General features: G+C 37.0%; 41 protein-coding genes and 2 pseudogenes (1 of these 43 running past the window's edge). 5 read left to right on the top strand and 38 right to left on the bottom strand.

The annotated features are described in order from the left end of the window. Positions 1 to 158 precede the first annotated feature (158 nt). The 17 genes from apf to BCR24_RS16235 all read right to left on the bottom strand — a co-directional run bounded on the left by apf (position 159) and on the right by BCR24_RS16235 (position 22,287). Positions 159 to 731: an aggregation-promoting factor gene (gene apf / locus BCR24_RS16310; protein ID WP_069641559.1), complete on the bottom strand. Its 573-nt coding sequence runs from the start codon at positions 729 to 731 to the stop codon at positions 159 to 161. Between the two features lie 429 nt (positions 732 to 1,160). Continuing rightward, positions 1,161 to 2,402, bottom strand: coding sequence for a hypothetical protein (locus tag BCR24_RS16305; protein WP_069641558.1), 1,242 nt, complete (start codon positions 2,400 to 2,402; stop codon positions 1,161 to 1,163). A gap of 20 nt (positions 2,403 to 2,422) precedes the next feature. After that, the gene (locus tag BCR24_RS16300) at positions 2,423 to 4,189 is read right to left on the bottom strand and encodes a glucosaminidase domain-containing protein (protein ID WP_069641557.1); all 1,767 of its coding nucleotides are present in this window, start codon (positions 4,187 to 4,189) and stop codon (positions 2,423 to 2,425) included. 17 nt (positions 4,190 to 4,206) lie between these two features. Beyond that, on the bottom strand, positions 4,207 to 5,379 hold the full coding sequence (locus BCR24_RS16295) for a coiled-coil domain-containing protein (protein WP_069641556.1): 1,173 nt from the start codon (positions 5,377 to 5,379) through the stop codon (positions 4,207 to 4,209). Positions 5,380 to 6,176: 797 nt separating this feature from the next. Further along, positions 6,177 to 7,601 carry a glycoside hydrolase family 1 protein gene (locus tag BCR24_RS16290; protein ID WP_069641555.1) on the bottom strand — a complete coding sequence of 475 codons (1,425 nt, stop codon included), beginning with the start codon at positions 7,599 to 7,601 and terminating at the stop codon, positions 6,177 to 6,179. A gap of 22 nt (positions 7,602 to 7,623) precedes the next feature. Then, positions 7,624 to 9,486, bottom strand: a complete 1,863-nt coding sequence (locus BCR24_RS16285) for a beta-glucoside-specific PTS transporter subunit IIABC (protein WP_069641554.1) — start codon at positions 9,484 to 9,486, stop codon at positions 7,624 to 7,626. 95 nt (positions 9,487 to 9,581) lie between these two features. Beyond that, complete coding sequence (gene licT / locus BCR24_RS16280; protein ID WP_069641553.1) at positions 9,582 to 10,415, bottom strand: BglG family transcription antiterminator LicT; 834 nt, start codon at positions 10,413 to 10,415, stop codon at positions 9,582 to 9,584. After that, the gene (locus BCR24_RS17330; RefSeq protein ID WP_275579436.1) at positions 10,412 to 10,543 is read right to left on the bottom strand and encodes a hypothetical protein; all 132 of its coding nucleotides are present in this window, start codon (positions 10,541 to 10,543) and stop codon (positions 10,412 to 10,414) included. The genes licT (BCR24_RS16280) and BCR24_RS17330 overlap by 4 nt, the downstream gene beginning before the upstream one ends. A 98-nt stretch (positions 10,544 to 10,641) precedes the next feature. Then, positions 10,642 to 12,597, bottom strand: a complete 1,956-nt coding sequence (locus BCR24_RS16275; protein ID WP_069641552.1) for a heavy metal translocating P-type ATPase — start codon at positions 12,595 to 12,597, stop codon at positions 10,642 to 10,644. A gap of 382 nt (positions 12,598 to 12,979) precedes the next feature. Then, a complete protein-coding gene (locus tag BCR24_RS16270) occupies positions 12,980 to 14,620 on the bottom strand; it encodes a peptide ABC transporter substrate-binding protein (protein ID WP_069641551.1) in 1,641 nt (546 codons plus the stop codon). Positions 14,621 to 14,656: 36 nt separating this feature from the next. After that, positions 14,657 to 15,031 (bottom strand): OsmC family protein, encoded by a 375-nt coding sequence (locus BCR24_RS16265; RefSeq protein ID WP_069641550.1) that lies wholly within the window; start codon positions 15,029 to 15,031, stop codon positions 14,657 to 14,659. Between the two features lie 180 nt (positions 15,032 to 15,211). Then, positions 15,212 to 16,537: a metallophosphoesterase gene (locus tag BCR24_RS16260; protein WP_069641549.1), complete on the bottom strand. Its 1,326-nt coding sequence runs from the start codon at positions 16,535 to 16,537 to the stop codon at positions 15,212 to 15,214. Between the two features lie 113 nt (positions 16,538 to 16,650). Next, on the bottom strand, positions 16,651 to 18,075 hold the full coding sequence (locus BCR24_RS16255) for a 6-phospho-beta-glucosidase (protein WP_069641548.1): 1,425 nt from the start codon (positions 18,073 to 18,075) through the stop codon (positions 16,651 to 16,653). Further along, positions 18,072 to 19,949: a beta-glucoside-specific PTS transporter subunit IIABC gene (locus BCR24_RS16250; RefSeq protein ID WP_069641547.1), complete on the bottom strand. Its 1,878-nt coding sequence runs from the start codon at positions 19,947 to 19,949 to the stop codon at positions 18,072 to 18,074. The genes BCR24_RS16255 and BCR24_RS16250 overlap by 4 nt, the downstream gene beginning before the upstream one ends. Before the next feature lie 111 nt (positions 19,950 to 20,060). After that, positions 20,061 to 20,897, bottom strand: a complete 837-nt coding sequence (licT, locus tag BCR24_RS16245; protein ID WP_069641546.1) for a BglG family transcription antiterminator LicT — start codon at positions 20,895 to 20,897, stop codon at positions 20,061 to 20,063. 217 nt (positions 20,898 to 21,114) lie between these two features. Continuing rightward, positions 21,115 to 21,447 carry a thioredoxin family protein gene (locus BCR24_RS16240; protein WP_069641545.1) on the bottom strand — a complete coding sequence of 111 codons (333 nt, stop codon included), beginning with the start codon at positions 21,445 to 21,447 and terminating at the stop codon, positions 21,115 to 21,117. Positions 21,448 to 21,507: 60 nt separating this feature from the next. Then, on the bottom strand, positions 21,508 to 22,287 hold the full coding sequence (locus tag BCR24_RS16235) for a MerR family transcriptional regulator (protein ID WP_069641544.1): 780 nt from the start codon (positions 22,285 to 22,287) through the stop codon (positions 21,508 to 21,510). A 98-nt stretch (positions 22,288 to 22,385) separates the two neighbouring features. On the opposite strand from BCR24_RS16235, the gene BCR24_RS16230 reads away from it, so the two are divergent. Together BCR24_RS16230 and BCR24_RS16225 are read left to right on the top strand one after the other, a co-directional pair. Next, a complete protein-coding gene (locus BCR24_RS16230; protein WP_069641543.1) occupies positions 22,386 to 24,128 on the top strand; it encodes an ABC transporter ATP-binding protein in 1,743 nt (580 codons plus the stop codon). After that, on the top strand, positions 24,128 to 25,903 hold the full coding sequence (locus BCR24_RS16225; protein ID WP_069641564.1) for an ABC transporter ATP-binding protein: 1,776 nt from the start codon (positions 24,128 to 24,130) through the stop codon (positions 25,901 to 25,903). Before BCR24_RS16230 ends, BCR24_RS16225 begins: the two co-directional genes overlap by 1 nt. Before the next feature lie 195 nt (positions 25,904 to 26,098). On the opposite strand, the gene BCR24_RS16220 is transcribed toward BCR24_RS16225, so the two are convergent. The 9 genes from BCR24_RS16220 to queG form a co-directional block, all read right to left on the bottom strand. Then, complete coding sequence (locus BCR24_RS16220) at positions 26,099 to 26,389, bottom strand: hypothetical protein (RefSeq protein WP_069641542.1); 291 nt, start codon at positions 26,387 to 26,389, stop codon at positions 26,099 to 26,101. A 33-nt stretch (positions 26,390 to 26,422) separates the two neighbouring features. Next, positions 26,423 to 26,878, bottom strand: coding sequence for a DUF1292 domain-containing protein (locus BCR24_RS16600; RefSeq protein WP_083244437.1), 456 nt, complete (start codon positions 26,876 to 26,878; stop codon positions 26,423 to 26,425). 473 nt (positions 26,879 to 27,351) lie between these two features. Further along, positions 27,352 to 27,690 (bottom strand): hypothetical protein, encoded by a 339-nt coding sequence (locus BCR24_RS16210; RefSeq protein ID WP_069641541.1) that lies wholly within the window; start codon positions 27,688 to 27,690, stop codon positions 27,352 to 27,354. A gap of 2 nt (positions 27,691 to 27,692) precedes the next feature. Next, positions 27,693 to 28,271 carry a TreTu family toxin gene (locus BCR24_RS16940; RefSeq protein WP_069641540.1) on the bottom strand — a complete coding sequence of 193 codons (579 nt, stop codon included), beginning with the start codon at positions 28,269 to 28,271 and terminating at the stop codon, positions 27,693 to 27,695. A 259-nt stretch (positions 28,272 to 28,530) separates the two neighbouring features. After that, a complete protein-coding gene (locus BCR24_RS16200) occupies positions 28,531 to 28,884 on the bottom strand; it encodes a hypothetical protein (protein WP_069641539.1) in 354 nt (117 codons plus the stop codon). A 144-nt stretch (positions 28,885 to 29,028) separates the two neighbouring features. Next, a complete protein-coding gene (locus BCR24_RS16195) occupies positions 29,029 to 30,513 on the bottom strand; it encodes a hypothetical protein (protein WP_069641538.1) in 1,485 nt (494 codons plus the stop codon). Then, positions 30,503 to 30,871, bottom strand: coding sequence for a DUF3958 family protein (locus BCR24_RS16190; protein ID WP_069641537.1), 369 nt, complete (start codon positions 30,869 to 30,871; stop codon positions 30,503 to 30,505). The genes BCR24_RS16195 and BCR24_RS16190 overlap by 11 nt, the downstream gene beginning before the upstream one ends. A 5-nt stretch (positions 30,872 to 30,876) precedes the next feature. Next, positions 30,877 to 31,155, bottom strand: coding sequence for a TIGR04197 family type VII secretion effector (locus tag BCR24_RS16185; protein ID WP_069641536.1), 279 nt, complete (start codon positions 31,153 to 31,155; stop codon positions 30,877 to 30,879). Between the two features lie 310 nt (positions 31,156 to 31,465). After that, positions 31,466 to 32,611 carry a tRNA epoxyqueuosine(34) reductase QueG gene (queG, locus tag BCR24_RS16180; protein WP_069641535.1) on the bottom strand — a complete coding sequence of 382 codons (1,146 nt, stop codon included), beginning with the start codon at positions 32,609 to 32,611 and terminating at the stop codon, positions 31,466 to 31,468. A gap of 395 nt (positions 32,612 to 33,006) precedes the next feature. Between queG and BCR24_RS16175 the strand changes: the two genes are divergently transcribed. Further along, positions 33,007 to 34,923 (top strand): MucBP domain-containing protein, encoded by a 1,917-nt coding sequence (locus BCR24_RS16175; RefSeq protein ID WP_069641534.1) that lies wholly within the window; start codon positions 33,007 to 33,009, stop codon positions 34,921 to 34,923. Between the two features lie 98 nt (positions 34,924 to 35,021). Here the strand turns inward: BCR24_RS16175 and BCR24_RS17225 are convergent. The 3 genes and pseudogenes from BCR24_RS17225 to BCR24_RS16160 form a co-directional block, all read right to left on the bottom strand. Then, a pseudogene (locus tag BCR24_RS17225) lies at positions 35,022 to 35,440 on the bottom strand (MDR/zinc-dependent alcohol dehydrogenase-like family protein); the annotation flags it as partial. An 84-nt stretch (positions 35,441 to 35,524) separates the two neighbouring features. Continuing rightward, positions 35,525 to 36,586 carry a C45 family autoproteolytic acyltransferase/hydrolase gene (locus tag BCR24_RS16165; protein WP_069641532.1) on the bottom strand — a complete coding sequence of 354 codons (1,062 nt, stop codon included), beginning with the start codon at positions 36,584 to 36,586 and terminating at the stop codon, positions 35,525 to 35,527. Between the two features lie 125 nt (positions 36,587 to 36,711). Next, the gene (locus BCR24_RS16160) at positions 36,712 to 38,361 is read right to left on the bottom strand and encodes a peptide ABC transporter substrate-binding protein (protein ID WP_069641531.1); all 1,650 of its coding nucleotides are present in this window, start codon (positions 38,359 to 38,361) and stop codon (positions 36,712 to 36,714) included. Positions 38,362 to 38,577: 216 nt separating this feature from the next. On the opposite strand from BCR24_RS16160, the gene BCR24_RS16155 reads away from it, so the two are divergent. Then, positions 38,578 to 39,681: an NAD(P)/FAD-dependent oxidoreductase gene (locus BCR24_RS16155; protein WP_069641530.1), complete on the top strand. Its 1,104-nt coding sequence runs from the start codon at positions 38,578 to 38,580 to the stop codon at positions 39,679 to 39,681. A gap of 89 nt (positions 39,682 to 39,770) precedes the next feature. Here the strand turns inward: BCR24_RS16155 and BCR24_RS16150 are convergent. The 8 genes and pseudogenes from BCR24_RS16150 to BCR24_RS16115 all read right to left on the bottom strand — a co-directional run. After that, positions 39,771 to 39,998: pseudogene (locus tag BCR24_RS16150) on the bottom strand (transposase); the annotation flags it as partial. Between the two features lie 22 nt (positions 39,999 to 40,020). Beyond that, a complete protein-coding gene (locus tag BCR24_RS16145; protein WP_069641528.1) occupies positions 40,021 to 41,340 on the bottom strand; it encodes an amidohydrolase in 1,320 nt (439 codons plus the stop codon). Beyond that, complete coding sequence (locus BCR24_RS16140; RefSeq protein WP_069641527.1) at positions 41,324 to 43,063, bottom strand: adenine deaminase C-terminal domain-containing protein; 1,740 nt, start codon at positions 43,061 to 43,063, stop codon at positions 41,324 to 41,326. Before BCR24_RS16140 ends, BCR24_RS16145 begins: the two co-directional genes overlap by 17 nt. A 21-nt stretch (positions 43,064 to 43,084) precedes the next feature. Next, the gene (locus tag BCR24_RS16135; protein WP_069641526.1) at positions 43,085 to 44,149 is read right to left on the bottom strand and encodes an ABC transporter substrate-binding protein; all 1,065 of its coding nucleotides are present in this window, start codon (positions 44,147 to 44,149) and stop codon (positions 43,085 to 43,087) included. A 27-nt stretch (positions 44,150 to 44,176) separates the two neighbouring features. Then, positions 44,177 to 45,217 (bottom strand): ABC transporter ATP-binding protein, encoded by a 1,041-nt coding sequence (locus tag BCR24_RS16130; RefSeq protein ID WP_069641525.1) that lies wholly within the window; start codon positions 45,215 to 45,217, stop codon positions 44,177 to 44,179. A gap of 55 nt (positions 45,218 to 45,272) precedes the next feature. Further along, positions 45,273 to 46,052 carry an ABC transporter permease gene (locus BCR24_RS16125; protein WP_069641524.1) on the bottom strand — a complete coding sequence of 260 codons (780 nt, stop codon included), beginning with the start codon at positions 46,050 to 46,052 and terminating at the stop codon, positions 45,273 to 45,275. After that, entirely contained in the window at positions 46,045 to 46,881 is an 837-nt protein-coding gene (locus BCR24_RS16120; RefSeq protein ID WP_069641523.1) for an ABC transporter permease, read from the bottom strand. The genes BCR24_RS16125 and BCR24_RS16120 overlap by 8 nt, the downstream gene beginning before the upstream one ends. Positions 46,882 to 47,083: 202 nt before the next feature. Next, entirely contained in the window at positions 47,084 to 47,470 is a 387-nt protein-coding gene (locus BCR24_RS16115; RefSeq protein ID WP_069641522.1) for a YbgA family protein, read from the bottom strand. Between the two features lie 198 nt (positions 47,471 to 47,668). On the opposite strand from BCR24_RS16115, the gene BCR24_RS16110 reads away from it, so the two are divergent. Continuing rightward, the gene (locus tag BCR24_RS16110) at positions 47,669 to 49,138 is read left to right on the top strand and encodes a peptide MFS transporter (RefSeq protein ID WP_069641521.1); all 1,470 of its coding nucleotides are present in this window, start codon (positions 47,669 to 47,671) and stop codon (positions 49,136 to 49,138) included. 47 nt (positions 49,139 to 49,185) lie between these two features. On the opposite strand, the gene BCR24_RS16105 is transcribed toward BCR24_RS16110, so the two are convergent. After that, positions 49,186 to 49,572, bottom strand: partial view of a cation:proton antiporter gene (locus BCR24_RS16105; RefSeq protein ID WP_069641520.1) — the 3' end only. 777 nt of this gene lie beyond the right edge of the window; the window shows 387 of its 1,164 coding nt (coding positions 778–1,164); its start codon lies off the right edge, out of view; it ends in the stop codon at positions 49,186 to 49,188.

Below are 49,572 nucleotides of genomic sequence, written 5' to 3'. Positions count from 1 at the left end.
TGTTTTGGCACTATTCTTTTTCAAGAAAATAGAAAAACCTAGAGGAAATTTCCTCTAGGAATCATATTAATCGATTTAATTCTTTAGATTTTCTTCACCAACATTAGTTGACAAAGAGCCCCAATAAATGGCTACTTCTTAGAATAGTCTACTTTTTCTTAATACCAACCATTTGCTAACCAAAAGGCTTGTGCAGCTTCCCATGAACCATAACGTCCTGCTACATAACTATCTGCTACGCGCTCTTGATTGGCCTCAGAGTAATCACCATTTAGATAAGAAGCATCTAATTGATATCTCCCGATATATTTGCCATTTGTCGCATTATATGAACCGCTAGATTCTTTTTGCGCGATCCATTCTTTTGCAGAAGAAGTTGTAGCTGTTGCAGTTGGCGCTACTTCTTGAGCAACAGGAGCTGATTGTTCTTGTACTTCTTGTACAGGTTCCGCTACTGGGGTTTGCTGAGTCGGTGCTTGAGTTGTCTCATCAGCGGTACGAATCGTTAATTGTTCGCCCTCAAAGATCATATTTACATTCGAAATGTTATTATCCTTAGCAATCAAATCAATCAAGCTATTGTCTCCACTAAACTGATGAGAGATAGTAGATAATGTATCTCCAGTTTTTACTGTATATAAGCTATCGGCATGCGCGTCAGTCGTTCCCATAAAAATTCCAAATCCTGCAGTCAAAGTTGTTGCGAATAAAATCGTTTTAAGTGATTTCATGTTGTTTCTCCTTTGTAAAAAATATTTTTGTCGTTTGTTTATCGACTTTGCATACTTTAACATCTAAAAATATTTCATAGGTGAAGATCTAGTGACAATTCGTTACGAGTGTTTTCGTTGCGTAACAGCTTGTAAAATCAGAGCAGAAAAACACTTGTTCGCACTTGATTTGTAGTTGATTTTAGAAATGGAAAAATTCATGATTTTTTCTGAAATTTATTTTTTTTCGATTCGATAACGGTTGTCATATTACAAAATTCTAGAAATATTACAAGATATTTGTCTGAATTGCTATCAATTCGAGCACTTTTTTCAGTAAGTTTGGCCCATTTTTATAAACCGATTAAGTAAATACACGTCATTTTCAATCAAAATAGAGCAAAAAAACAGAATCCATAATTGACTAGGATTCTGCTTTTATGCTTTTGACTATACATTTAAATCTTTTTGTTCAATTACTGATTCTAATAATCTATTCTCCGTTTGAATAATGTCAAAGAAAGCACTGATTTTCTCTAATTGTTCATAATCGATTTGATATAATTTTACTCTGGGTTTAAAAAATAAGAACCCAGGACGAATTTTTACTCGCTCATTAATCAAATGGCATTGCTCCATCATCGATTGTAAATCCATTTCAGATACACTGTTCTTGATTTTTTCAATCCGTGCTCGTTCATAGACCCATTGATCTTTCGTCACGGTCATTCGCTCAGTAGTTGTGACTAATTGACGATTTAAACGCCAAGATTGCTCAATAAATTTTGCCTTTTTATACAGATCATCATACTGAATCAAATCAATTCGAACAGGTTTATACCAGTCTTCTTCATCTATTGTACTTTTTTGATGCTTCTTAAATCGTTTTAAGCCACTAACGAGTAAGCTGTTTTCTATGGCGAGCAGCTCGTACTCCAATTTTTCTTTTGCTACCCGCACACGTTCCTTTGACGCTTTTTCTCGTTTTAGACTTTCTTTGAGGAAAAGAACTTCATTTTCCTCTGAACGAGCAATAGCTGTTGTGTCAGCTGCTTTTTTAGGTTCGATCTCAATGTCGGTTTCAGTTTCGGTTTCGGTTTCTAACTCCTCAGCCTCCAAAAACGAATGATCAAAGTCCGGTATCTCTTCATCATTTTCCTCTACAGATACTTCTACTGGAAAGCTAAGTGTTTCACCTGCTAAAGAGACATCCTCTTCCTCTTGAAAGCTAGAAAGAAGTTTTGCTTCTAGGATACTGCTGACAGATTGATTTTTTGAATACCCCATCTGCTCTAAACTAGTTGAAACAACAAATTGTACTGGTTCGTCTTCTGAGTTTAGTGAGACTGGAACGAACTCACAGAAATATGTACTAAAAGCGCCATCGACTTCTTCGATGATTCTCGTCCAAATAAATTGCGAGAAGAGTTCTTCTAGTTCTTCCAATAAAACATCCCAATTTAATTGCGCTTGAAAAAACTGAATTTCTACATGCTTTTTAATGGGCGAAGAAATTACTTTTCGAGAAAGTTCATCATTTTCCCGAAAAGTGAGAAATTCTCCTGTTGAGCGTTCATAGAGTGTTTCGCACGCTTCAATGATTTCTTCTGTGCTGTTTTTTTGGTAGAGAACGGTCCCTAAAGTGAATGGGATTGCTTGTTGATGAAAAAAAACATCGAAATAATCATTCATTAAACCGTTCTCCTTTCTTTTTATGATTGAAGATCATGTACTGGGGTTAAAATAAGCTGTTGTCCCTCTGTTAAGAAGTACTGTTCTAGATCGTTCCACTCTTTTAACGACCAAACAGAAATACCAGTTTTTTTAGAAATACTCGCTAAAGTATCTCCTTTTTTCACTTCATATGTTTCTTTTGTCTTCTTGCGCGTTGCACTTACTTGATAATCTTTTGTATCTTTTTTAGTTGTTGTTTCACTGGTACTTGTTGTTTTTGTATCTTTCTTAGTTGAAGAAGTTGTTTTAGTTTCTTTTTTAGCTGAGGAAGCGGTCTTGGCTTCTTTTTTAGCTGTTGTTTGAGTCGTCCCTTGATTTGTGAAAGCGTTAGATAGATTTTGAACCATTTCTAATGAACGATCTACTGCGTCTTCTTTCATTACAACAGTGCTTGGATCTTCTTGTTTTGGCACGCTCAGTTTTTGACCGATAAAGAGCATCCGTCGATCTAATTGATTCTTTTCCAAAATAGCTAATGTGGAAATATTATAAAGTTCACTGATTGATTTAAGTGATTCACCTTTTTTCACAACGTGAGTAAGGTACTCAATTTTTTGATCTTTGTCATCGTCTTTTTTCTCTAATTTATCAAAAGAGGTGTTCAACGTGATTTTCTTCGCTTTTTTACTATTCTTTTTATCTTTCAGCGTATCATACTGTGTTAAATCATACGCATCGATCAAACCATTTAATTTAGAATTATAGCTAGTATCCGTTGCATAACGTCCAGTTAGAAACTTCGTCGCATCTTTATAAGAGGTCGTTTTATTTTTCCAGGTACCACTATAAAATGCACTGCTAGAATCTGTACCACCTTTAAGTAGCTTCACGTAATCGCCTAGCGATTCTTTGTAAGAAGGATACTTTCTAAAATTAGAACGAATCGTAAACATACCACCAGAACCATTGTCTTCACTTGTTAGAAAGTTTGCACTTGCCCCTTCATAGCTTCCTTTGATTCCAAATAGGTTATAATTTGGTGCAGAAGCCAGTGCGCTATTGCCAGAAGCACTTTCTAAAATTGCCTGAGCAATCATTACTGATGCATATAAATTGTTCTCACCTGCAATTGTGCGGGCATCTTCACCAATCACTTTGACAAAGCTTTTTGTTGTCAAGTTCGGACTGATATGAAACACTTGATCAGACCCAGCTGAACTACCAGCAGTATTGCCACCTGTCGTTGTTCCAGTATTTGGTCTGTTTGACGATGGAGCAGGTGTATTTGGCTGATAGCTTGGACCTTGGACTGAAGGTCTATTTGGTTTTGGTGCTGGCTTACTTGGTTTTGGTGCTGGTTTATTTGGTTTCGGCTTTGGTTTTGCCGGTGTTGTTGAACTTGTGCTACTACTTGTCGTACTACTGCTTGTTGTAGAACTAGTTGATGATGATGTCTCAGATGTACTGGTTGAATCTGTTGTCTCGTGTGTAGAACTAGTATCTTCTGTTGAGCTCGTTGATTCACTACTTGTTTCAGCTGTTGAATCTGTTGTTGACGAGGTTGTACTAGTATCTGTAGAGGAACTCGTTTCAATTCCTTCTATTGTGCTTTCTGTTGTTTCATGTTCTTTAGTTGAAGATAAAATGGCTACACTCTCTTGTTCTTCGGAGCCTGAAGTTACTGTATCGTCGACTTCTTTGGCAACAATCGGTTGAACATCGGTAACAGAAAGGACAGCACTTGAAGTAAGTAACCCTACACTCAATAATCGTAATTTCTTACTGTTTAGATTTCTTTTTTTCATTCTGTGTCCTCTCTTTCTTATTGATCAGGATCTTCTTTCACCAAATTGATGATTTGGTTGAAGGCTTGTTCTGATTCTTCCTTCACGTCTTTGATACGTTTGTAATAGTTTTGGTATTCTTGTTCCGCACGCTCTAAGCGTTTTAAGACGCCTGCTTTTTTCTTTGTTTCTTCATTAATAATTTGTGCACGTTGATTAGCTTGGCTGATAATTTCTTTAGCTTGTCTCTTGGCCTCAAGCAACACTTCACCGATATCTTCTTTAGATAATTGCTGATCGACATCGATTGTTTTTTGGGCTAATTGACGTTTTGTTGTTTCTAATTCTTGACGAACCTTCGCTAATTCTTCATAAGCTCCTGTATCCGTAGGAGTATCTGATGCCATGATCACGATACGATCTTCTGTCAATTTATCGATTTCTTCTTGCTTAGCCAATAGCTCTTGTTCGTACTGTCTGATTTTATTGGCAAAACGTTCTGCTTTTTTACGGTTTAAATCAGTTTCGTCCATCTGACGGTTGCTGTCTCGTAATAGGCTGTTGTACTTGCTTTTTACTTGTTCCAGTTCGGCCATTCGTGCATCGTAATCTTTTGGCACAGCTTGAACCATGGCCAACTCATTTTCTAATGATTCGTTTGACTCACGTAGGGCTTCTACCTCGTTTTGTAATTGAGAGCTTTCTCTTTTACTCTTACGCAATTCAGCTTTCAACTCACGAATTTCACTTTGAAGTTGTGCGTTTTCTTCTTGAAGCTCTTCTAATTCATCATCATCGATAACTTCATGGATTGGTGGTCGTTTTTTCTTTGGTTTAGGTTTTTTAGTAGGTGCTGGAGTTGGTTTTTTCTTCCTACGAGAAAATAACGAACGTTCCTCTTCATCATCATCGTAGTCTTCGTCGTCATCTTCGTCATAATCTTCGTCATAATCTTCGTCGTCATCATATTCATCATCATCGTCGTAGTCTTCGTCGTCATCATATTCATCATCATCGTCGTCATCATATTCATCGTCATCGTCGTAGTCTTCGTCGTCATCATATTCATCGTCGTCGTAGTCTTCGTCGTCATCATACTCATCATCATCGTAATCTTCATAATCATCGTCATCATATTCATCATATTCATCATCGTAATCTTCATATTTTTTTCTTTTTTTACCTTTGCCTTTGCCAAAAATTTTTAGCATATGCTCACTTCCTTCTACAAAAATGGGACTGTCTCTTTTTTTGATTATTTTTAACATACTGATTTTAATACTAAGTAAATTATGTGATTTGTCGATATATGTAACTATAGTGACAAGTGTAGTATTTTTGATTTGTAAAAATAACCAACTTCACTTTAGGTATATGTTTTTCAGTAGTAGTTTGACCTAGCTCACTCGGCTAATCAGGTTCCTTATTATTCAACTACTATTTGTTCAATAAAAAACTTACTGAAAAACATCCAAAAACACGCCTACCTTGTTCTATTCTATCAGATAAACCCTAAACAAACAAACTGAATTAGCGGTTTATTCCTAATTTTACGAAACTAAAAGGACGCTCATTTTTAGTTTCCAAAAAAATACTCTTACAATAAATTAAATACATGTTTTTTTATTATTAATATTAATGAAAAAATTCATTTTTTTGTAATTTTGATATCAAAGTGAATTTACTATCTACCACTTACAAAAAAGATAACTTCTGTTTTACACAACTCAAGATACCGAGCTTTATTCATATTATTTATGTCTTTATTTTATTTTAACGCTCATATTTAATACTAAAAAAAGAAGTAGGCTCTAATAAAATAAGAACCTACTTCATTTCAACATAAATAATTATCATTTTTCCCAAATTAAACAAATTAATTTATTTGTTATTAATTTAATTATAATTAATTAGTAGTATTAAAAGATTTTTCTCAGCCTTCATGATTATTTCACACAAATTACTCATTTTTTTCATGACTTATGAAGCTATTTTCTAGATTGATCCACTATAAGCAACTATTGTCATTTAAGAGACAGCGACCATTCGTTGTAATCACCTCTTGATACCATTTAAAGCTTTTCTTTTTATACCGTTCTAAAGTCCCTGTTCCGTCATCATTGCGGTCAACGTAAATAAATCCGTAGCGTTTTTTTAATTCAGCCGTGGTAAAGCTGACTAAATCAATACAGCCCCATGAAGTATAACCCATAATTTCTACACCGTCTTCAATAGCCTCAGCTACTTGAACTAGATGATTCTTCAAATAGTCAATACGGTAATCATCGATCACAGTCTTTGTACCGTCTTCGAGTTCAATCAATTCATCGACTGCACCAAAACCATTTTCAACAATAAAGACAGGTTTTTGATAACGATCATACAAAATGTTTAAATAATATCTCAACCCTTCTGGATCGATCTGCCAGCCCCAATCGCTTGCTTTTAAATAAGGATTTGGCACGCCGCCTAAAATATTACCTTCTCCAGTCTCTAAAGTAGGATCTGAAGATTCACAGGTACTCATGTAATAACTGAACGAAATGAAATCCACCGTTTCAAGCAAGTCTAATTTATCTTGTTCTGTTATCTTGAGCTGAATATCATTATCCTTGAAAAAACGTTTGGTATAGGCTGGATACGTTCCCCTTACCTGTATATCAGAAAAGAAAAAGTTTTCTCTTTCTGTCTGCAATGCAGCCAAAACATCCGCTGGTGCTGGTGTCAGTGGATAAACAGGCATCCCTAAAATCATACAACCGATTCTCGCTTCCGGAAGGATTTCATGACAAGCTTTAACAGCTTTAGCGCTGGCAACTAGTTCATGATGAATGGCTTGATATAAATCTTGTTGGGATAGTTTTTCTTTTGGTGTATAAATGCCTCCACTTAGAAATGGTGCGTGTGTAATTGAATTGATCTCATTAAATGTCAGCCAATACTTCACTTTCCCTTTATAACGAGTGAAAACAGTTTTAGCGTAGTGTTCAAAGAAGCCAATCATTTTACGATCACGCCAACCATCATATGTTTTTGATAAATGGAGTGGCGTTTCATAATGTGATAACGTAACAAGCGGCTCCATTCCATATTTATGGCATTCATCAAACACTTTATCATAAAATTCTAACCCTTTTTCATTGGGTTGCGTCTCATCTCCTTGAGGAAAAATTCGGGACCAAGCGATGGATAATCGAAATACTTTAAACCCCATTTCTGCAAATAACTTGATGTCTTCTTTATAACGATGATAAAAATCAATCCCGACCAGTTTCATATTATCTGAAGTTGGTTCTGCTGTAGGTTCACCTTTCCAGCCATGGGGTGCAACATCTTCCACACTTAAGCCCTTACCATCTTCATTATAAGCTCCTTCACACTGATTGGCAGCAATTGCGCCACCCCATAAAAAATCTTTTGGAAATGTTAACATGTTCGCTCCTCCTTTTGTTTTTTTAAACAATATATAAAATAGTCTCTTGACTTTCTGTTTCAGTTCCTTCTTTTGCAACAACATCAATAAATGCTTCTGAATTCGTTACTACAATCGGGGTTGTGGTATCATATCCTGCAGTTTTTATCTGCGCAAAATCGACCGATAGTAATTTTTGTCCTTTTTTGATTTTGTCTCCCGTTTCAACAAACGCTGTAAAATATTGTCCCGCTAATTCTACAGTATCGATCCCTACATGGATCAATAGTTCGATTCCTGAGTCACTTGTTAAACCAATAGCATGTTTTGTAGGAAAAAGGGCCGTTACTTCTCCGTCAAAAGGTGCTTTTATCGTGTCTTCTTCGGGAATAATCGCAAGACCTTCTCCCATCATTTTCCCTGAAAAAGCATCGTCTTTTACTTGTTCTAATGGTATTACTTGCCCTTTCATCGGGGCATAGATTTTTTTAGGATCATTACTGCCAGTTTCAACTGCCTCTGAAATTTCAATATGCTGTTCTGTTTCATTTTTGTCCACTTCATCAATACCGAAAACCCAAGTTAAAATAAATGTCAACACAATAGATATCACTGCTACAACAATCGCATTGATAATATTTCCATTTCCTTGCCCACCAATAAATTGAGGTAATGAAACAAGCGATGGTACAGCAAACGCATATGATTCTAACCCTGTGATTCCCATGTATACACCACAGACTGCTCCTGAAATCATCGCGGCATACAATGGTTTTTTATATTTCAATGTAATACCATATAGGGCGGGTTCTGTCACCCCTGCTAATAATGCTGAAATTCCGGAAGCGGCAGCTACTTGTTTTAAATTTTTATCTTTTGTTTTAGCTGAAACTGCTAATGCTGCTGCTCCTTGAGCTAAGTTTGCGGCCAACATTGCAGGTAGGATCAAAATATCAGGTGTGGCTGGTGAAGCAATTAGGAAAATCGGTGCAAATGCCCAGTGCATCCCTGTCATGACAATCAGCGGCATAAACGCTGCCATCAATCCTAACGCTAACCAACCAGCTTTCCCTTGAATCCAAATAATAGCAGAAGATAATAATTGTCCTGCAAAGGTTCCTAAAGGTCCCACCACGATTAAAGCTACTAGTCCTGAAATCAATAAAATAAGCAACGGTTTAGTGAAGCTTTTGATGACATTTGGAATAATTTTGTCAAAGAAACCTTCAATATATTTCATTAACCAAACCATGATCAAAATAGGGATCACTGAGGAACCATATGATGCTAAAGTAACAGGTAATCCTAGAAAATGGACTGGATCACCAGCATTGACCATTTCTACAAAATTTGGATGCAACATGATTCCACCAACGGTGACGGCCAGCATTGGTGTAACGTTAAATTTCTGTGCAGCAGTAAAGGCCAGCATCATCGGCATAAAGTAAAATGGCGCATCCCCAAAAAATGATAGGATCGCAAACGTCTGACTGCTGTCGTCTAAAATGCCCATCAACGGTAGTAAAATCAACAATACCTTGATCATACCACCACCTAACATTGCAGGAATCAAAGGTGACATACAGCCTGAAATCACATCCACGAAAGCTTCAAACAGATTCTTCTTTGTTCCTGTATCGTCAGTTGAAGATTGGTTGCTAAAATGACCTAATTTAGCTAATTCTTTATAATAAGAGGCCACATCATTCCCTATAATAACCTGATATTGCCCCCCTTTTCTCATAACGCCCATTACGCCTGGAACCTCTTTGACACGAGTATCTTCTACTAAACTTTCGTTGCGTAAAACAAAGCGTAAACGTGTCATACAATGAGTGACGGATTGAATATTAGCCTCTCCTCCAACTAAATCCAGTATTTGTTTTGCTGATTCTTTATAGTTCATTTTGCTCTTCCTTTCTACATGAAAAAAACCTAAAATAGCCGCTGTTATGCGTACTATTTTAGGTCATGCTCCTAATGGATAACAATCCTATTTGTCTATAAATTTTTCGTTATTCTTCTGATGTGCGCTGTTAAATAAACTAATTCAGTGGAACTTAAATCGTACTCAAAGGTCGTCTGGACATAGTCGCTGATTTTTATTGAACAACGATATTCCAATTCATACTTTTTCCTCAACGTATCAAGTAATTCAGAATCTTCATCTTCATAGTGTTCCCCAACTAACAGGCGTTGAGCAAAAAATTTTACGTGAGTGATAAAACGATAATAATCGAGCGAAGATTCATCAAATTCTGTGTTATATTCTTTTTTCACGATATCTTCGATATTTTTAGTGATTTCAGCGATTTCGTAAGCCAAGTCAAAACTTTTAGATTGCTCTGCATTCACGAAATGAATTGCAATGAAGGCCGCTTCATCAATCACAAATTCCACGCCCAATTCATTACGAACGATCTCGATTGCCTTTTCCCCAACTACATATTCATCGGGATAAAAGCGTTCAATATCCCAACGTAAAGGATTCTTTAAGATAATCCCTTCTTGATAGCGTTCGACGGCTGAATGAATATGATCGGTTAGATTGACATAAATCGTTTCACTGAGGTTTTTCCCTAGCTTAATTTTACCAAAGTTGATTATTTTCTCCGCTACCAAAATGTGGTCCATTGGCACGTCAATCAATAATTCTGTGAATTTATTTTGTGTGTCTTTATCTCGTAACAGGAAGGTCTTTTCAACTAATTCCAAATCGACGGTTTGGCCTTTTTTCTGACCAAAAGCGATTCCTTTTCCCATTAAAAGAACTTCCACACCCTTACTATTAGTAGAAATGATGGTATTGTTATTTAGTACTCTTTTTATGATCATAATAAGTCCCCAATTACAAAAAAATCCCATTTACCCGTCGCTAAAAAACGGTGCAAATAGGTCATGCTCACTTGTGTGATAACATCCAATAAAATAATGTTCAAAAACCGCATGGCATGCTTACCCAAAGTAATAACATCCATTGCTTAATACTTAGAATAGCAAATATTGTAAGGGCTGTCAACACATGAAAAAAAGAAGGCCCAGTAGGCACTTCTTTTTTTGTTTATTCTTTCGATGGCAGCAACAGACGTAATCCGTTTAAAATAACTAGTAATGTACTTCCTTCGTGTGCAATAACACCAATTGTAATATCCATTTTCCCAAGAATATTCAAGGTGATCAATAACACTACAATAAACATTGAAAAGAAGATATTTTGCCATACAACACGATCTAGACGTTTGGATACTTTATACGCATAGCTGAATTTAGTTAGATCATTTTGCATCAATACCGCATCCGCCACGTCAATAGCGATATCGGTGCCCTCTCCCATTGCCACACCAATATCTGCTGTTACTAGTGCTGGTGCATCATTGACTCCATCACCTAACATGGCAACACTACCGAAACGAGCTTGTTGATTCTTGATGATTGCAGCCTTATTTTCTGGCAGAACATTGCCGACTACTTCATCGATTCCAATTTGATATCCTACTGCTTGTCCTGTTAACTCTGCATCTCCTGTAATCATAGTCGTATGAATTCCTTGTGATTTTAAATAGCTGATTACTGATTTCGCGTTTTCATTTGGGACATCCATCATTGCAATCAAGCCTACAACTTCGTTATTTTCAGCAAAGTAAACAACTGTTTTCCCCTCTTTGGCGTATTGTTCATTATGAGCATTGATTTGCGTGCTGACTAAACTAAATATTTCTGGTTTACCGATTTGATACGTATTTCCTTGATATTCTGTTACCAAGCCTTTACCAATCTCATTTTCCACAGTTACATCCAGAACTGTTTTTGCATGAAATTTGGTTAAAATCGCATTGGCTAATGGGTGATTCGCTGTTTTTTCCATGGCGACAATGAGATCGATGTATGCTTGTTCTTTTTCAGGAGCTGAATCCGTCAAGAAATAAAAATCCGTGACAGATGGTTTGCCTTTAGTTAAGGTTCCTGTTTTATCGAAAGCGACTGACTTGATTGTCGCCAGATTAGCCAAATAGGAACCGCCTTTAAATAACACCCCGCGTTTAGCTAAATTAGAAATCCCTGATAGCGTTGCTGGTACTGCACTTGCTGCTAATGCACATGGTGATGCGGAAATTAAAAACACCATTCCACGGTAAAAACTTTCGTTCCATGACCAGTTAAAGAGCATTGGCCCTACTGCGATAAAGATTGGGACTAAGACCAAGACGATCGTGACGTAATATGGTTCTAATTTTTGAATCTTAGTGGCTGTTTTTGACAGGTTTGATTGGGACTGATTGACCAATTGAAGAATTTTGGCAAACACAGTATCACTGCTATCTTTTGTGACTTCCATCGTAAAAGTTCCACTGCCATTGATGGTACTACCGAAGACTTCATCTCCTACTGTTTTTTCTCTAGGAATACTTTCTCCATTGATAGACGATTCATCGATAGAAGTTCTTCCTGAAAGAATAATACCATCTGTTGCGATTTGGTCACCGTTTAAGACTTGTAGCTTATCCCCAACGTTTAATACTGAAACGTCTACTGTTTTCAAACTGCCATCAGCTTGGATCAAACGTGCTTCTGTTGGATTCATTTTAAGCAGATTAGTGATTTCTCTTTTGCTGCGTCCTTCAGCATATTCTTCAAGGAAATGTGCTGCTGCAAAGATGATGATCAACAAGGCTCCTTCTTCATAATTTCCAATGATCGTGGCACCAAACGCCGCTAAGGTCATCAAAATATGAACATTCGGTACAAATTTCCTTTGCTGTTTCGATTCGTTGATCGTATCTACGATTCCTTCTAAAATAATGTGATAGCCGGATAATAGCATAGCACTGACAAACAGAATTTGTTGGAAAAGCGAACCTTCATTGATGAAAAATGCAACGATAAAAAACGCTAATCCTGTAAAAAATAAAACAACTGGTGATTTTCCTCCATGACTATGGCTATGATTGTGGCTGTGACCATGATCATGTCCTTCTTCTTTAGAACAATCGTGCTCATGAGTTTTTGCGGTTTCCATTTTATTCATCCTCCTTTTTTAGGTTATTTTCTGAAAAGATACACGTACTTTTTTCAGATGAATAACTGTTCATATATCATACACCCATAATACATGAACGAACATTCATGTGTCAAGTGATAAAATGAATTTTCTACAAAAAAAAGAAGAGTCTGAGACATAACTTTACGAGTTATCTCTCAGACTCAAGGAATCCGTATAAACGGTGGGAGCAGAAGCAATCACTACGCTTCGCTTCGATCACATCAAATTCTAAGTGCTAAAGCACTAAGATTTGAAGGCTTCGGAAATAAGCTGAAATTCACAAAAATTTGAAGAGCAATTTTCGTGAATTCCTTCTTATTTCTCGGGATTAAACACTCCTGTCCCAACCTCTTCTTAATTATTTTGATTCTTTCACTTGAATAGATTTAAAACTATAAGGTGAACCAAAACTGTGTTTCACTACACCAGTGATTGTCGGCTTTTGCAGTAATGCAGTTTGTTGTTGGTAAATCGGGGCAATCGTATAATCTTCTGCTAACAAGACTTCTTCTGCCTGTAATAGATCTGACCATCTTTTTTCTTCATTAGCCGCATCAGTCTCAGAAGCAGCTTGGATCAATTGATCGTATTTCGGATTTTTATATTTTACATGATTCAATCCAGAATCTGAGGCAAACATATCTAAAAATGTGATGGCATCTTTAAAATCAGGCATCCATTGACCAAAAGCAATATCATAATCTCCTGACAAGTACCGTTCCTGCACGTTATTACTAGGTAATGTTGTAATCTCAAATTTAATTTCTGGCAGTACTTCAGCAATTTGACTGGCTAAGTATTCGGCTGTTTTTTTCTCCGTATCGGTATCTTTGGTCAAATAAACCAAGGTAATCTCTGCTTTGTTTAATTCTTTTTTCGCTTGTTCGTATGCTTTTTGAGCTGTTGTTTGATCAAATTTTTGCTGAACCCCATTTTCTTTACGGAAATCTTCACCAGTCGTAGGATTTTGCACAAAGTTTTGCGGCACAAATCCCTCAGCGGCAATAGACCCATCACCTAAGACATTTTTTACAAACGTTTCTCGATCGATAGCTAAAGAAAGTGCTTTTCGCAATTGTTTATTTTCAAGTAATTTCCCTTGTCCTTGATTAAAACGCAAGTACCCCATTTTAGTATCATTTTGATTTTGGAAATCGGGATCATTTTTATATTGTTTAGAAAATTCTCCGTCTAAAACTACGCGATCTAGTTCGTCTGTTTGATATAAATTAACGGCTGTACTGGTTGATTTAACAACAGTTGTTTGAATTTCATCCACTAACACATGTTGTTTATCCCAATATTCAGGGTTTTTCACGTATTGCCAAGTATCTGAATTTTGCTCCCAGCGAGCTAACGTAAAAGGTCCGTTGTAGATTGTTGTTGTGCTTGAGGTACCGTAATCTTTGCCTTGTTTTTCCGCAAATGCTTGATTGATTGGGAAAAATGTTTCAAAGGTTAATAAGGAAGTGAAATACGGGATTGGTTTGATCAAATGAATCACCAAAGTTTGATCATCCAGTGCTTCTACTCCAAGTTGTTCTGGTTTCATTTTTCCTTGATAAACCGCATCGGCATTTTTGATTGATGACACAAATAGACTAGCATAAGAAGGTGCTGTTTCTGGTGTCACGGCACGCCGCCAAGCATAGAGAAAGTCATTTGCTGTAACAAGATCCCCATTTGACCATTTTGCGTCTTCTCTCAAAGTAATCGTGTAGGTTAGCTGATCTGCACTAATTTCAGGTAATTCTTTTGCGACAGCTGGGATTGCTTCGTCTTTTTCATTTAATTGATAAAGTCCTTCAAGCACTTGATTTTGGGCATTAAAACTAGTGAAATCTTCTTCTTGTGTCGTATCTAATGTCAATAATTCAGCTGGTTCTGTAAAGTGAACGATGGCTTTTTTTGACTCAGTGGACTCTGTTTTGTTCGCTGCGTTACAACCTGTTAAAACGAGTAATAATCCTATAAAACTGACGGTCATGATCTTTTTCATCGTATTCCTCTTTTCTGTAAAGAGTGTGTCACCACACTAAATAAAAACAACCTCTTCAACAACTGTGATGGCAGGGTCTAGCGACTGCATGACTGGACAATTTTTGCCGATCAGTTTCAATGCTCGCTCGGCTTTTCCATGCTCTTCTTCAGAAATTTGAACAGAGAAGGTGATGACCACTTTGCTCAAGGGTTTTGCTTGTATTTCTGTTCTTTCATAAGAGATTGCTACATTGGCAATTGTAAAATCAATATGGGAATTTGTTAATATTTTTTCGTACACATAAGCACCACATGCGCCAATGGATGCCACTAACATTTCGACTGGGGAAAAACCAATATCCTTTTTTAAAATCCAATTACCGCTTTGATGAACCAACTCAAAACCTTTTTCACCTGAAATCAATTCCATCTTTTTTTCTCCTTTACTTGTTTGTCCACTCTTTTTAGAGCGTTTTCTTTATCTTCTTATAATAGTACACAATCTCGCAAACTTATAATAGTTATTTGGCAGGTATGATAGCGAAAAGCTATCGACAAAAAGCCTCCCCCTTTTCGTATTGAATGAGAGAAGCTTAAAAAATGAATTTGATCAATCTGTCAATTTCTTTTTAAATTGATTATCCGACTGATTCTTATCTTGAATGATCGAGTCGATATACTCTTTTAGAAATCGACTATTCTCGGCAATGATTTGATAGCCTGGTTCTACTTTGAGGTCTGCTTCTTGTTTGTCGCTACTAAAATCATTGCCTGAGAAGAAGCGATAATTTACTTGCCCGACAAATTCGGCTGCCACATCCAGTTTTTTACTATCAGATAATCCAGCATCAATGAGTTGTTCATAGCCTAGTCTTTCGCCATCTTCAATAAATAATGCTTTACTATATGCTGAATAATCTTCGATTTGGGAAACAGCTACAGTAGAGGCATTTTCTTTTTTTTGGTAGTCAAATGATTGCCCATTTAGCTTCACAACACCATATCCTTGTGGTGCTATCGAGAAGGAACTAGACACGATTTCCGTCAATTCATGCTGACCGATGGTTTCTGTCATGATATCTTGAGCGTGAATATGTCCTGAAAAAACGATTGGTACTTGATAATCAGCTAAAACTTGCTTAAATTCTTCAGCATTATTCAGCACAAATCCCGTTGATAACAATTGATTATGGGGATAAAGATTATGATGCATGAATACTAGTGTTTGCTTCTTTTCTTGTTTCGCTGTTTCCAATTGTTCTTTGACCCATTTCATTGTCCTGCCTCGAATCGTTCCACCTGTAGTTGGGCTAGCTTGTGACTGGCCATTATCTGGATAGATATTTGAATCAAGGAAAAGAAAATTGTATTGTTGGTTGACTGCTACTGCATAGCTTAATGAGCTTTTATCATAGTTCGTTGCTGTTTGATAGCCAAAATTGGCAAATATTTCTTTAAAATCAGTGGTCGAGATGGCTTCTGTTTTTTCTTGCTTCTCTCCAACAAATTTTCTTGCCCAACCATCATTAACATCATGATTGCCTGGAATCACAAATACTTTGATGCCATGATCCGTCAGCTGTGTAAGGAATTCCGCCAGCTTTTCTGCGCTGACTTTTTCGCCATTTAGGGTTAAGTCACCTGTGATGATCAACATATCTGGTTTTTGTTCAATTGCTTTATTGATAAATGCCTGCCAGCTTTCTTTTTGATGCTCCAGCTCTTTGCCGGCTGCGGTCTGTTTGATTTTTTTAAATGCTAAGCCTGAATCTGTCAAACTTTTATCGATATAATGAGGATCACTGATGACCCAAAATTCGATGCCTTCTTTTTTAAATACAGTTTCTTCACTGTGTTTTTGCTTATTACCAAAATGGATACTCAGTAATAAAACAATCGTTACAAAAACTAGTAGTGCTCCGATTCTTTTTTTCATTTTTTATTTCCCCATTCTTTATTGTTCCTTTCTATTTTATGCTTTTTCGTACAAAAAAGCTCTCACTGTTTTTATTTTACTAAAATACAGTGAGAGCTGGTTGCTATTTTGGCTTAGATTTCTGAGCCATTCGTTTGGATCAAATGCTTGTACCACGCAAATGAATCTTTCTTGATTCGTCTCAGCGACCCATTTCCTTGATTATCGCGATCGACATAGATAAACCCATAGCGCTTACGCATTTCTCCCGTTGTAAATGAGATTGGATCAATACATCCCCAAACGGTATAACCTAGTACATCTACGCCATCTAGCTCGATTGCTTTTTTCATTTCTTTGATGTGTTGACTGAGAAAATCGATTCTTTCGACATCATGAACATGCCCTTCGCTCAATGTATCGGCATAACCAAAACCATTTTCGACAATGAAAATGGGACGCTCATAGCGATTACTTAGTAGATTTAAATAGTGTCGTAGCCCAGTAGGATCCACTGACCAGCCCCATTCTGTCATGCCAACATACGGATTTTCAACTAGTGAACTATCACCAAGCAAATCATCCTCTAAACGAATGGCTTCTGGTCTAGTCGAAATTGTATTGCTTAGGTAATAACTGATTCCGATATAATCTACGGTTCCAGCTTTTAATATCTGAAGATCTTCATCCGTAATATCTAATTTGTACCCATTTATTTCCCGTTCTTTCACCGCCCACCGAGGATAATTCCCTCTCACTTGAACATCAGTGAAAAATAATTGTTTTTCGTCCTCTTGTTGGGCTGCGATGATATCCTTCGGGTCACTTGTTAATGGATAGTTTGGTGTTGCCGCTAGCATACAGCCGATATGAAAGGCTGGATTGATTTTTTTCCCTTGTGCAACTGTGATTGCTCCTGCTACAAACTGATAATGGGCCGCTTGATACATTGTTTCTAATTTATCTTCGTCTTCTTGATAAAGAATCCCAGAGTTTGTAAAAGAATAAATTGGATTTTCTAAAATACGTTGATTATTGATTTCATTGAACGTCATCCAGTACTTTACTTTATCCTTATAACGTTTCATAACGGTTATAGCAAAATTAGTGAAAAAACCGATCAATTCTCGACTGCGCCAACCGCCATATTGCTTCACAAGATGATACGGCATCTCAAAGTGAGACAAGGTGATCACAGGTTCAATTCCCTGTTTCAATAGTTCATCAAATACATCGTCATAAAACGCTAATCCTGCTTCATTTGGTTCTTTTTCATCGCCATTTGGAAAAATTCTTGTCCAGGCAATACTTGTTCTTAAACATTTAAAGCCCATATCTGCAAACAATTGAATGTCTTCTTTGTAGTTCCCATAAAAATCAATGGCTTCATGATTGGGATAAAATTTCCCTGCTACAATTCCATCTGTAATTTCTCTTGCGTGATCTTTCGAGCCTGCTGTCATCACGTCTGCAATACTAACTCCTTTACCCCCTTTGTTCCAACCGCCTTCTACTTGGTGTGCTGCGACTGCACCGCCCCATAAAAAATCCTCTCTCATTTCGATTCCTCCTTATTTTTCCCTACATTAAATAACTTAGTTTCTGGCGTCACGAGGGCTTGATCATTGATGATCGTCATCGTTTCCATACTTTGAGCATCTGTTAAAATAACTGGGGAGGTCATGGCATAGCCTTCTTGTTCGATTTTTTCACGATCAAATATAAGTAAAGTTTGTCCACGTGTGATTGTATCCCCCATTGCAACTTTTGTTTCAAAATGCTCCCCATTCAAATTTACTGTATTAATACCGATATGAATCAACAATTCGCTACCGCCAGTTGATTTTAAACCAATCGCATGTTTTGATGGGAAAATAGCAACAACTGTTCCGTCAAATGGTGCAATGACTTTATCACTTGTCGGAATGATCGCGACCCCTTTGCCTGCGATTTCACTAGAAAATACATCATCATCAACTTCTGTTAAAGGGATCACAGTTCCTTCCATTGGTGCATAAATTGTTGTTTCTGTGTCGATTTTTGTTGTGGCTGGCTCTTCTTGAAAGTCATCTTCTCCTTGATCTGTTTCAGGTAAGAAGTCGACCATTTCATCTTCTTTGACACCAAAGAAATAGGTCAATACTGCGCCTGCAATCAATGCTGCACCTACTCCGATGAAGTAACCTACTTTTGGGGTATAAACAGGGATAGAGAAAATATTATGGAACACATAAGCATTCATGGTAACACCTGTCACACCACAAATTGCGCCGCCGATAGCGCCAGAAATCGCTACAATCGGTAATAAGCGTTTGTATCTTAAAATCAACCCGTAAACGATTGGCTCAGTTACTCCTGCAAATAAACCAGTTAAGGCTAGCGGTCCAGCTAAAGCTTTCATTTTAGAATGTTTTTTAGATTTTAAATAAAAACCAATTGCGATTCCGATTTGGGCAAAAACAGCTGCAACAGCCATTCCTTCTATTGGATCGCCGCCCATCACCGTTAAGTTTTCAAGCGTGATTGGAGAAAAGCCCCAATGAAGCCCAAACATGACCATAAACGGCATACCACCACCTAAGACGATTCCTGAAAGCAGTGCACTTTTGCCAATCAACCACATCACGCCTTGAGAAAGCGCATCTCCGATAACCGTTCCAAATGGACCGAATAATAAAGCTGTCAATGGTACCATGATCATCAAACTGAACATTGGTACAGCGAACAATTGAAGGTCTTTAAAAATAATTTTGCGTAAGAATTTATCCACGAATGAATAAATAAAGATTGCGACAAAAATCGGGAAAATGGTTGTTGCATAATCAACAACATTTAAATTGATGCCTAGAAAATCAAGCTTTTCCTGACCGATCATGCCAGTAAACGACGGTTCCAGTAATGCTGCGCCGATTACACCACCCACATACATATTGCCACCAATTTTTTTAGTCAATGTAATTCCTAGAAAAACAGGTAGGAAGTAAAAGATTGCGTTACTTGCCGCACTCAGAACCATATAAGTCGAACTGGTATCAGCCAATAATTTCATTTCAACTAAAATCGTTAAAATCGCTTTGATCATTCCAGATCCTGCCATTGCTGGAATCAGTGGTGAAAAGGCACCGGAAATCACTTCGAATACATAATTGAAACTTAATTTTTTCTCAGTTTTAGGTGCATCTTCGTTTAAATCAGCGAGTGATTGAATCGCTGCATAATAATCTGGTACTTTACTGCCGATCACCACTTGGTATTGTCCACCACTATTGACAACTGACATCACATAGGGTAATTTCTCCAAAGCTTCTTTGTCCGCTTTTTTCGTATTTTTCAAGCTAAATCTTAAACGCGTCGCGCAGTGAACTAAGCTATTGATATTCGATTTACCACCGACAAGTTCGATGATTTTTTTACTTTCTTCTTCATAACGCATGATAGTATTTCCTCTCCTTGAATCATTTTTTTATAAAAAAAGTGACCCAAGAAGAAACACTTATGCATGAAGTGTTTTTCTTAGGTCACGCCTGCTTAACCAGTAACGATCCTATTGATTGCTTGATAAGCGATTTAAGTGAAGTGTTAAGTACATCAATTCATCATTTGAAATCGTCCAATCATATTGTTGTTCCAAAAATGTTTTGATTTTAACTGCACACTGATGATCTTGTTCGTACTTCACAGCAATTAGATTGATCAAAGACGAATCCTCATTTGATGAAATTTCTTTATCTAGCTGTCTTTTGACAAAGTATCGAATATGGGTAATGAAACGAGTAAAATCATAAGAGGTTTCATCGTATTCTTTACCATAGTGATATTTAATGATGTCGATAATGCTTTGAATGATTTTCGTTGTCAGCATCGTTTCGTTCATATTGCTAGTAGAATTATAAGCATTGACAAAATGAAGGGTAATAAAAGCTGCTTCTTGATCTGGAATCTCAATCCCTGTTTTCTCCCGCATCATTTGAACGGCTTTTAATGCAAACGCATATTCTTTTGTGTAAATTTGTTTGATGTCCCATTCTAGAGGTGAGCGCATTTGTAAGCCTTCTGTCACTCTATTTAAGACAAAACCGATATGATCGGACAATGTCAACAAAATGGAATCATCGATTTCTTGGTCTAATTCTGCTTTACCTAATTGAATAATATCACTGGCCAGTTCAATATCTTCAATATCGATTCGTGCAAGCAGATTGTCTAAATTGCTAACGGAATTATTACCTTCAAGAACAAATCTTTTTTCAATCAGAGCTGAATCGATCACATCGCCTTCGCGCTTGTTAAAACCGACCCCTTTGCCCATAATGATTTCTTCGATGGCATCATCATTTAGAATCAAAGAAACATTATTATTAAAAACTTTCAGTATTTTCATTGAAATTATCTCCTGTTCTTGACTTGAAAAACGAAAAAAGACCTGACCACATCAAACATCACCAAAAAAGTAATGTGTGAGGTCACGCCTGCTTAACCAGTAACGATCCGTTGACCAAAGTATACAACGTCTTATTTCCATTGTCAATAGTACGCTTACATTTTGACAACGAACATTCTAACACATTACTCAAACGCTTGAATTTACTAGATTTTAACTATACTTTGTTTTCTTCAAACGAATAAATTTTCTCAAGTGCATTGGCTAATTTTTTAAACTGAACAAACTTTCCTTCACGGATATATTCTTTTCCATCAACAAAGAAAAGGAAAGTCGGCGCTGAAAAAATCAAATATTCAGCTGAAATTGCTTTGACTTTGTCCGCTTCAACTTCTCTTAGCTCTATCTTAGGATAGCTCTTCAATAATTCGATTAGCTTAGGTCTTAACGCATGACATACCGAACAATCTTCTTGCGAAACATAAATAAAAGCAAGCGAATGTTCGTTCACGAAAGCTATTACTTCTTGAATTGTTTGTAATTTATCCATAGTCTAATCATCCTTTTGTGGTCAGCTAATCATAGCACCTTCTCAGGAAGATTACGATATTTATGCCCAATGTTCCTTACTCACTTCAATCCATGTTTTATAATAATCTCTATAAAATCCATCTTGGTCTTCTGCGGTCATGATATAACGTCCAATCATTGTGCCAGTTTGATAACCTTGCTCCTTCAATTTTTCTTTCATTGATTGGAAATTATTTTCTAGAGGATCATCTGACTTGATTGTTAGTAAAAATTGTTTGTATTCGTATTTTGTTTGCTCTGTCTGTTGCCAAATCGTTACTTCCTCTACAAATTCTTTGGTGGTCACCGCAAAACCATAGGTAAGTTCCTTTTCATGATCAGAGTTGCTATAAACCACTAAACTTGAGGGATTATCGATATATGTTTGTAATTCATTGGGATCTTTTAAATCAATCGGGATGATTCGTTCTACATCCAAAGGCTCATCAATAAACTCTTTTTCTTTCAACTCAATCAAACTCAATAACTGGTCTTTTCGATGTTTGATCCCTTGTTGTTTTTTCTCAAGTTCTGCTAATTCTGCAGCGACTCGGGTTTCTGTTTCATCTAGAATCGTCCATAATTCTTCTGGTGATTTACGATATAGATTGGTCATTTTGTTGATGGGAATATCTAATCTACGGTAAAAATCGATATCACTGATTGTTAAAATATCTTCCATATCAAACATTCGATAACCATTTTGCTGATTTCTAGAAGATGTTAGTAGATTCATATCATCCCAATAACGGATCTTTGATTTTGGTAACTTCATGATTTCAGCTACTTGTCCGACAGTCAATAATTTTTCTTTTTCCATAAAATCACCTCTGATTTTAATTATAAACAAAAAATATTGACCTTCAAGTCACTTGAAGGTGTAAAATTCCTTTTGTTCGATAAAAAGGAGGAATTTAGATGAAAATCATTCAGTTTTTCATTAAAAAAAATAGAAAACTTATTTTTGTGACCGTCATCAGTTTATGTCTACAAATTATTGGAACGCTTGGCGTGCCAATGTTGGTCGCTCAATTGATCGATGTAGGGATTGCAAGTGGCGATAAACAATCAATCAAAACGATTGGGTTACAAATGTTAGCAATGGCTTTATTCGGTGCGCTTGCCGCGATTTTGGGCAGTTATCTTTCTGCAAAAGTCGCTGCTAAATTTGGCTTTGAAACGCGAACACTATTTTTCGACAAGCTTCAAACCTTTTCTATTAAAGATGCAGATCGCTTCGGGACAGGATCATTACTGACCAGAATGACAAATGATGTTGATAATATTCAGCAGATGATCGTTTTGTTTTTGCAATTGATTTTACCTGCACCGATCATCGCTATTTTCTCTCTTTATATGACATTTACCTATTCAGCTACGTTAGCTTTGGTTCCATTGATCGCTATAGCTGCTTTTGCTTTGATCGTTTATATTCTAATGAAAAAAGGGACACCATTATCTTTGTTGATCCAGCCAAAAATGGATAAAATCATTGTGACCTTGCGAGAATTTTTTACTGGGATCAATATGATCCGAGCTTTTAATAATCAAGATTATGAAGAGGAACGGACAAATAAGACCTTTTCTGACTATGCAAATGGTATGATTCGTGTTAATCGTATTTTTGCTTTTATTACACCTGTCGCCTTCTTGTTAATGGGCATCGTTTTTTCTTCTATTCTATGGTTTGGTGGGAATTTAGTGGCTCTTGGGACCTTGCAAATCGGTACAGTTTCAGCAGTGGTGGAATATTCTTTATTAACATTATCTTACTTAATGATCGCTGCTATGGTTTTAGTCATGGTGCCTAGATCTTTCGCTTCTGTAAAAAGAATCGAAGAAATTTTGAACACACAAGACGAAATCTCTGATCCTAAACAGTCCGCTACACTCAATGCAAGTGGATGTGAAAATGCATTGATCGACTTAACCCATGTGACATTCAGTTATGATCAAGCGGATGAACCTGTTTTAGAGGATATTCATTTTAGTATTCCTAAAGGGAAAATTACAGCGATTGTAGGTGGAACTGGCTCTGGTAAAAGTACTGTTGCTAAATTATTATTACGACTTAGCGATGTATCTGAAGGTGCGATTTTATTTGATGGTGTGGATATCAGAAATGTTACGCAAGAAGAGCTACGCTCTAAAATCAGTTACGTTCCTCAAAAAGCCTTTCTATTTAGCGGAACCATCAAAAGTAATTTGTTGATGGGGTATACTGAAGCAACAAAAACAGATATGGACCGAGCAGCTACTATTGCACAATTGTCTTCTTATCTGACAACGTTAGAAAACGGCTATGAGTCCTTTGTCGCTCAAGGGGGTACGAACTTTTCTGGAGGTCAAAGACAACGTTTATGTATTGCACGTGCTTTGATTAAACCAGCCGATATTTATATTTTCGATGATAGCTTCTCAGCTCTAGATTACCAAACAGATGCAGCACTCAGATTAGCTTTAAAAGAAGAAATGTCAGATAAAACATTATTGATCGTGGCTCAAAGATTAAGCACGATTCAACAAGCAGATTCTATTATTGTCCTAGATGAAGGGAAAATCGTTGGCCAAGGAACCCATAGCCAATTGCTACAAAATAACCAAACCTACCAAGAGTTTGCCCGCTCTCAAGGAATGCTTACGAAAGGAGCACAAGCATGATGAAAAAAGTAAATAAGCAAACAATAAAACGTTTCTTTCTATTGATCCGACCTGAACGTCCGATTTTTCTAGGCTTGATTTTTTGTAGTTTAATCGGAAATGCCTTAGTTATTGCGATGCCGTTTATCATGGGGATCGCAATTGATGATTTACTAACATTGATCCAAACGCAAGGAATCGGACAAATCAGCTTTTCAATGATCCAAGAAGCTTTGTTGACACCTGTTTTGATTTTGATCGTCTTTTCAATTCTCAGTAGTGTAATGTCTTACACGCAAGAACGTGTGATGGCTGCTTTAAGTGAACGAATCACATTAAGAGTCAGAAAAGAAGTAACGAAGAAATTCAAATCTTTGCCGATGGCGTTCTTTGATCAACACCAAGTTGGCGATATTTTAAGCCGAACAACAACTAGTTTAAATCAATTATCACAAGTTTTCTTAACTGGAATCAATCAGTTTTTCACTTCGATTTCAACAATTATTTTTGCTGGTATCATGTTGTTTTATATTGATGTAAAATTAACCTTGATCGTTGTACTGTTGATTGCTGCGAGCTCATTTTTGACAGGTAAAATTGCGAACAAAAATAAACAATTAGCCGAAGCAAGTCAGTCAGAATTGGGGATTTTAAATAATAAAACGGAGGAATTTCTATCTGGAAGTTTGGTAACAAAAACGTTTAATCAACAAGCTCATGCTAAACAAGTTATTTTAGAAACCAACCAAAAACATTATAAGGCCTTTTTAAAGGCTCAATTTATGAACTTTGCGATTTATCCAGCGATTCGTTTGATCAATCAGTTGGCTTTTATTGTCAGTGCGATCATTGGTGCCTTCTTAGTTTTACAAGGCGGAATCACGATTGGACTACTTCAAGCTTATCTACAATATATCAATCAAGTTTCTGAACCGATTTCTACAGCTTCTTATGTCATCAATTCGATTCAAGCAGCTCTAGCAGCCGTCGATCGGATTTTTGAAATTTTAGATGCAGAAGATGATATTCCAGAAAAAGCGAACGTACAAATCATCGATAAACCAACCGGTGCGATCGATTTTGATCACGTTCAGTTTGGTTATACTGAAGAAAAAATGTTGATGAAACAAGTTGATTTTTCTGTTAAACCAAAACAAATGGTGGCGATTGTTGGACCCACTGGTGCTGGTAAAACAACGTTAGTGAATTTACTGATGCGTTTTTATGAATTAAATGGTGGACATATTACCTTTGATGGCGTAAATATCACTGACCTTTCTAGAACAAATCTTCGCAGTATGTTTGGGATGGTTTTACAAAATACGTGGTTATTTGAAGGAACGATTGCTGAAAATATTGCATATGGGCGTATGGATGCGACACGAGAAGAAATCATTGAAGCTGCTAAAATTGCCCAATGCGATCACTTTATTCGGACTTTACCAAATGGTTATGATTCGATTATTTCCAGTGAAAACGGCTCACTATCTCAAGGTCAACAACAATTATTGACGATTGCCAGAATCATTTTAGCAAATCCTCCTGTGGTTATTTTGGATGAAGCAACGTCTAGTGTAGATACGAGAACGGAAGCTCATATTCAAAAAGCGATGGATGAAGTGACAAATAATCGAACAAGCTTTGTGATTGCACACCGTTTATCTACGATTGAAAATGCTGATCTGATTTTAGTGATGAAAGACGGCGATATCGTGGAGAAAGGAAATCATCAAGAGTTGTTAGCTAAACCTTCGTTGTACGCTTCTTTGTATAATAGTCAGTTTCAGCAGACGTAAGAGTTAACAAGAGGTTGTGAAAAAAGTCGTTTAGGCTCGAGTAATTGGACTAAAAACCGCACAATGCGCTTTATGTGTTGTATGGTTTTTAGTCCAATTGCCGTTTTCACATCGTTTAATCGGCTTCACGATGACATGAATAAACCACAAGAGTTTTGTCTTAGTCACTTTTATCTTAAAGAACCGGTGTCCAAACTATCCTTCTGCTTTTCTAACTAAAACACAATACTCATTTTTGATATTCACTTCATATTCTCCCAAAATACGAATGATCTTTTGTTCTACTTTGCTGATTCCAAGCTTTTTATACATTTTACGTTGCGTTCGCCAATGGATAAGCCAAAAGAGGATACCACCTGAAAACCAAACGAATTGATCGACTTCCGTTGGGCAGTGACTGACTAGAGTGGGTAACTGTGTAATAACTGCTCCTGTGAAGACATAGTCTTCTTTTCTTTTTTTCAAATTATTGTATAGTGATGCCATATCATTTAATTCGATTGTTTTTTCCTCCGTTTTTTACTCTTGTGCAAGATACGTAGTAAATACTTCATCTAATAATGCCCATTCTTCTTCTGATTCTACATTTGCTAATCCATTTTCCATACCTGGACCATCTTTAATACTAGTAGTTGAGTATGCCATGAACTCCCCTTGATCTATTTCAGTTTCTTGATAGATATAAACGTAGGTTTTCCCGAATTGTTTTTGTGCATCGATTTTTAAAACAACCGTACAAAGTTCTTCATTGCCATCATCATCCACTAAAATAAATTTCTCTGAACTTTCATCTATAGATGATTCATAATACACCGTATAATCAAATTTATCACTTTTGTATTTTGATGTCAGATTGTTTTGGTTGGTGTATATATAGATAGTGAAGCATAGTAACAACAAAAAGATGATTAGTGGCTTCATTTTTATTTTCGTTTTCTTTGATTTGATCTCTTTTAGTAGCTGTATAAATTTCAACCTTTTGTCTCCAACTTTTATTTTATAGATGTTTTCTTTTTTTCTGATTATTTGACTATATGCTCTGATTCATCGCTTATTTTCTGTTTAAATCATTTTTATTGTTTTGACACTTAAAAAACGGTATTAGTCGACGCCCTTCACTCATACTATTTCATAGCAAAATGGCTGTATACTTAATAAACATTCAAAAAGGCTAGGATAGTCCTATGGATGTTTGTACAATAAATATAGCTGGTTTTTGCTAGCTATTGAGAACTTGGTTAGTGAGTTCGTGCTTACTATCAATGATTGTACACTTAATAAACATTCAAAAAGACTAGAAATGTCCTTTGAATTTTTGTACAATAAATACAGCTAGCTTTTGTTAGCTATTGGCAACTTGATTAGTGAGCTTGGACTTACTATTCAAGGCTCTATTTTCTCGATTCCCTTCGAGTAGTAGAGTGCCTTTTTTATTTCAAAAAATTATATTATAGATTAACAAAATAATTAATTCCTCTCGTTAGTTGTTCTTTCAACTCTTTTTTAGAGGTACTCTCATTATCATACCAACTATATGATATTTTTGCTCTATCAGCTTCAACAGTTGCTATTTCAAACGAAACAAATCTATAAGGTGCATAACTAGCTTGTTCTACGACTAATTCAGCCATAGCTATATCATTTTCAAAGCTAACAACAAAACCATCTTTTTCATTACGTAAAACATCAATATTTATATTGTTATTTTTAAAATAGGTTTCATTTTCTTCACACCATTCTATAACAATTGATTTGATTTCTTGAAATAACTTTTCTTTATCACTCATGATTACTTACCACCTAAATTTTTTATATTAAGAGCATCTGGCATTTCAGTAATTGCTGGCAATCCTTTTTTTTGATTCAAACGATCGATAAGTGAACCTGGTCCTGGGATTTGAGACCAGTTTTCATTTCCTGCTGGATATAAAGAATTTTTAGCTACATCAAATTCAGAATATATTGATCCATTAGGAGCAGAAGGAAAAGCGTCTTTACTTGCAGGAGACGCAACATAAGTCCTGTTCCCATTAGGAGACATTTGAACTTTTCCTGTATCAATCATTTTATTATATTCATCGTTAGACATCCAACGTCCGACTGTGGAATTTCCATCTTCTGGTAAGGTAGAAACAACATTTGTATTAGTTCCCCCAGCCCCACTAGCTTTCCCAGGAGCCTTCACCTTAGATGGCTTGCCTTTCACGCTCTGAATCTTCTTGCCTGGCACAGTTATTGTTTTATTCGATTTCCCAATGTCATTCACTCTTGGGCCTCGGTTTATTATTGGTGATTTCGTTGGGGATTGGCTTGATTTTCCTCTTCCAACATTTGTTATCTGTTTGGCTCCAACTCCTAATGCTGCCAAGCTATTCGCTAATGAGGTTCCTCTAGCGAGTCTTTTATTGAGGCGGGAAATTAAGCTATAAAAGTAGAAAAAGAAACGACCAATTTCAATCACTTCTTTTTCAATAACAAATTTTTTTATAATAAATACAGTTAGCTATTGGCAACTTGATTAGTGAGTTCATGCTTACTAGTCAAAGCTCTATTTTCTCGATTCCCGTCGAGTGGTAGAGTGCCTTTTTTATTTTATGAATATTTACTCCATTCAAATCAAAATTCTTTTAATATCCCAAAGATTCTAATAATTCTAATCCCATTTCTCTACATTTTTCCCATTCCAAAGATTTTTTCACAGCTTCATCCGTCCATAAACTCTTATCATTATTCATTTCTTCCAAAAAAGAGTTTATTTTTTCCCCTAAATTTAACTGTTCTTCCGTTATCCAGCCGTTTTCAAATAAGATTTTCATTCTTTCCATGTCAATATCGGAAAAATCAGAAGCTAATTCGTCCGATAAATCAGCATGTTTATACTTCTCCTTTTGAATTTTAAAACTACTAGAAAAAATCTGCAAATTTTTAATAAGTAAACCATGAATAGCTATTAAATCATCCACGTTATTATAATTGTTCATTAAATATTTCCTCCCTAGTCAATTTCATATCTGCCGTCCATATAAATTCTAACTGTTGGTTTGTTCGGTTGTGATATCTTATAATAAGGAACTTCTCCATGGTGACCATTTCCAGGGTGATACTGAATATATCTTGAATCTCCACTAGTTCCTTTGGGAGGATTCATAGGGAATACCTGCACTTCCACCTTTTTTCAGAGGTGTTACCGTCCATCCTTCTCTTTTTACAAAATCAGTAACATCTGCAGGGTTAACATTAATTAAAGAGCCAGGCGTATCCATTAGTTCACTTATTGAACTCACGGGATTCTTCCAATGAACATTTCCAGCGCCATATTTATTTTTAAAATAGTTATTCCAATCTTTTCCAGATACAGGATTCTCTGCGCCAAAATCTGTTTTAGGAGAATTAGCCCCACTAGCTTTTCCAGGAGCCTTCACCTTAGATGGCTTGCCTTTCACGCTCTGAATCTTCTTGCCTGGCACAGTTATTGTTTTATTCGATTTCCCAATGTCATTCACTCTTGGGCCTCGGTTTATTATTGGTGATTTCGTTGGGGATTGGCTTGATTTTCCTCTTCCAACATTTGTTATCTGTTTGGCTCCAACTCCTAATGCTGCCAAGCTATTCGCTAATGAGGTTCCTCTAGCGAGTCTTTCTAGTGGCGTTAATTTCTTTCCTGTCTTACTATCGATCCCTGTCCGTAGCTCTTCAAATAATCTTAAGTTTTGCTCCACTAGAAGATCCATTACACCTGGTTCTCTTTCTGGTGTAAAATAATCAGAACCATATTTTTTTAGCATACGAGCAACCCAGTCATTGTACAAGAATGTTTTTTCAATATCTTCTGGATCTGCTGTCGTATGTCCTTCTTTGACCCAACACCAGACTTTGCCGCCGTTAAAATCAATTTGTTTATACTCTAAGCCATCCATATTCGGCATTTGATCTTTAAGACGTTCTTTCTCTCGCTCTTGCCACTTTTTACCGATCGTATCCATCCATGAGCGATCTTTTAGATTTCCATTTGAGAAGGTTCCTTTTTGAGCATTAAAGCCTTTGCCTCCACTTACTTGAGCCAATCCTTGATCTATTGCATTTTTTAAGCTCGTCACCTCTACAAAAATCATAGTTGAAAATGCATGAAAAGCCAAGAGTTTTTGTAATTGTTTTTCCAATTTTGCTTTAGCATTAGTATAATCGCTGATCAACCCATTCGCTTCTCGAATATGTTGGACTCGTTCACTAGATACCGGCAATAGTTCTTTAACTTGCTCGATCTGCTCTTGCATGCCTTGGATTTGCACTTCATATTGTTGAATTTCTCTTTCTAGTTCTGATGATTTTAAGTCACAGCTATCTACTTGTGCTACATAATCAGTCGGTAGCTTTTCTACTGCTTTTGCCGTTGCTTCTACCACGAGAATCGCTCCTTGAATCAATGGCACATAAGCTTCTTGGAAGTAGCCTTTAGCAGAATCATAGGCTAAACTCCTTAATACTTGATCTGCTGTGAAATTGCTTATCGCCTCTTGTAAGCCAGTAAGCCCACTCTGGTAATTATTACAAACACTGGTCGTTGTGCTTCCTTGTGTTTTTGAAGGACCTAGATACATATCAATGCTCATCTTTTTCCTCCATTTCTATTAAAGTACGCTTTTTCTCATAATAAAGATGATCTTGTTCCTCTTCTAGGCTTCGATTTTCCTTATGCAAGCGTTCTTTTTCATCTTCTAATTGATAAAAAATAGCTTGTTGTCTTTGTTTTGTTTGCCAGTTCAGTTCTTCGGCTAAATAGTTTCCCTCTGCATCACCGACAAAGGTATCAAAGCGTTCGATCAGTTGATTCCCTCGGTAAAATAATTCTTGATACTCCTCTTCTATTCGCTGTACCGCCCTTTGTGTTTCAATTGTTTCTTCCAACTTATTTTCAACTTGGCGTTCTCTCTGTGCAAGTTCATCCCATTCATTGATTTCTTTAGCCATTCGTCTTACCCGTTCCTACTGACCATTCGACGAATCGTTTCATCGGCTGCTTCGAATTCGGCTGCTACACTTTTTAAGTTGTTTGCATCCGTTGCAATTGCAGCATTGATCGTCTGAATCATTGTACGCATCTCAGTAATAGCTTGTTGCGCTGCCTCATTTCCAGAAATCGTTGATTGTCCATCACTTACAACTAACCCACCGCTACTCAAGCCCGCCATCGCTGTAAAAATTCCTGACGCCAACTCGCCAGCTACAGTGCTATCGCTATTAATTTCTTCCATTGCACTCACTCCCTTAATTGTATCTAAACGAAATATAATCATATCCTACAGAAAAATTAATTTTACCATATAGATTTTTACCATTTTTTCTATTTTTTCTTAATCTCAAGAAAGACATGAGAAATTATCAGTATTTATCAAATTTTTCCGATTTTATTTCTTCTTTTTATAAATCTATACTATTTTATTGACTATTCTCACTCCTTTAATCTTTTTTTAAACGAAAACAAAAACATGGGAAACAAGCAGAAATAAATCTGATTGTTTCCCATGTTTTTCGTAAATATCGTTTTCCAACACGATTATACTCTTACTTTTCTAACCTCTTGATTGCATTCTTTATTTCCACCAGTACCTCTTCTTCTGGCTCAACTTCCAGCAACTCATTTAAAATCCCCAACCATTTTTCCGCTTCTTTATTCCCTAATTTCCCGATTGCCCAAGCAGCGGTTCCTCTAATCACAGGACGAACGTCTTCTGTTGCACAAACTAAAATTTCTGGTAAAGCGCTACGATCTCCTAAATTGGCTAAAGCAATCAAGGCATTTCTTTGTAAAGGCTTTTTCCCTCGCCAGGAACCTGAAAGATGTCCAAACGTTTCTTTAAACTCTTTATTCGAAAGGCTCAGCATCGGTTTTAGTTTTGGGTAAACAGTATCGACTTCTGGTTCCATTTCTTCATGAAAATGAAAATTTTTCCCTCTATTATACGGGCAAACAAGCTGGCAAATATCACAGCCATAAATAACATTGTGCATTTTTTTTCGGTATTCTTCTGGCATCATCTCTTTGGTTTGGGTTTGATAGGATAGACATTTCTTCGCGTTCATACTGCCATTACCTAAAAGTGCTTGCGTGGGACAAGCAGTCACGCACCGTGTACAGTCCCCACATCCGAAAGGAACAGGTTTGTCTGCTTCGAAATCAATATTGGTCACGATTTCACCTAAATAAACAAATGAGCCGAACTCTTCTGTGATCAACAACCCATTTCTACCAATAAAGCCCAATCCCGCACGCTGAGCAGCTGCCACATCGACTAGTTCCCCCGTATCGACTTGTGGCGCAAAACGCCATGCCTCTGCTTCTTTTTGGCTTTGCGCTTGTGATTGAATATATTCGATCAATTTTGATAAACGGTCTCGTAAAACATCATGATAATCAATCCCCCATGAGGCTCTAGCAAACATCCCTCTTTTTTCATCTCTAGGTACTTTTCCTTCTATTTTAGTCGGATAGGCTAAGGCAATCGAAATAATCGTTTTAGGATTTTCAAAGGTCTTTTCAGGATAGATTCGCTCTTCGATCACTTGATGTTCAAACCCTGAATTAAACCCACGCGCCTTTTGTTCCTTCAGTGAATCTTCTAACTCATAAAAAGGCTCAGCCGACGCAAAGCCAATTTTATCGATGCCTAACCGTTTACTTTCCGCTATAATTTTTTGTTTCAATGACATGATGTTTACTCCTTTATTTAAAAGCTGAACAGGCTCATTCAGCCTCGAATGGAAAATAGGAAAAAATAACTGAGGTGCCTTTTGCCTCAATTATTTTTTATCTTTTTACCAAGAGGCTAGCCTGTGAAGCTAGATAATTTTAAAAGCTGAACAGGCTTGTTTAGCCTCGAATGGAAAAAATAGTATTTCCATCTAATTATAATCTACCAAATAGAAACTTGTCAGCTTTTTGCTTACACAAATTATCTAGCTATTTTTCTTAAAAAACAATTTTTCATATTTTTCATAATATTCAAATAAAAAAACATAATTATCATTTTTTTATGATAGAATGACTTGTGATATTATTCTTTTATTATCCGCACACTTTATCATGAATTATGGAGGAAATACATATGAAGAACAGAAACAGCTTGCTAAAACATAAGAAAAACACTGCTCATTCACTCATGTTGCTTACTCTTTTAGCCCCTACTTTACTGTCATCATCACTCGTTTTTGCAGAAGGTAATGCAACTGCGATGGAGCAAACTGAGGCATCTCAAGTGCAAGAAAGTACAAACTTACCTGATGCAACGTTGGATTCATCTGAAACAGTCGGAAGTTCTAGTTCTGAAGATGTCTCAACAACGTCGACATTACCTGAACCTGAACCCCCGCTTTCAACAACAGATACTACAATCCATGAGGAAACGCCCGCTGTGATGATCACCCCTAGAGCAGATACCATCACTATTGCAGATCCAATTTTAAAACAAACGATTGTCTCAACACTAGGATTACCAGCTGGTAGTGAGTTAACTCAAGCAGATATGGATCGTTTGACCAATCTTTCTCTGGCTTCTGCTCAAATCAGTAGTCTTGCTGGTCTAGAACATGCAACAAATTTAGGTTCTATTTATATTAATACCACAAATAATGTGACTGATTTCAGTCCACTCGAGCAACTTTCTGCTTTGACTTATGTTACCCTTCAAACTAAAAGTTTAACAAGTGACAATTTCCCTGATTTGACTAAAAGTGCTGGAATCACCAATCTTAGTTTAGGTTCGACGAGTATTGACGATAATGTCTTGCCGAAAATCGCTCAATTGACCCAATTATCACGAATTTATTTAGATTCAAATATGAACATTACAACGATTGAACCATTAACAGTATTGCCGAATTTGAAATCTCTTTCGGTACAATTTTGTGGTATTACAGACTTTACTGTGGTGCCTGCCTTTCCGATGCTTAGTGATTTAGCCGCTTTTGGGCAAAATACAGGACGGAATGATTCACCAACAACAATGGGTCGTTCGGCTTTAGATTATGATTTTGAGCACGAAACGTTATTCTTACCTTTTTCAATGATGCCAAATCGAATGACTAATTTTGATGGGTATATTCCCCCGTTTACTCTGTCAAGCTCTGCTAGTAATACGTACCTTGACTTCAATGGCACACAATTACCTGCAAACCGTCTACAAATCACTGATCAAGGTATTACTGTGACAGGCGTGACTGAAGAAGAATTTAAGAATCTTGCTAGCATTGAATACAATGCACGATTAGATAATCCAGCTGGCTCCTACGCCCAACCGCCTGGCTTTACTTTTTATGCTATTTCTAGCGGAACTTACTTACACCAATTCAATATTTTGGACGACGGCCAACCTGTAATGGTTCATTATCAAGATTCTGATGGAAACGAATTACTTCCTGATAAACCAATGAACGGTTTAGTCGGTCAATTATTTGAAGTCTTGGCACCAGCGATTCCTGATTATGAACTTGTAGAAACAATCGGCAATACTACTGGTAGCTTCACAAATCTTAAACAAGAAGTGACCTTTATTTATAAAAAAGTGACCGCTCCGATTATCGGGCTGACAGGCAAAGTAACTAGCTTCTATATAGACGCTACGAATAAAGAAATCATCCCCTCTATAGAACAAAAGAACCCTGTTGGCATGCCATTTACAACTGATAAGCTAGAATTTGAAGGGTACACATTTAAAGAAGTTAAAGGCGATACTTCTGGTTTCTTTACTGAAAAAGATCAAATAGTCACTTATGTTTATACAAAAAATCTAGATCAGACAAAACCGACGACCTCTACTGAAACGACCACGAAAGAAAAAACAGTGGAAGCACCGCAAAGATCGAGTACGTCTACAAGCACCAGCCAAAAAGTTTCTCCCACACTTAAGAAAAAGCTACCTGCAACTGGTGAGAAAATAAACAATGTCTGGCTATTTCTTGGCCTTGCATTAATTGGATTTACGAACTATCGTTTTGTTTTAAAAAAAGGAAGACAAGAAAAATAGTAGACTATTGATAACAAGACAAACAGCAGCAAAAGTGTACTGATCCTTTTGTTGTTGCTTGTCTTGTTTATTCTCTAAATAAATTTGAAACGATCATTTTAGCTCTTTTCACTTCTGACATTGCCATTAAATGGAGCACTGACCACTACTTTCTCACGCATATGGCCCGCTTCAACATTTTCCTAAGCTTTTTTAAGTTCGCTGCATTGATCTTAACTGTATAAGTTTTCCCTACAGTTACGGCTATTTTCCCTGCTTGAGCAAGTTTAGCAAGCAACGCCAAGATTGTTCCTTGGATTTGAAGTTGATAGTTATGACCTGTTTTGGCAAACATGCACTCCCAATCAAAACTAACCGATTTATTCTTCAAACGGCTGATGTCAATTAATCCATCTAGCCCAATTTCTTTCAACCACTCAAAATTGGCCGGACTAGCAGTAGCATAGACAGTCAGTTCTGCTCAGTGAGCGAGCTGATTTAAAATCGAACCGACACCACTAGCGCCATTGATCACTAAAAAAGAAAAGAGTACGAAACAAAACGAAAGGTCCGTTTGTTTCGTACTCTAAATCCAAATAAACGCTCTTGTCTCGCGCTCTTTCTATCCAAACCATTGTTTGAATCGATAGGTATGAAACGGCTGTTCACAGGCATTGCCGAACGCTAGATGCATTTCACCTTTGCCTAAATCAAAGATCATTGAAGCTAGAGACTTGGATAGTGGATGCTCCGGAGAAGGATGATTGCAAACACTTTTTGGAAAATTACGATGATTGGCTAAAAATTGTTTCCCCAACTGCACATCAATAATTCCATGATTTTCATTCACAATCGCCTCCATTGCTTCAAAACGAGCGTGAGATGTTTTAGAACCCCCTTCTTCTGGCTCTTCCAATGCAATACTATTGTGATTGGCATGGATCATCACATCCGCTGGTTCATGAGCATAAATCTTATTGGGAAAACACTCAAAGCTTGCAATTCCTTCAACCGAATGAGATAAGCTAAACTGATTCGGCACTGCATGAGGAACACTATAGAGATACTCACGTGCTTCTTTTAAGCTTTTCTTATTGATCAGCTCTCTAATGATTCCAGCAGTAGGAATACCAGCTTGACGTTGCCCATTATCAATATATGTCCACATGACGGCTAAACCATAATTATTCATTCCCATATAGGCTGGAATACCTGGGTGACTATAAATCAACGACTCAAAATCAGAGTCTACCTCTACATGATGCACCACACAGTCCACCTCAGAGCGATATTCATCCAATCGCTCATCATTGGTTTGTCCGCAGATCACAGAACCATCAAATGTTGCATTTCCTTGAGCGGCAAAAGAGGTACACTTATCACTGATCAACTCATCAAAGAAAGAACGTTCGTAAATGGTATAAAGATACAAAATTTCTTGAAAATCCAAGCCGCTCCCTTGTGCAACGCCACGCATTTCGGCGACTACTTCTGGCGCAAATTTTTCTGTATATTCCAGATAAATTTGTGCTTTTTCCAACCACTTCACAACGATCTCAGGTGGATCATTATAAAATAATTTTTGGCTGGATAAATTGGTTTCGATCTGCATTTTCAATACCTGACCGATAGCCACACCTCGGTCAAAGGAAGAACCTGTTACTTGAATATAGCGATGAATCATAGAAAAACCTCCTAATTTAAAAACGTAGCAGACTCGATTAGCGCTGAATAACACATAGAATATCATTCACGAATCATTGGCCCGAATAGCCGAATAATCTTTCTGTAGCAACAGTTTACTTTATCTTATTGTTCAATATAAGTCCATTTGTAATCATATTCTGGACCAGAAGGTAGAATTCCTTTTACCTTTGGATTACGCAAGTGCGCCTCTGCTTTTTGATAAACCGGACAAACACCCATTGTATCCATTAAAATAGTTTCTGCTTCGATCAAATCAGTCCAACGTGCTTTAGGATCACTTGCATTGGTTGTTGCAGAAGCTTTTAGATATTCATCGAATTTATTATTATTGTATTTACCGCTATTATTGACATTATCTGAAGCAAATAATTCTAAGAACACGCTAGGATCATTATACTCAGCACCCCAACCAACTAAAATCATATCAAAATCACCACTATTTCCACGCTCTAAGCGAACAGAAAGTGGTACAGAAGAAACTTCTACCGTTATGCCTTTCAATGTTTCTTGAATCGCACCTTGCATATATTCTACCACTTTTTTAGCAGAATCAGCGTCAGATGAGAGTAAATTGATTTTGAGTGTCTTGATTCCTAATTCAGCCTGCGCTTTGCTCCAATATTCTTTAGCTTTTTCTGCGTCGTATTTCAAGTGGTTTCCAGAGTCCTTGACAAAATCAGCTTCTGTGTCAGGATTGAAAGACATATTTTTGGGAACCAAACCTGTTGCGGCGATCGATCCATCTCCTAAAACTTGATCTACTAAAGTTTGACGGTCTAGAGAATAGGAAATTGCTTTTCTAAGATTTTCATTTTGAAATTCTTTTTTACTTTGATTGTATTCTACATAGGTTGCATTTGACATGTCTTGTGAAAAGAAGGCAGGATCGTCTACCATTTGCTGTGCTAACTCGCCAGTCACAACGATATCGTCTGTTTGCCCATCCTGAAATAAATTGAGTGCAGTTGCATCTTCTTTTACCACATCAAAATTGATTTTTTCCATTGTAACATTTTCCTGATCCCAATACTTCTCGTTTTTTAAATAGCTCCATTTAGTATCGGTTCCAGCTCCTTCAAAATCACTTAATACAAAGGGACCATTATACACCATGTGTTCACTTGAACTAGCATATTTTTCTCCATTATCGGTGACTGCTTTTTCATTTTGCGGGAAAAATGGTGGTAGTGATAACAATGATTCCATGTATGGCACAGGTGAGGTTAGAGTTACTTCTAATTCGTGCTCACTTAATGCCTTAACACCTAATTCTGTTGCGGGAACTTTGCCATCCATGATTGCTTGATAGTTTTTGACAGCTTCAAATAAATAAGCAACTTCTGAGGCCGTTTTTGGTTCTACTGTCCGTTGCCATCCATAGACGTAATCTGCTGCCACAACAGGCTCTCCATTTGACCAGACAGCGTCCTCTCGTAACTTAAAGTTGTAGGTTAAGCCATCTTCACTGATTTTCGGTGGCTCGACAGCACCGGCTGGAATCAGTTTACCTGCTTTATCTGCACGAAACAACCCTTCACTTGTATTTTTCAACACACCCCAACCCACAACATCGTTTGTAACAGATACATCGATGGATGGAATTTCTTGTTTTGCCACGACTGAAAATGATTGTTCCTTGCCAGTTGCTTTTTGGCCAGTTTCACCAGTCTTTTCTTTACTAGAACCACAGCCGCTAAGTAAAACGATACAGCAAGTTGCCGCAAGTAAAGACCCTAATCTTGTATTTCTCATTCAGTAACCTCCTATATGGTTGTTTTCTTTTCTAAATGAATAGAACACTCATTATCATACCATAAAAATAAGCGTTTTCTCATTAAATTCAGGTTATTTTTTTAGAGTTAAATTTCATTCTAGGTCAACTCAAGCAGCTTCAAAGATTCTTGCATCTAAGCTAAACTTATGTAAAAATGAGTTACTTGATTCATAACGATTTAAAAGGAGTTACTTATGAAAAAAATTGCAATCATCGGCGGTGGGATCATTGGTTTGACCCTAGCCAACTATCTTGATTTGAAACAATATAGCGTAACTGTTTATGATAATCCAATTGGTCAAGCAACGAAAGCTAGCGCCGGGATTATTTCCCCGTGGTTATCAAAACGCCGGAACAAGAAATGGTATCAACTTGCGAAAGATGGCGCAGCGTTTTATCCTAAATTAGTGCAGGATTTTGCTTTACCACATAGTGTCTATCAGCAAACTGGTACGTTGATCCTTAGAAAAGATCGCGAGCTTGTCTCATTGCTCGATTTGGCTGAAGAACGCAAACAAACAGCGCCTGAGATTGGAACGGTTCAGCTGCTATCCGCTGAGGAAGTAAAGGCAAAGCTACCCTTATTGAGTGCTTCACCAGCAGTGTTTATCACGGGTGGTGGTAAGCTGGACGGTGCTAGTTACTTAGCAACCTTACGCCAGCGTGCACTTAGTCGAAATATCACTTTGAAAACAGAGCAAGTTCACATTAGCCAAGTGCAAAATCAGTGGCGAGTTCACTCAAAAGAACAAATAGAAAGTTTTGATACTATTGCTTTGTGTGCGGGACCAGGCTTGTCTGATTTGTTAAAACCACTTGGGCTGACTACCGATATCCGACCACAAAAAGGGCAATTATTAGCATTTGAAACACCTTATAAAAACAGCGGCAGCTGGCCTGTTGCTATGCTGGATGGCGAAAGTGATTTAATTCCATTTGGACATGGGCAAATTTTGGTTGGGGCTACTCATGAAAATGATGGTGGTTTTGATTTGACGCCCACCCCCGAAGCGTTTACTCATTTACAGCAAAAAACTGGGCCTTTTTTAGAGGATTCGAACTTTTTTGAACAGTATCCTGTTTCATATCGTGTGGGAACACGTGCTTATACATCTGATTTTGCACCATTTTTCAATTGCTTACCTAACAATCCTACTGCAGTCGTGGCCAGTGGTTTAGGTTCTTCAGGACTGACAACTGGACCCTACATTGGCTTTCTTTTAGCGCAATATTTTAACGAAGAGCGGAATGATTGGATGGAGTATCAAAAACCGATTGACTGTTATGTATCGAAATAAAGAAACATAAAATAGAAGACCGGAAATCGTAAAAAGGATTTTCAGTCTCCTATTTTTTACCGATTAGAAGAATCATCTTTGGTTACTGGCTTATTTAGCCTATATTTTCTTAAATTTACAGCCATCAGTACGAATACAATTTCATTGTGTGCCTGCTGTTTTCCTCGAACTAAGAACCGAGTGAACGCCAAACAAGCCTTCAAATAACTGAAAGCGAGTTCAACGTCAATTTTTCGTTGACGATAGATTTTACCGATTTCTTCCTCTGAAAGTAGCTTAAAAAGAATGACTTGATTTGTGGTATGGTTTTTAAACATGAGAACACGTTTCAAGCTCTTTTCATCGTTTTTTTGCTTCTATAACAAACTCTCTCATTTCACGATATAAGCTTTCTCTGATTTTATCCAGCTTATGATAAACCATTTTTTTATCACGCACTAGCTGTTCCCCATTTACCCACACCGACTCTACATTGCTGGCATTAGCCGAATAGACGATCGCGGAGTATGGGTCAAAAATCGGAAACATATTGACTGACTCTGTTTCAATCAATGTTAAGTCCGCTTTTTTACCAATTTCGATTGATCCTACTTGTTTCGCTAAGCCTAGTGTTTCAGCGCCACCAATCGTTGCTAAACGAACAATTTCTCTTGCAGGAAAAAGGGCACGGTCTTGATGATACGTTTTATGACTGTTGGCAAAAAGACGCATTTGACTGAATAAATCTAGCGTATTCCCACTACTTGGGCCATCCGTCCCTAAACCAACAATGATATTTTTTTCAATCATTTTTTTGACCGGTGCAATCCCTTTCGCTGATTTTGTATTCGCACCAATACAATGGGCAACACGCGCTTTTCCTTTTGATTCTTCAATGATTTTTAAATCATGATCGTTCACTAAAATACAGTGAGCCAAAATAAACTCTCGTTCAAAATAGCCTAATGATTGTAGAAATTCTATTGGCGTTTGGTTATACTTTTCTTGAAACTCTGTTATTTCATAGGTCATCTCAGATACATGCATCGTGATCGGCGCATTATATTTTTCACTAAGTACCACGATTTTCTTTAATACTTCTGGAGTATTTGTATTTGGTGCATGAGGTGCAATGATCGGCGTTACCAATGGATCATTTTGCCACTTTTTTAAGAACATTTCACAGTAGTCATAGCCACCAGAAGGTTGTGGACTATCACAAGTCGGCATATCGATGATGGTTTCGCCTACCAGCGCTCTGATTCCCATTTCTTTACAACTTTTAGCCACTTCATCTTCAAAATAATACATGTCGCAAAACGAAGTTACCCCACTTAATAGCATCTCAGCAATCGCATAGTCACTGCTAGCTTTGACTAATTCTTTCGTCATAAATTGCTCTAATGGAAATAAAAATCTGCGAAGTCGATCTGGTACATCATCGCCCAATGAACGGAAAGGAATCATCCCAGCATGTGTATGTGTATTGACCATTCCTGGAATCAGAATGCCATTTCTACCATCAATCACTTTATCCGCAGAAATAGTCACTGAATCAAGCTCAGAAACTGAGCCGATTTTGGCAATCAAATGGTCTTCGATCAAGACATAGCCCTTTTTGATTTCTGAAAATTGCTTATCCATTGAAAGAAGGTGAACATTTTTAATCAATGTCTTCATTTAATAACACTCCATCTTCTGGGAAGATCAAGGGATAAAATTCTTGGGTTTTTGTATCCATCATCCCCATATCTGTCACCTTGATTGCAGGTGAAACAGGTAAAGATAAAGTAGAAAATGACATGATCTCATTCATATTTCGATAGCCCAATGCTTGCATACTTGAACGAACTTTTTGTAACGAGCTGCCTAATTCTTCGATGGGCGCTTGAGATAAAATCCCACCGATCGGTAATGGACATTCCCCTGTGATTTCACCATTAGAGACAACGATATAACCGCCTTGGATCGCGACTAATTTATTTTGTGCCAATACGATATCTTCTGGTGTGTTCCCCATAACCATTACATTATGGTGGTCGTGCGCCCACGTTGTCGCGATCGCCCCTTTTTCAGTGATTGGTTTATCCATCAATGAAAATGAAGTATTGCCATTTTTACCATACCGTTCCATTACGATCAATAAAGCACAATCAGCCTCTTGCCATTGTAAAATCCCATTTTTAACTGGAATTTCTTTTGTAATTCGCTCTGTAAAAGTGCCTACTTCTTGCTTTTGGATCACATTGCAACGAACACTTTCTTTTTCAGTTGCTATTTTGATGACAAGATCATCCGTTGTAAGTGCCTTACAATGAACAGATTGTCGATAGCTGGCTGGAAACTGCTCGATCACCTCCGGATAGTCAATTGCAGCTCCTTTTTCGTAGACTTTTTCACCTGCTTTATAAACAGCATCAAAAGAAAAATTTTCTAAATCACTTAATAAAATAAAGTCCGCGATACGCCCTGGCGCAATTTCTCCACGATCATGAAACCCCATTCGTCTTGCTGGTGTATAGGTCGTCATGTAGATTGCTTTTTCGATTGGTAAGCCCGCTTTTATCGCTTTTTTGACATTCTCATTTAAGTGGCCGTTTAACAAATCGTCAGCCATTATATCATCCGTTATAATGCTAGCATATTCATAAAACTCATTTTCAATAATGACCTGCATATTTTCAGGTGTGATCGATTTATTTTGAAATTGAATAAAAACGCCAGCTTCGATTTTTTCTTTTAACGACACTGGAAATTGATGGGTATGATCTGACGTGATTCCACTAAATAGAAAATCAGCCAGCTCTTCTTCATATATTTTTGGACAATGACCTTCCAGTGGCATTGTTGGTCGTTCTTTTTTGCATAAATCAATGATTTTTCGAATCAATGATTCTGGCTCATAGGCAATACCTTTAAAATTCATCGCTTCACCTAAACAAATGATTTTAGGATTTTTCAATAGTTCTGCTACTTCTGGAAGTCCGATGATTCCACCAGTGGTTTCGAGTTCAGGAGTGGTCGACGGAACAGAGGACGGAATGGCATGGAAGATGTCCAATTCAGTTTCTGCTTTCATAAATTCATCTAATCCTTCTAACCCAAAGACGTTTGCCATTTCATGTGCATCTGCTACAACAGTCGTGACACCGAAACGTAAAACTGCTTTTGAAAAAATCGTTGGTGTCGTCATGGAGCTTTCAATGTGCATATGAGCATCAATCAAGCCGGGAATCATATACTGATTCTCGGCTTTGATGATTTTTTTTGGCGTTAAGTTCTGCATTTCTGCTTGACTGATATAATAAAATTTTCCATCTTTAATAGAGACATTTTTTTTGATAAATGATTGGGTCGCAGTTTGGAAGACCCAAGCATTTTGAATGATCATATCTACTTTCATACTTATCGCCCTTCTTATTGTTTATTGATTCATTGTGCGGTTCCACTGATCGACCCAGCTTGATAAATTGTCATTGATAAAGGAGAAATCAACTGTTTTGGCACGATCTGCGACTTGACCATATGTTTTATTTCCGGCTTGTTCTTCATCAAGCGTGACGTTGCTATTTGTTGGTCCTTCATTCAATGAAATTGCTTTTGTTTTTTGTGATGCTTCGCTAATACGATCGTTAACAAATGTATATGCTAGCTCTTTATTTTTAGAATTTTTTGGTACATTGATTGTATTATAATTTGCATAAGTACCACTTTCAGGAACAACATAGGTTGCGTCTTCAGATGCACCTTGAATAATATCAACTGCAAAATCCGCTACAACTGCAACTTCGATTTCCCCAGATTGAAACATATTTGCTAGATCCGATGATTTTGAATACGTCTTGACAACATTCGGTTTTAAGTCTTTCATTGCGGTAAAAGCAGCTTCCCCTTTATCAGACGTGATATCTTTGCCAGCATGATCACTCGCAATGTATAACATCAATGGTCCAGCTGTTGTAGAGATATCTGGTACAGAGATTTTCCCTTTCAGGTCTGAGGACCATAGATCGTCCCAGCTAGTGATTTCTTTCCCAAGTTTCTCTTTGTTATAGACAATACCGATACTATTAACCGCAATTGGAATCCCTGCACCGCTTTCGTATACTTCTTTGGCACCTGTCGTCAACTCTTTGATATTCGGTACATCTTTTTCAGTTATTTTTTCAAATAAGTCTTCTTTATTTCCTTGAGTCGCATTGGCTTGGGCTAGCTCGATCACATCAATTCCAGCATTTGGATTATTCAATAATTTTGTGTAGCGATCTGCACTATTGCCAACTTCTAATGTAACTTTTGCATCGTTTGCTTTTTCAAAAGGAGCAATGATGTCTTTTTTGACAATATCTTCACTTAAGCCAAAGGTTGAAACGACTAAGGTATTATTGCCACTGTTGTTCTCTTCTTTTGTATTGGCCTCGCTGTTACCGCATGCTGCCATTAATAAAGTAGCTGTTGCTAAAACACCGATCATTAATTTCTTTTTCATTTTGTTTAAATCCCCTTCATCTATCGTTTATTTTTCTAAAACAACTAATTTATCTGCTGGAAAAACGAGATTGACTGTATCTCCAGTTTCATAGATTTGTTCACTGGTTCCGTTGACCAGTAATTTTCCGAGTGGCGTTGTTACTTCATATTGATAGCTTTTTCCTAAGAACGTTCTCACAATAACAGAACCTTCGATAGAATCAGGTAATGTCTCTTTTACAAGCTCAATGTCTTCTGGACGAATGGTCGCTACGGTTTCAGTTGCTTCTGGCTGTGGATTTGTTGTTTGGAATTGTTGGCCATTTTCAGCAGTATATTGCCCCGCACCCGTTTTACGTATTGAAAAAAAGTTTTCAAACCCGATAAATTGTGCTACAAACTTTGTTTTCGGTAAACGGTAGATTTTTTCTGGTGAGTCATATTGTTCGATCACGCCATTATTCATGATAGCGACTTTATCAGAGATAGAGAAACATTCTTCTTGGTCATGGGTCACAAATACTGTGGTTATCCCTAATTGTTGCTGTATTCGTTTGATCTCGATGCGCATAGCTACTCTTAATTTGGCATCCAAATTACTCAAAGGTTCATCAAGCAACAATAATTTAGGTTCAATGATCAATGCACGCGCTAAAGCCACACGCTGTCTTTGTCCGCCTGAAAGTTGTTTAGGATAACGCTCTCCAAGATTTTCCAAACCGCAGACTTCTAACATTTTTGCGACTTTTTCATTAATGCTCGCTTTTGATTCTTTTCTTAGTTTCAGCCCAAACCCAACATTTTCAGCAATTGTTAAGTGAGGAAATAAAGCATAGCTTTGAAAAACCATACCAAAATTTCGTTTATGCACAGGTACTTTAGTCAAATCATCCTCTTCAAGCTTAAACGTGCCATCATTTGGTTTGATCAGTCCGGCGATCACTCGTAATGTTGTTGTTTTTCCACAACCACTAGGCCCTAGTAGTGATACTAACTCGCCTTTTTCCATTGAAATACTCAAATCTTTTAATATATCTTGTTTGCCATCATAGCTGACACGTATTTTCTTTAAATCAACAAAAGTCAAAATTTTCTCCTCTTTCTACCTATAAGTTCAAAGTCCAAGCTCGTTTCTTTGCTATTTAGGCTATTGAAGCTAAGCCCAAGGTCTTTTCAATCAAAAACATCAAGCCCATCGTCAATAACATCAACATTACTGAAATCGCTGAAACAGTTGGATCGTAATTATATTCCATATAACTAAGTAGCGAAGTCGGCAACATCGTCACTCCCGGTCCTGATAAAAACATTGAAACCGGAACATTGTTAAACGAATTTACAAATGCCAACATAAACGCTGCAAAAATCCCTGAAGAAACATTCGGTAATACAATTCGGATAAACGCACGAATTTTCGTGCACCCTAATGTCCAGGCTACTTCCTCCATTGAATAATCCAATTGCTCCATGCTGGAACCAACAACTCGAATAATATACGGTAAACTGATCAAGAAATGACCAATCAATAATCCTTGAAAAATCGGCAACCCTAATTTGATCACAATATATTGAAATAATGTATACCCAACAACGATTCCAGGAATTACTGTTGGAGATAAAAAGAAGCTTTTAATAAAATTTCTCCCTTTAACTGAATAGCGAGCAAGGGCATAAGAAGCGGGAATCCCAACTACTAATGCTAAAGCGGTCGCCAGTACGCCAATCCCTAAACTTAATTTGAAGCTGTTCATAAATGTATCTGACTGTAATGCTTTGGCATACCAGTCTAAAGTAAAACCTTTGATGGGAAACTGAATTGCTGCAGCTGTCCCAAATGACGTCACAACGATCAGGCAAAGTGGTAAAAATAGAAATAAAAATACTAGGATCGCAATCAGCGTCATTCCTTTTTGTTTACGCATTATTTGCTTCTCTCCTATCAACTTTTTTAGCTACTACATCTAATCCTTTCATCACGATCAAGGTCACAACGATCATGATCAAGGCTAAAACACTTGCTGCTTGCCAATCGCCTAACGTATTGGCTTTCTGATATAAAAAGGTCGACATCATCATTTTTTGATTCCCACCTAATAATTGTGGTGTTGTATAGGCAGTCAACGTTCCTGTAAAAACTAAGACGCTCCCAACGATCGTTCCGGGAATAGAAAGCGGCAAAACTACTTTTCTAAAAGCCGTAAAGGGACTTGCTCCTAATGTTTCTGCGGCTTCTAGCATTTCTCCTTCGATATTTTCCATCACACCCACAAGCGTCATGATCATCGTTGGTAAAAAAAGATAGACAGAGCCGATAATAATAGCAAATTCTGTATAAAGTAAATTCATCGGCTGATCGATCACGCCTATATTTAATAACAATGTATTGATTACACCTGTTTTACCTAGAATGTTGATCCAAGCAAAACTACGAATGACCGAGTTCGTCAACAGCGGAAATAACGTCATCGCCATTAAAATTCCTCGCCATTTTTTCCCAACACCTGCAATATAATACGCTGTAGGGATACCCAAAACAATTGAAATAAAGGTAACGATCAACGAAACTCTGATCGTGCGCCAAAAGATCGATAAATTATATTCATCTTTAAAAAATTCGAGGTAGTTGCTAAACGTTACCCCTTGATCTGAAAAAATAGTTGGCATGATACTTGTAATCAAAGGAATCATTAAGAAAAATAGTAATAAAATCATTCCTGGTGCCACAATAAAATACGGAACATTCTTGTTCATGTACACACTCCTCGTTCGTCTTTCCACTGATTCAGTATACTCATTTTCTAAATCAAATTCAATATGTTTTTTCATTTTATTCTATAAACGTTCGTTTACTAATGAACAATCAGTGATTAACCATAAAAAAAAGAGAGATTATTTTTTTATAACGAACTTAAAGTTAAAAATCGTTATTTCAATCTCTCTTGTTACTGTTGAGTTATTTTTCTTCTTCAGGAAAAAGCAATTTTGATTGTCGAAGATAGGGTTCTTCATATTTTAGCGTTAGCTCTTTTAAAAAAGGGCCTAATTTGTTCTGCGCCAAGGAGAAACTATCCAGCAGCTCTTCGTATTTTTTCCGTTCGTTGTCATTTGCTTTATGCTTAAAATAACCCCAGATGTGTTGATAAGCATTTAAGCTATTGCCTTTTTTTGGTTCCTCGGCTAATGCGTGCTGAAGATAGCTACGAAACTGCTGCTCCTTTTTATCATCCCAGCCCTGCTCACTAAACAATTTACGAATCGACCGATAATCTTGTTGTGATTTTGATAATATTAAATATTTAAGCGCTGCCCATTCTTGTTGTCGCTTTGTTTGTTTTTCCAAAAAATTCTTCCTTTCTTTTGCTTTTATGCCGAAAATTAAAATTAAATGAATAAAAACTCTTTTTTTCTTATAGCCTAATCATGAAACTTTATGACAGTTAAAAGATAAAGCGTTTAAAATGTACTGTATATATTTATTTTCAGAAATTCTAGGTTAAACAAATTTTCTGAATATTAAAAAGAATTGAGGTTATTTTTTATGGACGAGCAGCAGCTAGACAAATCATTCTTGGGTCAGCCAAAAGGATTGTCTACACTCTTCTTTACTGAGATGTGGGAAAGATTTAGTTATTATGGTATGCGGGCGATTCTACTCTATTATATCTATGATACTGTCGCAAACGGCGGATTAGGTTTGCCCAAAGAAACAGCTTTGGCGATCATGTCGATTTATGGATCATTGGTTTTTATGTCCAGCATTATTGGCGGTTGGATTTCAGATCGTGTATTAGGTGCTAGAAAGACCGTGTTCTTTGGCGGTGTATTCATTATGGTCGGTCATATTGTCTTGGCGACGCCCTTTGGCATTTCTGCTTTATTTCTTTCTATTCTCTTGATCGTGATCGGGACAGGAATGTTAAAACCAAATGTTTCTGGCATGGTTGGTCATCTTTATTCCAAAACAGATACACGTCGTGATGCTGGTTTCTCTATTTTTTATATGGGAATCAACATTGGTGCCTTACTAGCGCCTTTCATTGTCGGCACATTAGGTCAAACGTATAATTATCACGTTGGTTTTTCTGTGGCTGCCTTCGGGATGTTTTTCGGTTTGCTGCAGTATTATTTGCAAGGAAAAAAATCATTATCGGGTATTGGTTTGACCCCAACAAATCCAATCGGAACAGAGGAACGTAAAAAATTCGTTCGTTCTCTATTGATTGCGCTTGTGTTTATCATTGTTATATTTGGTGGCGCCTTTATTATGGGACAGTTGACCATTGCATTTTTCATCAATAGCGTCAGTATATTAGGTATTTTACTGCCAGTTTATTATTTTATCAAAATGTTGACCTCTAAAAATGTAACAGCCGAAGAAAAGCCAAGAGTTCTTGGGTATATTCCCTTATTTCTAGCTGGAATCGTATTTTGGTCATTAGAAGAACAAGGCTCTTCTATTTTAGCATTATTTGCAAGCGAAAGAACCCATGATACCTTATTTGGTTTTTCGATTGCACCTAGTTGGTTCCAATCATTGAATCCGATTTTTGTGGTTGTCTTAACACCTATATTCGTTACTTTGTGGACTAAGCTTGGTACTAAACAGCCTTCAACTGTAGTCAAATTTTCATTAGGTTTAGTTTTCGCTGGTCTTTCTTTTGTTCTTTTGATGTTGCCTGGTTTACTTTATGGTACGGATACAAAAGTCAGCCCCTTATGGCTATTCTTTAGCTTTTTCATTATGATTGTTGGAGAAATGTGTATTTCCCCTGTTGGTCTGTCGATCACAACAAAGCTTGCACCTAAAGCTTTTGAGTCACAAACCGTTGCTATTTGGCTTTTAGCCGATGCTGCCTCACAAGCAATCAACGCACAAATTGCACGTTTTTATACGCCGCAAACAGAATCGGCTTATTTTGGAATTGTCGGCATTGTTGCTGTGATTGCGGGTATTTTATTAATTCTTAGTAAAAAACCGATCAAAAAATTGATGGGGTCGATTCATTAAATGAAAAGAGTTTCAGCTGATGTATGTCAGTCGAAACTCTTTTTATCTTAGTATTTCAGTTGTTTTTCTTGTTTCATGATCGTTCCTTTTAAAAGTAATGGTGCGATGATCGTCGTCGCAATAATAACAATTATTACAGAAGAATAGTATTCTTCTGAAAGAAAGCTTGAGGTCAAGCCTACTTGGGCAATAATCAAGGCCATTTCCCCTCTAGAAACCATACCCGAACCAATGATCAATGTAGAAATCCCTTTAAAGCCAGTGGCTCTAGCACCTAATGCTCCACCTAGCAATTTTGATAACACGGCTACAGCAGTCAAAACAAGGATAAAGAGAAAATGTTTTGAAATACCGACAAACGTCATATTTAATCCGATTGAAACAAAAAACATTGGAATAAAAACCGCATATCCGATCGGCTCTAATTTTTCATC

The sequence above is a fragment of the Enterococcus ureilyticus genome (assembly GCF_001730315.1).
Taxonomy (GTDB): Bacteria; Bacillota; Bacilli; order Lactobacillales; family Enterococcaceae; genus Enterococcus_L; species Enterococcus_L ureilyticus.
Note: the sequence above shows the minus strand (reverse complement) of the source record. Positions and strands in the feature narration are given on the sequence as shown.

What these genes read in the sequence shown, in the direction of transcription:
- apf (WP_069641559.1), bottom strand. Translation starts at nt 731, where the DNA reads ATGAAATCACTTAAAACGATTTTATTCGCAACAACTTTGACTGCAGGA.
- BCR24_RS16305 (WP_069641558.1), bottom strand. Translation starts at nt 2,402, where the DNA reads ATGAATGATTATTTCGATGTTTTTTTTCATCAACAAGCAATCCCATTC.
- BCR24_RS16300 (WP_069641557.1), bottom strand. Translation starts at nt 4,189, where the DNA reads ATGAAAAAAAGAAATCTAAACAGTAAGAAATTACGATTATTGAGTGTA.
- BCR24_RS16295 (WP_069641556.1), bottom strand. Translation starts at nt 5,379, where the DNA reads ATGCTAAAAATTTTTGGCAAAGGCAAAGGTAAAAAAAGAAAAAAATAT.
- BCR24_RS16290 (WP_069641555.1), bottom strand. Translation starts at nt 7,601, where the DNA reads ATGTTAACATTTCCAAAAGATTTTTTATGGGGTGGCGCAATTGCTGCC.
- BCR24_RS16285 (WP_069641554.1), bottom strand. Translation starts at nt 9,486, where the DNA reads ATGAACTATAAAGAATCAGCAAAACAAATACTGGATTTAGTTGGAGGA.
- licT (WP_069641553.1), bottom strand. Translation starts at nt 10,415, where the DNA reads ATGATCATAAAAAGAGTACTAAATAACAATACCATCATTTCTACTAAT.
- BCR24_RS16275 (WP_069641552.1), bottom strand. Translation starts at nt 12,597, where the DNA reads ATGGAAACCGCAAAAACTCATGAGCACGATTGTTCTAAAGAAGAAGGA.
- BCR24_RS16270 (WP_069641551.1), bottom strand. Translation starts at nt 14,620, where the DNA reads ATGAAAAAGATCATGACCGTCAGTTTTATAGGATTATTACTCGTTTTA.
- BCR24_RS16265 (WP_069641550.1), bottom strand. Translation starts at nt 15,031, where the DNA reads ATGGAATTGATTTCAGGTGAAAAAGGTTTTGAGTTGGTTCATCAAAGC.
- BCR24_RS16260 (WP_069641549.1), bottom strand. Translation starts at nt 16,537, where the DNA reads ATGAAAAAAAGAATCGGAGCACTACTAGTTTTTGTAACGATTGTTTTA.
- BCR24_RS16255 (WP_069641548.1), bottom strand. Translation starts at nt 18,075, where the DNA reads ATGAGAGAGGATTTTTTATGGGGCGGTGCAGTCGCAGCACACCAAGTA.
- BCR24_RS16250 (WP_069641547.1), bottom strand. Translation starts at nt 19,949, where the DNA reads ATGCGTTATGAAGAAGAAAGTAAAAAAATCATCGAACTTGTCGGTGGT.
- licT (WP_069641546.1), bottom strand. Translation starts at nt 20,897, where the DNA reads ATGAAAATACTGAAAGTTTTTAATAATAATGTTTCTTTGATTCTAAAT.
- BCR24_RS16240 (WP_069641545.1), bottom strand. Translation starts at nt 21,447, where the DNA reads ATGGATAAATTACAAACAATTCAAGAAGTAATAGCTTTCGTGAACGAA.
- BCR24_RS16235 (WP_069641544.1), bottom strand. Translation starts at nt 22,287, where the DNA reads ATGGAAAAAGAAAAATTATTGACTGTCGGACAAGTAGCTGAAATCATG.
- BCR24_RS16230 (WP_069641543.1), top strand. Translation starts at nt 22,386, where the DNA reads ATGAAAATCATTCAGTTTTTCATTAAAAAAAATAGAAAACTTATTTTT.
- BCR24_RS16225 (WP_069641564.1), top strand. Translation starts at nt 24,128, where the DNA reads ATGAAAAAAGTAAATAAGCAAACAATAAAACGTTTCTTTCTATTGATC.
- BCR24_RS16220 (WP_069641542.1), bottom strand. Translation starts at nt 26,389, where the DNA reads ATGGCATCACTATACAATAATTTGAAAAAAAGAAAAGAAGACTATGTC.
- BCR24_RS16210 (WP_069641541.1), bottom strand. Translation starts at nt 27,690, where the DNA reads ATGAGTGATAAAGAAAAGTTATTTCAAGAAATCAAATCAATTGTTATA.
- BCR24_RS16200 (WP_069641539.1), bottom strand. Translation starts at nt 28,884, where the DNA reads ATGAACAATTATAATAACGTGGATGATTTAATAGCTATTCATGGTTTA.
- BCR24_RS16195 (WP_069641538.1), bottom strand. Translation starts at nt 30,513, where the DNA reads ATGAGCATTGATATGTATCTAGGTCCTTCAAAAACACAAGGAAGCACA.
- BCR24_RS16190 (WP_069641537.1), bottom strand. Translation starts at nt 30,871, where the DNA reads ATGGCTAAAGAAATCAATGAATGGGATGAACTTGCACAGAGAGAACGC.
- BCR24_RS16185 (WP_069641536.1), bottom strand. Translation starts at nt 31,155, where the DNA reads ATGGAAGAAATTAATAGCGATAGCACTGTAGCTGGCGAGTTGGCGTCA.
- queG (WP_069641535.1), bottom strand. Translation starts at nt 32,611, where the DNA reads ATGTCATTGAAACAAAAAATTATAGCGGAAAGTAAACGGTTAGGCATC.
- BCR24_RS16175 (WP_069641534.1), top strand. Translation starts at nt 33,007, where the DNA reads ATGAAGAACAGAAACAGCTTGCTAAAACATAAGAAAAACACTGCTCAT.
- BCR24_RS16165 (WP_069641532.1), bottom strand. Translation starts at nt 36,586, where the DNA reads ATGATTCATCGCTATATTCAAGTAACAGGTTCTTCCTTTGACCGAGGT.
- BCR24_RS16160 (WP_069641531.1), bottom strand. Translation starts at nt 38,361, where the DNA reads ATGAGAAATACAAGATTAGGGTCTTTACTTGCGGCAACTTGCTGTATC.
- BCR24_RS16155 (WP_069641530.1), top strand. Translation starts at nt 38,578, where the DNA reads ATGAAAAAAATTGCAATCATCGGCGGTGGGATCATTGGTTTGACCCTA.
- BCR24_RS16145 (WP_069641528.1), bottom strand. Translation starts at nt 41,340, where the DNA reads ATGAAGACATTGATTAAAAATGTTCACCTTCTTTCAATGGATAAGCAA.
- BCR24_RS16140 (WP_069641527.1), bottom strand. Translation starts at nt 43,063, where the DNA reads ATGAAAGTAGATATGATCATTCAAAATGCTTGGGTCTTCCAAACTGCG.
- BCR24_RS16135 (WP_069641526.1), bottom strand. Translation starts at nt 44,149, where the DNA reads ATGAAAAAGAAATTAATGATCGGTGTTTTAGCAACAGCTACTTTATTA.
- BCR24_RS16125 (WP_069641524.1), bottom strand. Translation starts at nt 46,052, where the DNA reads ATGCGTAAACAAAAAGGAATGACGCTGATTGCGATCCTAGTATTTTTA.
- BCR24_RS16120 (WP_069641523.1), bottom strand. Translation starts at nt 46,881, where the DNA reads ATGAACAAGAATGTTCCGTATTTTATTGTGGCACCAGGAATGATTTTA.
- BCR24_RS16110 (WP_069641521.1), top strand. Translation starts at nt 47,669, where the DNA reads ATGGACGAGCAGCAGCTAGACAAATCATTCTTGGGTCAGCCAAAAGGA.